Origin of the sequence: Shewanella sp. DAU305, from assembly GCF_026802235.1 — a bacterium.
Taxonomy (GTDB): Bacteria; Pseudomonadota; Gammaproteobacteria; order Enterobacterales; family Shewanellaceae; genus Shewanella; species Shewanella baltica.
This window is the reverse complement of the sequence record NZ_CP113808.1, coordinates 3,460,289-3,517,959: the sequence shown is the minus strand read 5'-3', so window position 1 is coordinate 3,517,959 and position 57,671 is coordinate 3,460,289. Positions and strand designations below refer to the sequence as shown.

54 protein-coding genes (2 of these 54 running past the window's edge) are annotated in these 57,671 nt (G+C 45.8%); 28 read left to right on the top strand and 26 right to left on the bottom strand.

What is annotated here, in order from left to right; translation table 11 throughout:
* Positions 1-1,883: the 3' portion of an SbcC/MukB-like Walker B domain-containing protein gene (locus OX890_RS14865; RefSeq protein ID WP_268649464.1), read on the top strand. It extends 1,174 nt beyond the left edge of the window; only the last 1,883 of its 3,057 coding nucleotides appear in the window; its start codon lies beyond the left edge, outside the window; it ends in the stop codon at positions 1,881-1,883.
* A 265-nt stretch (positions 1,884-2,148) separates the two neighbouring features.
* Positions 2,149-3,450: a peptidoglycan DD-metalloendopeptidase family protein gene (locus OX890_RS14860; RefSeq protein ID WP_268649463.1), complete on the top strand. Its 1,302-nt coding sequence runs from the start codon at positions 2,149-2,151 to the stop codon at positions 3,448-3,450.
* 372 nt (positions 3,451-3,822) lie between these two features.
* Here the strand turns inward: OX890_RS14860 and OX890_RS14855 are convergent, their stop codons facing one another.
* The 4 genes from OX890_RS14855 to OX890_RS14840 form a co-directional block, all read right to left on the bottom strand.
* Positions 3,823-4,278, bottom strand: coding sequence for a hypothetical protein (locus tag OX890_RS14855; protein WP_259505671.1), 456 nt, complete (start codon positions 4,276-4,278; stop codon positions 3,823-3,825).
* Positions 4,279-4,368: 90 nt separating this feature from the next.
* Positions 4,369-4,893: a M48 family metallopeptidase gene (locus OX890_RS14850; protein WP_268649462.1), complete on the bottom strand. Its 525-nt coding sequence runs from the start codon at positions 4,891-4,893 to the stop codon at positions 4,369-4,371.
* Between the two features lie 47 nt (positions 4,894-4,940).
* Positions 4,941-5,378, bottom strand: coding sequence for a DUF3010 family protein (locus OX890_RS14845; protein WP_006081174.1), 438 nt, complete (start codon positions 5,376-5,378; stop codon positions 4,941-4,943).
* 202 nt (positions 5,379-5,580) lie between these two features.
* Entirely contained in the window at positions 5,581-6,936 is a 1,356-nt protein-coding gene (locus OX890_RS14840) for a DEAD/DEAH box helicase (protein WP_006081175.1), read from the bottom strand.
* A 249-nt stretch (positions 6,937-7,185) separates the two neighbouring features.
* Between OX890_RS14840 and rssA the strand changes: the two genes are divergently transcribed.
* Positions 7,186-8,133: a patatin-like phospholipase RssA gene (gene rssA / locus OX890_RS14835; protein ID WP_107947074.1), complete on the top strand. Its 948-nt coding sequence runs from the start codon at positions 7,186-7,188 to the stop codon at positions 8,131-8,133.
* Positions 8,134-8,263: 130 nt separating this feature from the next.
* Here rssA and OX890_RS14830 read toward each other — a convergent pair whose 3' ends face one another.
* Positions 8,264-9,277 carry an NADP-dependent oxidoreductase gene (locus OX890_RS14830; RefSeq protein WP_268649461.1) on the bottom strand — a complete coding sequence of 338 codons (1,014 nt, stop codon included), beginning with the start codon at positions 9,275-9,277 and terminating at the stop codon, positions 8,264-8,266.
* 147 nt (positions 9,278-9,424) lie between these two features.
* On the opposite strand from OX890_RS14830, the gene OX890_RS14825 reads away from it, so the two are divergent.
* From OX890_RS14825 to OX890_RS14795, 7 genes are all read left to right on the top strand, one after another.
* A complete protein-coding gene (locus tag OX890_RS14825; RefSeq protein ID WP_107947076.1) occupies positions 9,425-9,943 on the top strand; it encodes a MarR family winged helix-turn-helix transcriptional regulator in 519 nt (172 codons plus the stop codon).
* 120 nt (positions 9,944-10,063) lie between these two features.
* Complete coding sequence (locus OX890_RS14820) at positions 10,064-10,753, top strand: hypothetical protein (RefSeq protein ID WP_107947077.1); 690 nt, start codon at positions 10,064-10,066, stop codon at positions 10,751-10,753.
* Positions 10,754-11,012: 259 nt separating this feature from the next.
* On the top strand, positions 11,013-13,130 hold the full coding sequence (nrdD, locus tag OX890_RS14815) for an anaerobic ribonucleoside-triphosphate reductase (protein WP_107947078.1): 2,118 nt from the start codon (positions 11,013-11,015) through the stop codon (positions 13,128-13,130).
* Between the two features lie 127 nt (positions 13,131-13,257).
* The gene (nrdG, locus tag OX890_RS14810) at positions 13,258-13,719 is read left to right on the top strand and encodes an anaerobic ribonucleoside-triphosphate reductase-activating protein (RefSeq protein ID WP_037391580.1); all 462 of its coding nucleotides are present in this window, start codon (positions 13,258-13,260) and stop codon (positions 13,717-13,719) included.
* A 114-nt stretch (positions 13,720-13,833) separates the two neighbouring features.
* Positions 13,834-14,190 carry a YibL family ribosome-associated protein gene (locus tag OX890_RS14805; RefSeq protein WP_006081182.1) on the top strand — a complete coding sequence of 119 codons (357 nt, stop codon included), beginning with the start codon at positions 13,834-13,836 and terminating at the stop codon, positions 14,188-14,190.
* Positions 14,191-14,463: 273 nt separating this feature from the next.
* On the top strand, positions 14,464-15,078 hold the full coding sequence (gene ribA, locus OX890_RS14800) for a GTP cyclohydrolase II (protein ID WP_006087423.1): 615 nt from the start codon (positions 14,464-14,466) through the stop codon (positions 15,076-15,078).
* A gap of 57 nt (positions 15,079-15,135) precedes the next feature.
* Positions 15,136-16,113 carry a hypothetical protein gene (locus OX890_RS14795; protein ID WP_268649460.1) on the top strand — a complete coding sequence of 326 codons (978 nt, stop codon included), beginning with the start codon at positions 15,136-15,138 and terminating at the stop codon, positions 16,111-16,113.
* A gap of 95 nt (positions 16,114-16,208) precedes the next feature.
* Here the strand turns inward: OX890_RS14795 and OX890_RS14790 are convergent, their stop codons facing one another.
* From OX890_RS14790 to OX890_RS14770, 5 genes are all read right to left on the bottom strand, one after another.
* Complete coding sequence (locus OX890_RS14790; protein WP_006087425.1) at positions 16,209-16,667, bottom strand: FlxA-like family protein; 459 nt, start codon at positions 16,665-16,667, stop codon at positions 16,209-16,211.
* 291 nt (positions 16,668-16,958) lie between these two features.
* Positions 16,959-17,342 (bottom strand): VF530 family DNA-binding protein, encoded by a 384-nt coding sequence (locus tag OX890_RS14785; protein ID WP_011846505.1) that lies wholly within the window; start codon positions 17,340-17,342, stop codon positions 16,959-16,961.
* Positions 17,343-17,520: 178 nt separating this feature from the next.
* Positions 17,521-18,984: a carbon starvation CstA family protein gene (locus tag OX890_RS14780; RefSeq protein WP_006087427.1), complete on the bottom strand. Its 1,464-nt coding sequence runs from the start codon at positions 18,982-18,984 to the stop codon at positions 17,521-17,523.
* Between the two features lie 197 nt (positions 18,985-19,181).
* Complete coding sequence (gene btsR / locus OX890_RS14775; RefSeq protein WP_006081188.1) at positions 19,182-19,892, bottom strand: two-component system response regulator BtsR; 711 nt, start codon at positions 19,890-19,892, stop codon at positions 19,182-19,184.
* The gene (locus OX890_RS14770; protein WP_006087428.1) at positions 19,889-21,586 is read right to left on the bottom strand and encodes a sensor histidine kinase; all 1,698 of its coding nucleotides are present in this window, start codon (positions 21,584-21,586) and stop codon (positions 19,889-19,891) included. Before OX890_RS14770 ends, btsR begins: the two co-directional genes overlap by 4 nt.
* 128 nt (positions 21,587-21,714) lie before the next feature.
* Here OX890_RS14770 and OX890_RS14765 point away from each other — a divergent pair, with 128 nt between their 5' ends.
* A complete protein-coding gene (locus tag OX890_RS14765) occupies positions 21,715-21,957 on the top strand; it encodes a YecH family metal-binding protein (RefSeq protein ID WP_006081190.1) in 243 nt (80 codons plus the stop codon).
* 281 nt (positions 21,958-22,238) lie between these two features.
* Here OX890_RS14765 and OX890_RS14760 read toward each other — a convergent pair whose 3' ends face one another.
* The 6 genes from OX890_RS14760 to OX890_RS14735 all read right to left on the bottom strand — a co-directional run bounded on the left by OX890_RS14760 (position 22,239) and on the right by OX890_RS14735 (position 26,345).
* Entirely contained in the window at positions 22,239-22,583 is a 345-nt protein-coding gene (locus OX890_RS14760; RefSeq protein ID WP_126492234.1) for a ribbon-helix-helix domain-containing protein, read from the bottom strand.
* The gene (locus tag OX890_RS14755) at positions 22,570-23,238 is read right to left on the bottom strand and encodes an AAA family ATPase (protein ID WP_006087431.1); all 669 of its coding nucleotides are present in this window, start codon (positions 23,236-23,238) and stop codon (positions 22,570-22,572) included. The genes OX890_RS14760 and OX890_RS14755 overlap by 14 nt, the downstream gene beginning before the upstream one ends.
* 76 nt (positions 23,239-23,314) lie before the next feature.
* The gene (locus OX890_RS14750; protein WP_126492232.1) at positions 23,315-23,617 is read right to left on the bottom strand and encodes a PilZ domain-containing protein; all 303 of its coding nucleotides are present in this window, start codon (positions 23,615-23,617) and stop codon (positions 23,315-23,317) included.
* A gap of 158 nt (positions 23,618-23,775) precedes the next feature.
* On the bottom strand, positions 23,776-24,180 hold the full coding sequence (locus tag OX890_RS14745) for a phosphate-starvation-inducible protein PsiE (RefSeq protein WP_006081194.1): 405 nt from the start codon (positions 24,178-24,180) through the stop codon (positions 23,776-23,778).
* Between the two features lie 138 nt (positions 24,181-24,318).
* On the bottom strand, positions 24,319-25,491 hold the full coding sequence (locus tag OX890_RS14740; protein ID WP_126492230.1) for an NnrS family protein: 1,173 nt from the start codon (positions 25,489-25,491) through the stop codon (positions 24,319-24,321).
* Between the two features lie 344 nt (positions 25,492-25,835).
* Entirely contained in the window at positions 25,836-26,345 is a 510-nt protein-coding gene (locus tag OX890_RS14735; RefSeq protein WP_006087434.1) for a DUF2062 domain-containing protein, read from the bottom strand.
* Between the two features lie 32 nt (positions 26,346-26,377).
* Here OX890_RS14735 and OX890_RS14730 point away from each other — a divergent pair, with 32 nt between their 5' ends.
* From OX890_RS14730 to OX890_RS14715, 4 genes are read left to right on the top strand one after another with little or no spacing between them, the layout of a single operon-like run.
* Complete coding sequence (locus OX890_RS14730) at positions 26,378-28,729, top strand: DNA internalization-related competence protein ComEC/Rec2 (RefSeq protein ID WP_126492229.1); 2,352 nt, start codon at positions 26,378-26,380, stop codon at positions 28,727-28,729.
* A gap of 32 nt (positions 28,730-28,761) precedes the next feature.
* Positions 28,762-30,570: a lipid A export permease/ATP-binding protein MsbA gene (gene msbA / locus OX890_RS14725; protein ID WP_006081198.1), complete on the top strand. Its 1,809-nt coding sequence runs from the start codon at positions 28,762-28,764 to the stop codon at positions 30,568-30,570.
* Positions 30,571-31,590 carry a tetraacyldisaccharide 4'-kinase gene (gene lpxK / locus OX890_RS14720; protein WP_268649459.1) on the top strand — a complete coding sequence of 340 codons (1,020 nt, stop codon included), beginning with the start codon at positions 30,571-30,573 and terminating at the stop codon, positions 31,588-31,590.
* Entirely contained in the window at positions 31,577-31,756 is a 180-nt protein-coding gene (locus tag OX890_RS14715) for a Trm112 family protein (protein WP_115334989.1), read from the top strand. The genes lpxK and OX890_RS14715 overlap by 14 nt, the downstream gene beginning before the upstream one ends.
* 179 nt (positions 31,757-31,935) lie before the next feature.
* Here OX890_RS14715 and OX890_RS14710 read toward each other — a convergent pair whose 3' ends face one another.
* A complete protein-coding gene (locus OX890_RS14710; protein ID WP_268649458.1) occupies positions 31,936-32,394 on the bottom strand; it encodes a hypothetical protein in 459 nt (152 codons plus the stop codon).
* Positions 32,395-32,526: 132 nt separating this feature from the next.
* Between OX890_RS14710 and OX890_RS14705 the strand changes: the two genes are divergently transcribed.
* Complete coding sequence (locus OX890_RS14705; protein ID WP_268650616.1) at positions 32,527-33,216, top strand: energy-coupling factor ABC transporter permease; 690 nt, start codon at positions 32,527-32,529, stop codon at positions 33,214-33,216.
* Between the two features lie 183 nt (positions 33,217-33,399).
* Here the strand turns inward: OX890_RS14705 and OX890_RS14700 are convergent, their stop codons facing one another.
* From OX890_RS14700 to OX890_RS14690, 3 genes are all read right to left on the bottom strand, one after another.
* Positions 33,400-33,756 carry a glutathione S-transferase N-terminal domain-containing protein gene (locus OX890_RS14700; protein WP_268649457.1) on the bottom strand — a complete coding sequence of 119 codons (357 nt, stop codon included), beginning with the start codon at positions 33,754-33,756 and terminating at the stop codon, positions 33,400-33,402.
* A 361-nt stretch (positions 33,757-34,117) separates the two neighbouring features.
* On the bottom strand, positions 34,118-37,588 hold the full coding sequence (locus tag OX890_RS14695) for a DUF748 domain-containing protein (protein WP_268649456.1): 3,471 nt from the start codon (positions 37,586-37,588) through the stop codon (positions 34,118-34,120).
* 250 nt (positions 37,589-37,838) lie between these two features.
* Entirely contained in the window at positions 37,839-38,219 is a 381-nt protein-coding gene (locus tag OX890_RS14690) for a VOC family protein (RefSeq protein WP_006087440.1), read from the bottom strand.
* A gap of 496 nt (positions 38,220-38,715) precedes the next feature.
* Here OX890_RS14690 and OX890_RS14685 point away from each other — a divergent pair, with 496 nt between their 5' ends.
* The 3 genes from OX890_RS14685 (at position 38,716) to OX890_RS14675 (ending at position 40,078) form a co-directional block, all read left to right on the top strand.
* Positions 38,716-39,420, top strand: a complete 705-nt coding sequence (locus OX890_RS14685) for a hypothetical protein (protein ID WP_037391578.1) — start codon at positions 38,716-38,718, stop codon at positions 39,418-39,420.
* Between the two features lie 102 nt (positions 39,421-39,522).
* On the top strand, positions 39,523-39,873 hold the full coding sequence (locus OX890_RS14680) for a VOC family protein (RefSeq protein ID WP_107404793.1): 351 nt from the start codon (positions 39,523-39,525) through the stop codon (positions 39,871-39,873).
* Positions 39,848-40,078: a DUF1289 domain-containing protein gene (locus OX890_RS14675; protein WP_011846519.1), complete on the top strand. Its 231-nt coding sequence runs from the start codon at positions 39,848-39,850 to the stop codon at positions 40,076-40,078. The genes OX890_RS14680 and OX890_RS14675 overlap by 26 nt, the downstream gene beginning before the upstream one ends.
* A gap of 280 nt (positions 40,079-40,358) precedes the next feature.
* Here OX890_RS14675 and cdd read toward each other — a convergent pair whose 3' ends face one another.
* Positions 40,359-41,249: a cytidine deaminase gene (cdd, locus tag OX890_RS14670; RefSeq protein WP_268649455.1), complete on the bottom strand. Its 891-nt coding sequence runs from the start codon at positions 41,247-41,249 to the stop codon at positions 40,359-40,361.
* A 210-nt stretch (positions 41,250-41,459) separates the two neighbouring features.
* Positions 41,460-42,872, bottom strand: a complete 1,413-nt coding sequence (gene sbcB / locus OX890_RS14665; RefSeq protein ID WP_268649454.1) for an exodeoxyribonuclease I — start codon at positions 42,870-42,872, stop codon at positions 41,460-41,462.
* Positions 42,873-43,049: 177 nt separating this feature from the next.
* Here sbcB and OX890_RS14660 point away from each other — a divergent pair, with 177 nt between their 5' ends.
* The 3 genes from OX890_RS14660 (at position 43,050) to OX890_RS14650 (ending at position 45,250) form a co-directional block, all read left to right on the top strand.
* On the top strand, positions 43,050-43,877 hold the full coding sequence (locus tag OX890_RS14660) for a hypothetical protein (protein WP_259581559.1): 828 nt from the start codon (positions 43,050-43,052) through the stop codon (positions 43,875-43,877).
* Positions 43,878-43,918: 41 nt separating this feature from the next.
* Positions 43,919-44,734, top strand: coding sequence for a 23S rRNA (guanine(745)-N(1))-methyltransferase (gene rlmA / locus OX890_RS14655; RefSeq protein WP_259581561.1), 816 nt, complete (start codon positions 43,919-43,921; stop codon positions 44,732-44,734).
* Between the two features lie 306 nt (positions 44,735-45,040).
* Entirely contained in the window at positions 45,041-45,250 is a 210-nt protein-coding gene (locus OX890_RS14650) for a cold-shock protein (protein WP_006081219.1), read from the top strand.
* 716 nt (positions 45,251-45,966) lie between these two features.
* Here OX890_RS14650 and OX890_RS14645 read toward each other — a convergent pair.
* From OX890_RS14645 to rne, 3 genes are all read right to left on the bottom strand, one after another.
* Complete coding sequence (locus OX890_RS14645) at positions 45,967-47,526, bottom strand: SulP family inorganic anion transporter (protein WP_268649453.1); 1,560 nt, start codon at positions 47,524-47,526, stop codon at positions 45,967-45,969.
* A 142-nt stretch (positions 47,527-47,668) separates the two neighbouring features.
* Positions 47,669-48,991 (bottom strand): IS4-like element ISSba6 family transposase, encoded by a 1,323-nt coding sequence (locus OX890_RS14640; RefSeq protein ID WP_268649452.1) that lies wholly within the window; start codon positions 48,989-48,991, stop codon positions 47,669-47,671.
* Between the two features lie 120 nt (positions 48,992-49,111).
* Positions 49,112-52,567 (bottom strand): ribonuclease E, encoded by a 3,456-nt coding sequence (rne, locus tag OX890_RS14635; protein ID WP_268649451.1) that lies wholly within the window; start codon positions 52,565-52,567, stop codon positions 49,112-49,114.
* 542 nt (positions 52,568-53,109) lie between these two features.
* Here rne and rluC point away from each other — a divergent pair.
* Both rluC and OX890_RS14625 read left to right on the top strand, forming a co-directional pair.
* The gene (rluC, locus tag OX890_RS14630; RefSeq protein ID WP_268649450.1) at positions 53,110-54,069 is read left to right on the top strand and encodes a 23S rRNA pseudouridine(955/2504/2580) synthase RluC; all 960 of its coding nucleotides are present in this window, start codon (positions 53,110-53,112) and stop codon (positions 54,067-54,069) included.
* Positions 54,070-54,091: 22 nt separating this feature from the next.
* On the top strand, positions 54,092-54,811 hold the full coding sequence (locus OX890_RS14625) for an HAD family hydrolase (protein WP_268649449.1): 720 nt from the start codon (positions 54,092-54,094) through the stop codon (positions 54,809-54,811).
* 195 nt (positions 54,812-55,006) lie between these two features.
* On the opposite strand, the gene OX890_RS14620 is transcribed toward OX890_RS14625, so the two are convergent.
* Positions 55,007-55,591, bottom strand: coding sequence for a Maf family protein (locus OX890_RS14620; RefSeq protein WP_268649448.1), 585 nt, complete (start codon positions 55,589-55,591; stop codon positions 55,007-55,009).
* Positions 55,592-55,853: 262 nt separating this feature from the next.
* Here OX890_RS14620 and yceD point away from each other — a divergent pair, with 262 nt between their 5' ends.
* The 4 genes in view from yceD to OX890_RS14600 are tightly spaced (at most 16 nt apart) and all read left to right on the top strand, a layout consistent with a single transcriptional unit that may run on beyond the window.
* Entirely contained in the window at positions 55,854-56,378 is a 525-nt protein-coding gene (gene yceD, locus OX890_RS14615) for a 23S rRNA accumulation protein YceD (protein WP_006087468.1), read from the top strand.
* Between the two features lie 16 nt (positions 56,379-56,394).
* Complete coding sequence (gene rpmF, locus OX890_RS14610; RefSeq protein ID WP_006081226.1) at positions 56,395-56,565, top strand: 50S ribosomal protein L32; 171 nt, start codon at positions 56,395-56,397, stop codon at positions 56,563-56,565.
* A gap of 15 nt (positions 56,566-56,580) precedes the next feature.
* Positions 56,581-57,609: a phosphate acyltransferase PlsX gene (gene plsX, locus OX890_RS14605; protein ID WP_006081227.1), complete on the top strand. Its 1,029-nt coding sequence runs from the start codon at positions 56,581-56,583 to the stop codon at positions 57,607-57,609.
* Positions 57,610-57,618: 9 nt separating this feature from the next.
* Positions 57,619-57,671, top strand: the 5' end (the start) of a protein-coding gene (locus tag OX890_RS14600; RefSeq protein ID WP_006081228.1) for a beta-ketoacyl-ACP synthase III. 907 nt of this gene lie beyond the right edge of the window; the window shows 53 of its 960 coding nt (coding positions 1-53); it begins with the start codon at positions 57,619-57,621; the stop codon falls past the right edge of the window.

The window sequence follows — 57,671 nt, the reverse complement described above, 5'->3', positions numbered from 1 at the left end:
TTAAAGCTAAAACACAACTTCAGATCAGTAAAAATGAGTTAACCGCAGTAACTCAAAAACGTCGTGAACTGGAATCGGCTTTGCCACAATTGCAGGCCAATAGCGACACTCGCCTCTCATTGCAACAGGCGCACCAGCAGCAACAGCAGTTATTGTCGACTTATCAGCAATGGCAACAAGTGGCGGCAAGGGTATCGTCGACAAAGGAAAAACTTGCCAATGCGAAAGCGCAAGGGCAACAACTCAATGCCGAGCATCAGCAAGCACAGGTTGCGCATAAAGCCCTATTATTGACTTGGCACCAAGGACAGGCAGCCATTTTAGCGCGGCAATTACAGCAAGATGAACCTTGCCCCGTCTGTGGCAGCCAAACCCATCCACAGCCAGCACAGAGCAAAGAGCCGCTCCCAAGTGATGAAGTGCTGCAATTGGCCCAAGACGCTGAAACGATGGCTCAAGATATCCTGAGCAAAGCCAGAGCGGAATATCGCGGATTACAGACACAGTTAGAAACCTTGCAGCAACAAGCGCAAGATCTCGCGGCCCAATTGGGCACAGCGGTTGATATTTCTCAAGATGAACATGCGCATACCTTGTCGCAATATGCTTTCTCACTCACGCAAGCTGAGCAAGCTCATCAAGATTTGCAGCAGTTACAGCAAGAAATTGTATTGTTGCACGCGCAGGAAACGCATCTGCAACAAAAGCTGGAGCAAGGACAAACACACGATAGTGCGCTGCAATCTAAAGTGGATTTATTGCAGGGGCAGTTGGCGCACATGCAGCAAAGCGTCCCACCTGCGCTTGCAACGCTTGAGGCATTAACCGCAGCAATCACGCAAAACCAGCAACAGATAAGCCAGATTAAACAGCAGATTGCTGACGTGAGGGCGCTTCAGCAACAAACAGGGCAAACCTTTGTTGCAGCTAAAGCTGCATTGAATGGTGCCGAAAATACCGCTGAGGCGGCATTAACTCAGCAAACGCGTGCCCAGCAGCAACTCAATCAGCAATTAGTCGCAGCGGGATTTACCGACCAACAGGCCTTATTTGCGGCCATGCTGGATGAAGATCAACTGGATGCATTAGCCAGCGAGATTGAGGCTTACCAGCAGCGCAGTGCTTTGACCAAGGCGCAGTGCGAGCAGTTAGCGCTGAAGCTCAAAGATAAAGTACCACCCGATAGCATTAAGCTCGCTGCCGAGCTTGAGTCGGCGCAGCAAGCATTACACGCAGCAGAGCAGGTATGGCAGCTGCTTCACACTCGCACAGTACTACTGACCCAAACTCAAACCCAGCTCAGTATTGCAGATACGAAAGCTAAGGCGTTAGACGATGAATATGCAGTTATCGGCACGCTTGCCGATGTGGCGAATGGGAAAACAGGCAATAAGATCAGTTTGCAGCGTTTTGTATTAAGCGTACTGCTCGACGATGTGTTACTCGAAGCGAGCCATAGGCTGCATCTGATGAGTAAGGGACGTTATCGCTTGCTGCGTAAGGAAGATAGAGCAAAGGGCAACAAGGCGTCTGGGCTCGAGTTAGAAGTGGAAGATGCCTACACCTCAAAAGTGCGCCCTGTGGCAACCTTAAGCGGCGGCGAAAGTTTTATGGCGGCCTTGTCCATGGCGTTAGGGCTATCCGATGTGGTGCAAGCTTATGCTGGGGGGATCAAACTCGACACCTTATTTATCGATGAAGGCTTTGGCAGTTTAGACCAAGATTCATTGGAATTGGCGATTCGAACCTTGATGGATCTGCAGTCTTCAGGCCGGATGATAGGGGTGATCTCGCACGTTTCTGAGATGAAAGAGCAGATAAATACTCGCATCGACATCAATAAAACCTCACATGGGAGCGAAATGACGATAGTTTTGCCTTAGTCGCTCGTTCTCTCAGAGTCCAATAAATAACCTGCTGTTTTGTATGTGTTATTTATTGTGACTCTTGCGTGTTTAACATTAGGATAATGTGCGCAAACTGAGTTGAAAATGCCAACTGGCGCATGTTTCTTGTTAATAGTCAGGTAAAAGTACGAAATAGCATTTGTCATAATGGGATTTTTGGGATAAGTTGGAAAAAATTCGGGCTTCCCTCATAGGGACTGGTTCAAAAATAAAACGCAAAGTTAACGAAAGGTGAAAAGCGTTGCAGACAGGCAAACCCAACTTTATCAACTTATCGCAAACCCGTTTGCAGAACTTATCATCGACCCAAAAAAACATTCTATTAATGGGTGGTTTGTTGATTGGCGCTGCTATGTTAATGCCGAATAATGGTCATGTTGTGCCAACTGCTCAGCGTATCCCTGTTGTCCTCGATATTGAAAGTATTCTCCCCCAAGTTTCTGAACCTGAAGTCCAAGATCAAGCAGCCCTTATTAATAACGCTCCACAGTTTGAGCGAATTATCGTTTCTGGTGATACCTTAAGTGGGTTATTTTCGAAAGCGGGTGTTGATCAGCAGACCATGTATAAGGTGTTAGAAGCTGATTTAAATATTTTGGCACTTGATACCTTATTGCCTGGTAACAGAATGCAATTTTGGCTCGATAACGAAGGCCAATTACAGAAATTAGAACTTTATTTTAACGCCGCTCGCCAAGTGGTGTTTACACGTTATGAAGACGGCAGTTTTAATGTTGAAGAAGTCAACGTTGAAGGCGTTTGGCAAAATCGTATTATATCTGGCGATATTAAAGGCTCATTCTACGTCTCTGCACAAAAAATGGGTTTAGCTGCGGCAGACATTCAGCGGATTGAAGATTTACTCAAAGAAAAATTGAATTTCGCCCGTGATTTACGCGTTGGCGATAAATTCTCTGTTTTGGTAAATGATCAATATGTTGAAGGTGAAGCAACGGGCAGTAGCCAAATTTTAGGCGTGAGTATTAAAACCGGTCGTTCTGAAATTAGTGCATTTCAATATACTGACGGCAGTTATTACGATGCCAAGGGCCAGAGTTTAGTACGTGCGTTCCAGCGTTATCCATTAGCTAAACAACCCCGCATGAGTTCCCGTTTTAATCCATATCGTAAGCATCCTATTACTGGCCGTATTTCACCCCATAACGGAACCGACTTTTCAGTGCCTATCGGGACTAAAGTGATTGCTCCTGGTGATGGTGTTGTTAGTTTAGTGACTGACCATCAGTTCGCTGGTAAGTATATTGTGATTGACCACGGTGGTAAGTATCGTACCCGATACCTGCATTTATCTAAGGCGCTTGTGCGTAAAGGTCAGCGAGTGACTCGAGGCCAAGTCATTGCTTTATCAGGTAATACTGGTCGCTCAACGGGTCCACACTTACATTATGAATTTCATATCAATGGTAAACCTGTTGACCCGTTGAAAGCGGATATTCCCATGTCTAGCAAATTAGCGAATCAAGACTTACGCACATTTACCAAAATGGTGAAGAGTCGTGAAGCTATGATGAACCTTGGCTAATAGAACTAAGTCTCGCCAAGTTTGAATAAACGATAGTACAGGATTTTCTAGAAGAGTTTATCAATGCCGATGAAATGCAAATTTCATCGGCATTTTTGTTTCCATCATTCTTCTTGTTGTAGATATTTTTCAGCTATCACAAGTATTCTTACAAGTTGTAAGGAAGCTTTAAATTTATTCGATCCGCAGTAATAGCGATTACACAGAAGGGGATAAATAGAGCGGATGTGGTGAGCTTCAGTTAGGGTGTTATAGCGAGTTATTCTTTTGACTGTTAAGAGACTCAATTTGGCAGCTGATGACCTTTAAAGTAACTAGCACTCTTTATTAGGGACTGAACAGAACTAAATACCTAGCGTTAAATAGCGTCTCTCAGCTTGCTTGGCGTCTTTGCATAACTTTCAATGCACACTTACACAGTTTACCTTTTAGAGCGGGGCAGCCACCGCAGGGAGACTTTTTAAAAGGACGTAATGCAAAGCTGTGTTCTGTGGGTAAAGGAGTGAGCCGAGTAATCATAGTTGATGAAAATGTTGCATCATTAGCGGCAATAAACTTAGCCTTTGCTAGTTTTAACTGTTTCTTGAGTGCGGATTTATTGCTATGGGCAAATTCTTGCTGTGAAATGTGCTTCGTGAGTAATTTGGTGAGGTGTTTGCGCTGAGCTTTTTTATTCGTCAAAGATTTATCAGTCAGGCTGTTCAGATTAGATAAGGATGGAATCGCTTTTCCTGAACTTGAAACAGATCTTGCCTGTATTTTGAGTAACTTTTTAGCTTGTTTTTTACACCACTTGCTCAAAAGTTTATCGATATTCTGTTTCGTCATTGTCGTTACTGAATTCTGCAGCGTGAGATACTTCAATATTCTAAATGAAAACTATTATCAGTCAAGTTGTGAGCGAAAAATATACTAAGGTCAGGTGTCGGCTTTATCTGCGGAATAAGGGGATATGTTGGCGTCGATACAGGTCAATAATAAGCGTAAATCAAATTCAAACTGGTGATAATCCGGCTCCATATGAGTACACAAATTATAGAAAGCCTTGTTGTGATCTTTTTCTTTTAAATGGGCTAATTCGTGTACAACGACCATACGCAATAAGGGTTCCGGTACACGCTTTAAACGTGAAGAGATGCGAATTTCGTTCTTAGCTTTGATTTTATTGCCTTGAACTCGCACGACATAGGAATGTAAGCCAAGTGCATGATGACTAATGTTAATTTTGTCATCAAAGATCACTTTCGAGAGCGGGGACGACTGGCGTAAAAATTGGTTTTTAATCGCTTGGGTGTAGTCGTACAGCGCTTTATCACTGCGAACGCTATGTATGACAGGATGACGTTTCAACAGTAGCTTGGGTAATGTGCCAGCATCAAGATGTTGCTGTACCTGCTGTTGGATATCTGGGCTGTAACCGCTTAAGTATTTTAATGGATTCATAGGGCATTTGGCTCCGAATGACTTCGGAGCCTGAGTCATCGCATTACTTAAACTTTGCCGAAAATACGGCGATTTTGCTGGGCGTAAGCGGCTTCGAAAGCTAACTGCTGCACTTTTTTAAGATCTAAACTATCGAAATCAACCTGCGGTGGATTGCGCTTGTTTTGCTCTTTGATAGTGACAGGAGACAGTAAGCTGACAGGTAATTCACCTAATTGAATCGCGGCTTCAAGTTTAAAACTTGTGGCTGAGCCCGCCAATTTACCTTTTTGTTCACGTTCAATGATGACAACTTCATCAACGCGATAATCTTGCATAAGCTTATGAAAAGCGAAGTGAAACTCACGAATAGCTTCTGTGGTAGCAGATTGGGAAACGGTGAAAGACACCTTACGGCATTCTGGCACATTGAAGGTTTCACCTTCATAGCTCAATAAACTGATAATGGCTTCGCCACCTTTTAATTCAACACCACAAACTCTCATGTTACACCTTCAAAATATCGATAATAGCGCTATTGTAGCTGGAAATGACGTGAGGATCAGTGTTTACCCTGCGCTTTTGATTCGCTTGGCGACAGACTGATGCGCTTAGTGCGTCAATTCCCAGTATTCGATCAGCCAATGTATTGTGTATCAGAGATAAAATCTGATGTTAAATCCACCGGCATGTATGCTTTAATTTGTTCTAAACTTCTTCTGTATCATTGTCTTGCAGTAATTTCGCCGCAGCAGGCTTTTTACGCATTGGTGCATCGCCAATGTCCACGCCCGTGATAAAACGCTTATCCCGTGAAGGCGCAGGTGTGGCTGCTTTAGTTCTTTTGCTCTTACCTTTAGCAAGCTCGGCTTTAGCAACACGTTTTGCTGGTGTCTGTTTGGCTTTGCTTTTTAGACCACTAAATTTAGCTTCTAGACCTGGAATCGTACTGATCTCAAAGGTCTTTCTAAGGAAGACTTGGACTTTCTTAAAGTTGTCCCAATCTTTAGGTCCGACGAGCGATATCGCATCACCTTTTGCCCCAGCACGGCCAGTACGGCCGATACGATGCACGTATTCTTCGGCAAATTTAGGCATGTCGAAGTTAACAACTAAGGACACATTGAGCAAATCAAGGCCACGAGAGGCGACATCGGTCGTCACTAGGACTTGTTGTTGGCCACGGGCAAATTGGTCCATGATTTGGTTGCGTGCGGCTTGCTTTAAATCACCGCTGAGTGCTGCGGTTGCAAAACCTTGCTCAATTAATTTAGCGGCTAAGCGTTCTGTATCTGGGCGTGTCGCGGTAAAGATGATCACTTGCTTATGGGTTTCATCTTTGAGCAAACGCGCTAATAACGCTTCTTTATGGTCTAAGTGGTCACATAAGAAGATGCGTTGGTGAATGTCGTTATGCTCAGAGTGAGCCGCGCCAATCGCTACGTGCGCTGGATTTTTTAACAGCGTTGCCGCGATATCATTGATTTCGTCATGATCTAATGTTGCAGAAAACATCAGCGTTTGACGACGTTTATGATCGGCAGCATCGTTGATGGCTTTTAACTGCGGGGCAAAGCCTAAATCTAACATGCGGTCGGCTTCATCGAGCACGAGTAATTCTAAGCCATTTAGGAATAGATGTTTTTGCTCTAAATGATCGGCGATACGACCTGGCGTCGCGACAATGAAATGCGGCTCTTTCGCTAGGGCTTTAGCTTGATCGTTAAAGTTTTCACCGCCCAGAACGCTGATGGCCTTGTATTGGGTGTTGGCGACCAGCAGGCGAAGCTGACTATACACTTGATGTGCTAGTTCGCGGGTCGGTAATAAAATCAATACTCTAGGATCGCGTTTTGACAGTGAGCGGGTAGAAATGACTCTTTGCAATGCGGGTAACAAAAACGCTAAGGTTTTACCTGAGCCCGTTTTTGATGACGCCATTAAATCTTTACCTGCCAATGCGATAGGCAGTGCTTGTTCCTGGATGGCGGTGGGTTCTGTGATCCCCATATGTTTTATGCTTTGAAGCAGACGCTGGTCCAGAGAAAAATCGGTAAATTGCAAAGGTATATCCCCTAAATCTTAGTAAGGGCAGATTATAGCCTTAATCGCCCTAACTCAGCTATCCACATCGATGATTATCTCTGCTTCACGCATGGATTTATCGCGAAAGTGTGTCATTTACACTTAGTTGCCGGCATTTGTTTACATCGATGTTACAAGTACTTAATTGCCTTAGCTTCACCAATTGACAGTGGATATGAAAGGATTTTACGTTATCGTGTAGTGGATTGAGTAACAGGAGAATGATTTATGGCTAACGGAACAACCCCTTCGGTTGGTATTGCCTTGGGCAGTGGCGCTGCGAAAGGTTGGGCGCACATTGGCGTGTTGAATGGTCTTGCCGCCATGGGGATCAAACCCGATAAAGTTGCGGGATGTTCGGTGGGCGCTTTAGTGGGCGCCGCGTACGCCCATGACCATTTACCTGAATTAGAAGAATGGGTGCGGAGTTTCTCTAGCTGGGACGTGCTTGGCTTGATGGACATTCGATGGCGTAAAGGCGGTCTTATCGGCGGTGATAAAGTATTTGATGTGCTGCAAGCTCGAATAGGGGATGTGAATATTGAGAACCTCAATCGTCCCTTTGCGGCGGTTGCGACCGACTTGTACTCCGGGCAGGAGATTTGGTTTACTGAAGGGGATTTACGTCAAGCGGTGCGGGCTTCTTGCTCTATGCCGGGGATTTTGGCGCCCGTGAGACAAGGTGACCGCTGGCTTGTCGATGGTGCTGTGGTGAATCCAGTGCCTGTTTCTGTTAGCCGTGCCATGGGCGTTGATGTGGTGATAGCCGTGGATTTATATGGTTATCATTCTGGTCGCATCCAAGTATTGCCGGTGAGCATGACGAGCCAAAAAAACGTTGAAGCTGAAATGGATATGCCTGCGCGACAAGAAACTGGATTTATGGATTTGTTTGCCCGTGGCCGAGATTATGTTAGCAATCTGACCGATAAGTTTTCACTTGGCACTAAATCAAATCCAGGCATGATCGCTGTAATGTCGCAATCTATGGGCATTTTAGAGCAAAGACATAAACGGGCGCGCTTGATGGGCGATCCGCCAGATATTTGTATTGTGCCTGAGGTCGGCAATATCGGCACTATGGAGTTTCACCGTGCCGATGAGGCGATTGCCGCTGGCGAGGCTGCCGTTGAAAAGGTGGCCCACTTGATTGAAGCTGCGATGTGGAAGGGCTAATCCGTTAAAAGATAAACAGTTGACTATCAAATAGAAACAGTCGGTACAACTCGCGTTATACCGACTTTTTGCTCTCTAAAACTGAGTCTTGCTATCTAAAACTGAGCATTTATGTCGCTTTGATGGCGAGTTACGCTAATTTCACCAACATTTTACCGCGATTCTTACCTTCAAACAGACCGATAAAGGCATCAGGTGCTTGTTCAAGCCCTTGATAAATGGTTTGTTCAGCTTTTACTTTACCTTCAGCTAACCATTGAGCCATTTTAGCGGCAAATTCAGGATAATGCGCCCAATGTTCGGATACGATAAAACCTTCTAACTTAAGTTTACGCATCACTATCAGAGCCAAGTTGTCGGGACCAGGTGTTGGCGCTGTGTCGTTGTATTGCGAAATCATACCGCAAACGGCGATACGACCGTGATCTTTCATATTGCTCAGCGCTGCGGCTAAATGCTCGCCACCGACGTTTTCAAAGTACACATCAATCCCTTCTGGCGCGGCCTTTGTGAGCGCTTGGGTGAGATTGCCACAGGTTTTGTAATTGATGATGGCATCAACACCATAGCTTTGCAGCAATGCCGCTTTTTCATCTGAACCCACAGAGGCGATTACGCGAGCCCCCATCAGTTTACCAATCTGGCAAGCAACACTGCCAACTGCGCCTGATGCGGCAGAAACAAACAGGGTTTCACCCGCTTTTAAATCTGCGATGCGAGTCAGTCCCGTCCACGCTGTCATGCCGGGCATACCCAGCACGCCGAGAAAATGTGAGCAGTCTAATTCGGTTTGCGGCAGAGCGGTCAGTCCAGCCGTGTCAGTGACAGCGTGCTCGCGCCAACCTAACATACTGCTGACTTTAGTGCCTACTGGGAAATCACTGTTTTTAGACGCGATAACTTCACCAATCGCGCCGCCTTCTAAGACTTGATTTAAGGCGAAGGGCGGAACATAACTCTTACGATCTACCATGCGGCCACGCATATAAGGGTCGACCGACATCCACAGGTTTTTAATCAACACTTGGCCATCGGCGAGCGGTGCTAAGGGTTCATTTACTAAAGTAAAGTTCTCTGCCGTAGGCATGCCTTCAGGGCGACTGGCTAAATGGATTTCACGGGTTTCGGTAATAGTGCTATTCATAAAAAATTAACCTTTTGTTTGTGCGCAAACTAACTGCGTCAACTGTACGTGGCTTCATGACACAATGCAAATACTTTGCGCGCAAACTAGATGCGATGGGGCGGATCGGATAAGATAGCGCTATGTTTGAATGACAGGCGCTTAAACGTGCAAAATTGTTTATCTCACCCAGAGCTCGGATCTACAGAGCAGAGTCAAAACCCAGAGCTACAAAACCCAGAGTCACAAAGCCTAGCGCCAAGTGATGCACTGTGTTTATCTGATAATGTGTGCTTCGCGTTATATTCTGCGAGCAATGCCTTAGTGCGCGCTTATCGGCCTTTACTCGAGGCATACGAGTTAACTTTTCCTCAATATCTGGTGATGCAAACCCTTTGGCGTCAAAATGGCTGTAGTCAAACCCAGCTATCGGCGGCGACTAAGCTCGATATGGGGACGCTAACGCCTATTGTTAAGCGGTTAGAGGTAAAAGGCTTGATCACGCGTTTGGCCTGCGTTGAAGATGAGCGGAAAAAATTGATCACTCTGACTGCTCAGGGAGAGGCGATTAAGCATGAAGCCCTAGCCTTAAAGCAAACCTTGCTAAATAAAGTGCAGATGGATGCCGAGGCACTCGATTTACTGAGGCGGCAATGTCTTGCCCTTATTGAAGATTTACAGTCCTAGAGATAAACCTACGGGTGCTGTTCGCTACCCGAGAATTCAGGCTCTGCATAGATTAATACTTGATTGGCTTAGTTTTTGCTTTAAAACCGTCATTGAGTCTTAGACGCCGAATTTTTGACGATGAATTCTATTTTAAATGCCTTCAATCTTAATCGCAGCAGTACCAGTATCGCCGATGCCTATGGTGCCAATAGCCAAAAGACGAGTACGGCTAAAACCGATGCGACCACTGAGACCAAGAAAACTCAGACGGATGCCGCTAAACCCGACGCGGGTAAAGCCGATGAGATAGCGCTGTCGCCACGGGCGCAACGTGCACAGAAAATTCAGTCGATGGCAAAGGATTTTTTTGCTGATGGCAAATTTGGTGTCGCCGATATTCCCGCATTAGTGTCACGTTTACAAAGAGACGGCATTTTATCGGACGTGCAACTCGACCGTTTATCAAAAAACGGTATTACAGTTCCGAGCACAACCACGCCGAGTAAGCAGTCGCTGCAAGATTTCTTAGATGATGAGCTCAAATCATTAGCCAAAAAATCACCGAATAACCCCCTGATTAATACTTTGGTCGATGCGAAAAACGTTTTGACCAATATGGATGATGCTCAGTCGCCAGTGCTCGCCCAAAAAGCCACCAAAGTCCTTGGCCAATTAACGGATTATTTAAATTCTGAGCCACCGCTAACGGATGCCCAAAAACAGCAATGGCAGGGGCTTAAATCTATGATGCAACTCGCTTCGTCTATGGGCTCGCATCAGTCGGCATCAGGCCAACTCAGTAGTTATCTTGCACTCGCGAAGCGTTAATCTTGAGTTATGGAGCCTGATCATCACTGATTTCAGGCATCAACTAGCTGGGTTTAATCAGCAGGTCAAGGCGCAATTTTCAGATAATTGGGCCTAGCTGCAGTTCTGGTTTGTTCTTTTATTTCATCCTAAAAACTATGATCTGGATCATGGACGCCTCACCGTCGTTGTAGCCTAATGCTCTACATATTGTGTTTTATGCTTTTAAAATCACTAGATGTAGTGTTAATTTTTAGGCGAGATGGAGAGGAACTGAACAATGCCAGTCGTAATTAAGCGTGATGGTTGCCGCACACCTTTTGATGAAACAAGGATACGGGATGCAGTGAATGCCGCTGCAAACTCAGTTGGAATAGAGGATGGCGACTATGCAGCGACAGTGGCAGCGTGTATCAGTCAAAGCGTCGCGACCTTAACCGAAGTCGATATCCATCATCTGCAGGATGCGGTTGAGAATTTACTGATGGAAGGGCCGTATAAGTCCTTGGCGCGGGTTTATATCGAATACCGTCACGACCGAGATGTGTGCCGTGAAGCGACCAGTAAACTAAACCTCGAAATCCGTGGTTTAGTCGAGCAAAGCAATGCGGCTTTACTCAATGAAAATGCCAATAAAGATTCGAAAGTTATCCCAACTCAGCGGGATTTGCTCGCAGGCATAGTCGCTAAACATTATGCCAAGAGTCATATCTTGCCAAAGGATGTGGTTGCTGCCCATGAAGCGGGGGAGATCCACTACCACGACTTAGATTACTCGCCATTTTTCCCGATGTTTAACTGCATGCTGATTGATTTGGCCGGCATGTTGACCCATGGCTTTAAAATGGGCAATGCTGAAATCGAAACTCCTAAGTCTATCTCAACGGCGACAGCCGTCACCGCACAGATCATTGCCCAAGTGGCGAGCCATATTTATGGCGGCACGACCATCAATCGCATCGACGAAGTGTTGGCGCCATTTGTCGCTAAGAGCTACGACAAGCACTACCAAATCGCCCTGAATTGGCAGATCACCGACGCCAAAGCCTTTGCCACGGCGCAAACTGAAAAAGAATGTCACGATGCATTTCAGTCTTTGGAATATGAGGTTAATACCTTGCATACCGCCAATGGCCAAACACCGTTCGTTACCTTTGGCTTTGGTTTAGGCACATCATGGGAATCCCGCTTAATTCAGCAATCTATGCTGAAAGTACGGATGGCGGGATTAGGTAAAAATCGCAAGACGGCAGTTTTCCCTAAGTTAGTGTTTGCGATTCGCGATGGCATTAATCACAAGACTGGCGATTGCAATTACGATGTCAAACAGATGGCACTCAAATGCGCAACTATGCGCATGTATCCCGACATTCTCAATTACGAGCAAGTCGAGAAAGTCACAGGTTCATTTAAAACTCCAATGGGTTGCCGCAGCTTTTTAGGCACCTACGAGGAAAATGGCGAGCTCGTGCATGAAGGGCGCAATAATCTCGGAGTAGTGAGCTTAAACTTGCCGCGGATTGCCTTGGAAGCGAAGGGCGATGAAGCTGAATTTTATCGTATTTTAGATGACAGATTAGTCTTAGCTCGTAAAGCGCTGGATACTCGTATCGAGCGACTCAATGGCGTCAAAGCCCGCGTGGCACCAATCCTGTATATGGAAGGGGCCTGTGGCGTGCGCTTGCGCGCCGATGATGATGTTTCTCAAATCTTTAAAAATGGTCGCGCGTCGATTTCACTCGGTTACATTGGCCTGCATGAAACCATGAATGCACTCTATGGCACCCAAACCCATGTATTTGACGATGCACAATTAAGGGACAAAGCCGTCGCTATTGTTGCCTATCTTAAAGCCGCCACGGATGCGTGGAAGGCTGAAACAGGTTATGGCTTTAGTCTGTATAGCACGCCAAGTGAGAGTCTCTGCAGCCGTTTTTGTAAACTGGATGCGAAGCAATTTGGCCTAGTCACAGGTGTGACGGACAAGGGCTATTACACGAATAGTTTCCACCTTGATGTGGAAAAAAGCGTAAATCCTTACGATAAAATCGATTTTGAACAGCCATATCCCGCTATCGCTAACGGTGGCTTTATTTGTTATGGCGAATATCCGAACATGCAGCATAACCTCGAAGCGCTGGAAAACGTGTGGGATTATAGTTATAGCCGCGTGCCTTACTATGGCACTAACACGCCAATTGATGAATGCTACGACTGTGGCTTTACTGGCGAATTTAGCTGTACCAGTAAAGGGTTCACTTGTCCTAAGTGCGGTAACCATGAGCCAAGTCGGGTGTCAGTGACGCGCCGAGTCTGCGGTTACTTAGGCAGCCCAGATGCGCGGCCCTTTAATTATGGTAAACAGGAAGAAGTAAAACGTAGGATCAAACACTTGTAACACTATTATTTTATTCTGCTTGTTAGACTTATTCCGTGGCATCAATGGTGCCATGGGATAAGTCCCAATGTTAAAAGATGAAATGCACTAAATGTTAAAAGATGAAATGCACTATGAAGTACTACCAATGAATTACCATCAATATTTCCCTATCGATGTGGTCAATGGCCCTGGTACGCGTGCGACCTTGTTTGTCTCTGGCTGCGAGCACCAGTGCCGTGGTTGTTACAATCAAAGTACTTGGGATCCCCGTTCTGGGCATGTGTTTGATAGGACGATGGAAGATAGGATGATTGCCGATCTCAATGATCAGCGAATTGTACGCCGTGGTTTGTCGCTCTCGGGGGGCGATCCTTTATTGCCCGTCAATCTCAGTGCCATTTTGGCGCTCGTCAAACGAGTCAAGGCAGAGTGTAAGGGGAAAGATATTTGGCTGTGGACGGGTTATGTGCTCGATGAGTTGAGTGATGAACAGCGCGCCGTGTTGGCCTATATTGATGTGCTGGTGGATGGGAAATTTGAACAAAGTCTTGCCGATCCAAGTCTCGTATTTCGCGGTAGCAGCAATCAGATCATTCGTTTGTTATAAAAGCGGTAACGAGGATCTGTAACTTGCTGCTATAATCTCAGGCCTTGACACAGACGCTAGCATAATCAGGCTAAGATTTTACTGTGGCTAACTTAGGTAATTTAAGGTAACAGAATGAATTTAAAGCAAGAACTGCAGCAGCTTAACGATAAATTAGATAAATTTCGTCGTAAACTTGCTGCGGCTGAACAAAGAGGCGATGACGTCATTATTGCCCAGTTCAAGCGCGAAATCGCTGCAGTCACTAAGCAAATTGGCAGTGTGAAAGGCCAACAAACCCGCTTATTGAATAAGCAAGGTTCAGATATCAAAGGTTTGTCTTTCCATCGCGCTTTGACTAAAGATGAACAAGCGGACATGGGCAAACTGAAAAAGTCTGTCAAAGGTCTTGTGGTGATCCACCCTATGACGGCTATCGGCCGTGAAATGGGGCTAAAGGAAGTCACTGGATACGCGCCCGCAAAATTTTAATGTGGGTTAGGCTGTCACTGACACGGGATCGAGTGTCGATCGCGTGTTTGTGCGCCTAGTACTTTAAGCACAGCTTCGTTTTAATCCATTCCTTCGTGCTGCCCATCGAAAATGACATTCATGTTTGGTTTAGTTGATTAAAACACTAAAGTATTTCTTGATTGTTCAAAAACACTTTAGAATAGTGCGCTTAGTTGGCTAAGTGCCTAATCCTCGTTTGTTTCTAGGGATCTTATTCGTCTCATGGAATGAGAGTTGTCGTTAAGGTTAAGTATGTCGATAAAATATGTCGCGACGTCAAAGTTACCCACTCCTTGGGGCGTGTTTGCCATGCATGGTTTTGAAGATACAGAATCAGGCAAAGAGCATGTTGCGCTCACATTCGGTACGCTCAGTGCGGATGAACCTGTGTTGGGTCGAATTCATTCCGAGTGTTTAACTGGCGATGCGTTATTTAGCTTGCGTTGTGACTGTGGTTTCCAGTTACAAGCGGCGATGCAAAATATTGCGGAAACGGGCAGTGGCTTTATCCTCTATTTGCGCCAAGAAGGCCGTGGCATTGGTTTGTTGAATAAAATCCGCGCCTACGAGCTGCAAGATAAAGGTGCCAACACAGTTGAAGCCAACGAGCAACTGGGCTTCGAAGCCGATATGCGTAAATACGACATGATCAAACCTATGCTGGAACAGATAGGCGTGAAGCATGTGCGTTTGATGACCAATAACCCTCGTAAAGTGAAAGCGATGAAGGAGTTTGGCATCGAAGTGGTTGAGCGCGTACCGCTGCAAGTTGGTAAGAATCGTTACAACGAAGCCTACTTAAAAACCAAATCCACTGAGCTTGGACACATGATGTCTGAATATCATTTTATGGATGAAAATAAGTAGCTTTGTATTTATGATGGGTCGACCGATTGAGTCAGAAATGAGTAAGGTTTAAGTCAATTGAGCCATTTTTTCAGTCGGTTGCCATTATGTTTGTCGTTAACTTGCTTAGTATTACTGAGCATGGTTCCTACCGTTTTCGCCAATAGTGTATCCCCCGCCAATACGTTTACACCTGCGACACTTACATCTGCATCTCAAGCAAATGATGCTGGCGTGTCTGTTGATCCTGTTTCTATCAGTCATCTGCCTAGCAGTAATGCCAATGGCAGCAATCCGATAGAGTCGAGCAGTAATCCCAATTCTGTTTATGCCTTTGGTAGTTATCTCGGCACAGGGGTTTACCGCGCCGCCAACCAAAATGCGACCGTGGTCAGTATTCCGTTAAGTTTTGATTTAAAGAAAGATAGCGGAAGCCAGACTTGGTTACGTTTACCTATCTCCTTTGGCTTTTTTGATTATTTAGCCAAAGATATCACCGAAGGCGAGTTACCGTCGTCGATAGGCACTATGACCATTACCCCAGGTTTTGAGCATCACTGGCAGGCGAGCGAAAACACTCGAATGGAAGGGTATTTAGATATCGGTTTTGGTACTAACTTCGATAAAAACGATAACGTTGCCATTATCGCCTCTGGGATCAGTAGCTTGTATGATTTTACCCTAGCTGGGCAAGATGCGGTGTGGGTGTCGAGATTACGTTTCGCTGGGTACAGTGAGCACTATGGCAAGTTTGCCGATCAATTTGCGGTGTTACAAACTGGCGTTGATTTAGGATTAGCGCCGCGGTGGCAATGGTGGGATCTGCAGGTGCAACCAAGGATCTTTGCTGTGGGTTATTGGTATTTCAATGAGCTCAGATTTATCAGCGAGATAGAGCAAGATACCATAGTTTCAGGCAGTTATGAGGCTGGTTTTTCCCTCGCGTTTTCTAAGCCCCTTGGGGGCGAATTGCTGGGTGTTGATCGTATTGGATTCAGCTATCGCCGTGGTGATGGATTGAACATTTGGCGTTTGATGTTCAGTTTTCCCATCTAAGTAGGGTCAACTAGACGGCTTGAATATGTAAACCGCTCGAACATGTCGATGTTGTGAACATGGGTTAGCTTAGCGCAGTATCATCACCGCTTAATTTAAGCCGATTCCTTTTTTTGGGCTTCGCGCATCTTCTTCTCAGTCAAGGTTGCTATCTGACTACTCAGCTGCATTATTTGTTCTTGGATCATCTTACGTTGCTGATCTGCGGTCTCTGAGTCATCATTTTCAAGCTTGGCCAACATTTCTTGGAGTGCCTTGATTTGCTCTTTTATTTTTTGGATCTGCTGATCAATTAACGTCATGGGTTCTTCTGATGAGGCATTGTCGACTTCATTCTTTTTGGCTGAGGCTTTGTCTCTTAAGGTTGCGCCCACATCTGCGGATAAAGCTGCGCGGCCCGCATTAGAAATGGAGACAGTGTCTTGGCTATCTTGTGAGTCAGCGGACTCACTATTCGCTGTTTGTGTTGCGGCTGGTGTCGCTGCGATATATGCGCTTGATATGGCGGTGAAAGCAGAGCCAGTTGCGCTACTGTTTATTCCATTAATGTTCATTTAACACTCCATTGATGCAAACTGCGTTGATACTCAAGTCACTATAACAGTCGGTATCGGCCATAGATTTGAAAACTGAAGTCAATTTTGGTTGCTCAGCTAAAAAGAGTACAAGCTATTGGTTCACAAACTATTTGTTAGCGCTATTAGCCGCCAATAGATTAGCACAAATAGATTAAGGCTGTAGGTGAGTACAAATAGATTAGTGAAAATTGATTCACAGCAGGTTAATCACGATAGTACAGCCCTTATGCTAGGGCTGTTTACGTTTTATGGCAGCAGAGGCGAGGATTAATTATTGCCCCAAATATGGCTATTTACTGTGCCATCTGAGCTGGGTTTATCGCTTTTAGCCGGCTTTTCGGGAGCGGTTTGAGTGGGCTTTTTAGTCGCGATTTTTGCCGCAGGCTTTTTAGCGGCTTGGCTCGCTTCGGCTTTAGGTGGCGGTAACGGTAATTTGTTGGCTCTTAAATAAAGATATTCGACTTTATCCCGCGCCCACTCTGTTTTTCTTAAAAAACGTAAACTGGATTTGATGCTGGGATCGTGAGTAAAACAGCGGATGTTAATCCGCTCACCTAATTCTTCCCAGCCGTATTTCTCGACTAAGTAAGTGATGATCGTTTCCAGTTTAATGCCGTGGAGCGGGTTATTCGATTGATTCATATTATGCATGTTGCAGTGTGCTATGGCGGGAGTATAGCAGTTTTGTATGCCTGATACAGTGTGTAATGGTATCGAGTCAAGCCTGAATACCTTGCTAGCGTAAACCTGCGACAGCTATTATTGATGGAGCGTATGATCAAAACAGGCGCAATAAAGCGCCTGTTTTAGCTTGGTCATTCGGACTGTTTTATGAGTCTTTGACTGTTTCTTTAAGCTCAGTTTCTACCGGTAAATCAATCTCACCTTTACCTTTGGTTTTAACAATCAACAGCGCTGTAATCACTAAGGTGGTGACGACGCCTGCTATGGTTGATACCGTCATCGGTAAGCCTGCACCTAAGGTTGACGAGTTCAGCAGGAAGGTGATGACCACTGTGGTCATAAACATCGCTGGAATAGTCGCAATCCAATGCAGTTTGTTATGGCGTAACAGGTAAGCCGAAGCCGTCCACAGCATTAATACCGCGGTGGTTTGGTTTGCCACACCGAAGTAGCGCCAAATGACACCAAAATCCACTTGAGTCAACATACCGCCGATAACAAACAGTGGGAGAGCTAACACTAAGCGTTTTGGCAGTGAGATTTGTGGCATGTTGAAAAATTCAGCCAGAATCAAACGCGCAGAGCGGAAAGCCGTATCACCTGAAGTAATCGGCAGGATAATTACACCTAGGATAGCCATAAAGCCACCGACAGCGCCTAACAGACCAGTAGAAGCTTCATAGACCACGTTGGCAGGGTTGCCTGACATACCCGCACTTAAGCCTTCCACACCGCCGAAGTATGACAATGCAATCGCACACCAAAGCAGTGCAATAATGCCTTCGCCAATCATGGCGCCAAAGAAGACGAAGCGACCATTGGTTTCGTTTTCAACGCAGCGTGCCATTAATGGTGATTGCGTTGCATGGAAACCTGATACCGCGCCACAGGCGATGGTGATGAATAGCGCAGGCCAAAGTGGCATGTCATTTGGATTTAAGTTTTGGAAGAAATCGCCCGCTTGTACGTTAGGCAGTAAGGTGTGCTCGCTTGATAGGATAATCGCGAAAGCCAGACCGAACGACATGAAGAACAGTAAAGCGCCAAAGAAGGGGTACAGACGACCGATAATTTTATCGACTGGCACCACAGTTGCGATCAGGTAGTAGACGAAGATAATGCCGACGAAGATACTGACGTCCCAACCGGTAAGCTTGCCCAGTAAACCTGCAGGCGCAGAGATAAAGACCACACCAACCAGCAATAACAGCACAATAGCAAACACGTTCATGAAGTGTTTGGCACTCTTTCCTAAATATTTACCCGCAAGGTTTGGCACAGATTGGCCACCGTTGCGTACTGACAACATGCCAGAGAAGTAGTCATGCACGGCACCCGCAAAGATACAGCCAACCACAATCCACAACATGGCCGCAGGACCATAGAGCGCACCTAAGATAGGACCAAAGATTGGGCCTACGCCTGCGATGTTCAATAATTGAATTAAATAGACTTTGCCTTTAGACATAGGCACAAAGTCGACGCCATCAGTTTGAGCGAAAGCGGGTGTTTGACGATTAGCGTTAATGCCGAAGACTTTCTCGACAAAGGCGCCATAGATAAAGTAGCCGCCGATCAGCAGACCGACACAGAGTAGGAACCACATCATTTTTGTTATCTCCCCATTTGAGTTCTGGCGAGTGTAAACAAGTTGTTGATATAAAACTTCGCAATCTCAATGAGTGGTCGAAAATGCAGGGTGAGCGGTAATAGGTGGGCTTGAGTGGTTGCAATCGTATGTTAACGACGGGTGTTGTTGGCCATCTTGTGACTAAAAATACCCGCTAAGATGGCTTTTTGCTTGAGTTATTGGAAGCCGAACAGCTGTTTAAGGCTCTTAAGATAACGCCGTGAGACGGGCACTTTATCCCCTGAGTGGGTGGTGACTTCGGCGCCCGTGTCTAACAGCTCAATTTCGGCAATCGCCTTAGGTGAAATCAAATACTGCCGATGGCAGCGCACCAGTGGGGTTTTTTCTTCAAACACTTTTAAGGTCAATTGGGTATGGACTTTGCCTTTCGTACTGGCCACATGGATGCCGCTCAAATCACTGAACACATATTCCACATCTTGGATTGCAATCACCTTGAGTTTATTGCCGCTGTAACAGGGAATATGTTCCAGACGCTTTGGGGTAATGGGATCCATAATTTGAGGCGTCAGATTTTTACGCACCCGAGTGAGGGTTTTACTGAGTCTCTCGGCATCTATCGGTTTAAGCAAATAATCGAAGGCATGGTTATCGAAGGCCTTGACGGCAAATTCGTCGTAAGCGGTAACAAACACAATTTTTGGCATGTTATCGGGGTCGAGCATAGCGATAAGTTCCATGCCCGAAATGCGCGGCATTTGGATATCGAGAAAAATTAACTGAGGTTTTTCTTTGGCTATGCTTTGCAACGCCTCGATGGCATTAGCGCATTGACCAACAATTTCAATGTCGTGTTCTTGCCCCAAAAGATCGGCTAATTCTTCACGAGCAAACAGTTCATCATCAACAATTAAACAAGTGATCACGTGCGGGTGTCCATATTGGATATCTCAGGGTTTTCTATAGGTAATCTTATGGTGACACGAGTCAATTCATCGGCTTCGCATTCCACAGTAACACCATATTGTTCGCCAAAAATATTTTGAATGCGTTTATGCACTAAGTTCATCCCTAGGCCTTCAGAGCCCTCAACGGGCTGATATAATCCGGCATTGTCTGTGACTTCTAATTCCAGCACATCATTTTCGAGCTTGCCCGTCACTTTGATCTGCCCTTGCTCTATCATGTGCGAAGTGCCGTGCTTTACGGCATTTTCAATAATCGGCTGCAGGGTAAAGGCCGGTACTTTACAGTGGTAAAGTGATTCTGGTATCGCGATACTGACTTGTAATTTATCAATAAATCGCGCTTTTTCAATGGTGAGATAGGACGCGATGTGATCTAGCTCATCCCCAAGTGTCACTAAGCCTGTCGTTCGCTTTAAATTGATCCGTAAAAATTGAGATAACTGCTGTAGCAACTGCTTAGACATATCGGGATCGCGCTTGATAATCGCGCTAATGGTATTGAGTGCATTGAACAGAAAGTGCGGATTAACCTGCGCTTGCAGTAATTTCAATTCGGCTTGAGTCAGCAGATTTTGTTGTTGCTCAAACCGGCCATAAAGAATTTGGTTTGATAACAGACGGGCAATACCTTCACCTAAGGTGCGGTTAATATTCAAAAAAAGCTTATTCTTCGGCTCATAGAGTTTGATGGTGCCAATGACTTCGGTATCACTGCGCAGTGGGATCACCAGACTCGACCCTAAGCGGCAGTTGCTTGAAATAGAACATGAATAGGGCATTTCAACGCCATCGGCGAACATGACTTTATTTTGATTGATCGCCTCTAAGGTAATCTTGGAAGAAATCGGCGTGCCAGGCAGATGATGATCGGCACCTATGCCAATAAAAGCCAACAGTTTTTCCCTGTCAGTGATGGCTACTGCGCCCACATTGGTTTCTTCTATGACGATTTTGGCGACACGGCTGCTGCTTTCTTCGTTAAATCCTTTTGATAGCAGTCCGACACTGCGTTCGGCTATCTTTAATGCTTTAGTTGAAAAACTGGAGGAGAGTTTATCGAACATGGTTTTTTGGTCGCGGATCATGCTCATAAAGAGTGCCGCTCCCACTGAATTGACTAACAACATGGGCGGCGCGATTTGACGCACTAACTCCCATGCATCATCGAAGGGGCGGGCGACCAGTAAGATGATGCTCATTTGCATCATTTCGGCATAAAAAGTCACTAGGCAAACGAGTAATGGATTGTAGATAAGCTCACTTTTACCCGCACGTCTTAAGTAGAAGCTTATCATCCCTGCGGATAAGCCTTCTAAGGTGGTGGAAATGGCGCAGGCTATTTCCGTAAAGCCGCCCATACTGTAGCGATGCAGTCCGCCAGTCAGTCCAACTAGAAAACCGGTAACGGGTCCGCCTAGTAATCCACCTAAGACAGCGCCCATAGCACGGGTGTTGGCAATCGCGCCTGATGTTTGCTCACCAAAATAGGTGGCCATGATGCAGAAACTTGAAAAAATCAGATACATAAAAATCTTATGTGGCAGACGCGGGGAGGTTTCGGCAAACAGTTTAAACAGCGGCGTTTTACTGACTAAGTAAACGATCACTAAGTACAGCGACATCTGTTGGGTCAATAATAGGATTAAAGACATAATGGCTCACATTATCGTCACAGATGTCAGCGCAGTGGTATCAATTAGAAAGTCTGTGCGCGAGATCAGGGTTCAAATTCTACCGTTAGGATATAAAGAACAATAATATTGCATCTTTAGGAGGACATATGTCCAATTCTGTTCACGGTCATGATGTTATGGCGCTGATGGTAGCGCAAGGAGCCGCTATTATAAAGCCTGAATTACTATCCCTGATGGGACAAAAGTTTGGCTTTGCGGCTCGATACCATACGTGTAGTGCCGCCGATCTTAGTGCTGAAGCATTGATTCAGTTACTCATAGGTAAAGGTAAGTTTCACGAAACGCCCCAAGGCATTGAACTGGCCGCTGGAAGAAAGTGTGAACACTAACCTATTGTGGCCATACATATTTTGGCGATGGCGTATACAGTCATACGAGAACGCAGTAGTAATACGAAATTGTAATCAGAGTGTGGCAATCGCTTGACCATAGAATGACACCTAGTGAGGCTGATTTTTCTGATTGGGTTCATCAGCTTAGTGGCTTAAGCGAGAAGTACCAGTATGAGATTTAAGCTTGGATTTCATTAGGTTCAGCTAGCTTGAGTTTGAGCTTAAGGCAGCTTGAAACTCAGATTTCTCGAAGTCCTGACTCCTTGAATCCCTGAAACTTAGGTTTCGTCGTGGCGTTTATTGGCAATTTTGTCCTGCTGCGCGGGTGTGAGTTGGCTAAACTCATCAATTAAAATACGCAGTAAGCGAGATTTTGCAATGCTGGTGGATTTCGATAGTGAATCGAGCTGAGCAATACTCTTCTCTGTCAGGGTAAAGGTCGCGTGGCGATAAATCTTAGTCGACTTTTTATCTAAGCCCTTAACTATCGCTTGAGTCTGAGCCGCGGCTAATAAACTCGCCTTACCTAAGGCGTAGTTATTGGCATCTTCAATGAAATCATCGACAGAAACCGGCTTGATGATTTGCTTCGGTTTCTTACGTTTAAGATCAGTTAAGCTCATAGCTATTTTCTGGTGGCATGGCGAATAACTCATCCGTTATGGCGCGGATCTCATCGGCTGCTTTTCCATCGGGTTCGATTTCGACCACAGAGGAACCTTTTTCTTCACTGTCATCATAAATGTTTCGACAAAAGGTGACAGAATTCAACACCCTTAATCCAAAGGACTGCACTACATCTTTGGCTTCTAAAATACGTTTAAATTGTGTGGGAAGCGCAGGGCATTGGGTTAGTACTATGGTGGCGATCATTTTAGGATTCACCATCTTACAAGTGCTGAGCATGTCTTCCATGTGGGGTAATGTTTTAAGATCGCGTCTTTTAGGTCTGAGAGGGATCACAACATAAGTTGCTACCGACATGGCTGCGCGCATGGCTAAGTTATCCTGACCACCACAGTCTACAATCACGTAATCAAAACGCTCATTGAGGCTGAGTAAGTCATTGCGAATTTTGCCATAAAGCTGAATGCAGTTAATGCTGGGCAGACTGGGATCATTATTTCTTGCTTGGATCCAATCTGAAGTGGTGCGCTGGGGATCACAATCGACCATGAGGACGTTTGCTTGAAATTTTTGCTTAATATAAACGGCAAGATTCTGAGCGAGACAACTTTTTCCGCTACCACCTTTTTCACCACCTACCAGCAAGATCATAGTGACGCCCCTTCATGAATCGTTCAATTCATTGAGTGTAGAACAGACCCATTAAACCTGCGAAATTTAAGTTAAATTAAAGCAGTTGCATGGCTATGTGGTAGCTTTGGTCATGGCATTTAGCGCAGCGGCAGACTTGTCCTTTGACGGTATTTTGTTGTGTGGTATCGGGATTAAAGGTCACTTCGATGAGTTCGCCCAGTGCAAAGGGACGTTTATAATCGAATAAAATACCGCGTCTTGCTAAGTCAATACATACGCCTTCATCGGATTGCTTTATGCCTTGCGCGTCGACCCAATGTAAGGCGACACGCTCCGCTTCCATGTCCACTCGCAGTGATGTGCGTTTTTCTTCAAAACTAGTAGTATGGTCACCCATAACTCAATTGCCCCGTAAATTATTGATCTGAGTAAAACTAGCATAATTGCTTTTTGGCAGAATACCAATGTGAAAGCTAGGTCTTTGATTATAGTTTTAAAACGAGGACAGCAGGTGCTATTGAATAAGCCTTCAATAGCACCAACTCAGGTGCTTGATTAATTGTCGTATTCTTGGTTTTTAGGATAGGGCATTTTTAACTGACCCCAACGAATGACGATCACAGTTGCCGCTAAAATTAACGTCGACAGTGATATCGCGGCAATACGCCAATCTTCCATACTCTTCATATCTAAAATGAGATACCGAGCTAAGGCCACAATCGCGATATAAAGCGGCATACGCACGGGTAACTTACCGGATTCGTAGTAGTTCGCCACCATGGCTAAGACTTCTAAGAAAATAAATAACAGGAGTAAATCGGCTAATGCGACCATACGGACAGAAACAATATGCACAATTTCTTGGCCTATTGCGACGATAGTGGCAATAGCAATAACAAACAGGACTAAGTGTTCTACGGCTTTAAGGCTCTTAGAACCATATTGGTGATAAAATGGCATGGGCATTCCCTACTTGATGTTTTTATAAATAGTAACAGTAAAAATCAGCTTATAGGGAAAAGCTAGCCGCCGCTGTGTGACTTAATTCACAGATATGTTTAATCCTAAATGCAGCGCAAAGCTCAGTGTCAGTATGTTCTAACCGGGGCGACCATCGATTCTGGCTTGGCACAACATAGGCCCATAGCTGAGACAGAAACAGCCAAAGGCGATGACCCAAGATGTAATGGCGGCGAGTAATAATGATGCTGACCATAGCGGGATAACTCCTGCTAATACTCGAAACACTGCCGCGAGCAGGATTAACCCAAAGGCATACTTCATTATGCTTGGCGGTTGCAGAGTGCGGCCTGTATGGCCTAATGAAACCCGCGCTATCATAGCTAAAATCATCCCAGCTAAACCGCCAACCGTTATCGCGTGCATGCCAACGGATAAGGGGAGTCCAAAGGCAATAAGCGCTAAACCGAGTGGGATACACACATAACTAAGATGCAGTGACCAGAGTAAAGGGATGCTCAAGCTGGCATGCCAACCCCAGCGATGCCAGCGCAGCAATAAAATCAGACTCGCAATCCCAGCCATGCAGCGGAGCAATATTTGCTCTTGCAGGATTAAGCTAATGACTAATCCAAAAAGGCTGATAAAGCTCAGCCATTCGAGCACTGGCAGCGCAGTTTTACGCTGCCATTGGGTTGTGCGCTCGGTGAAAAAAGGGATCACACGGCCGCCTAAAAGTGCGACTATGATGCTGATTAACACAACCGCGCCATATAAGCCTATGTTTATCCATTCAAATTGATTTGTTAAAATGCCGTAGTAACTCAGTGCATTCATTAGGGTGAGCAAGGTGAGAATGGGGATAAACACAAAGTTTCGCCATTGACGAACGCGGATCACTGCTTGGGCGAGTATTAACGCCGTTAGCGGCAAAAATAGTAAGTCGATAAACATGATAAGTGTAAAGGGAATCGCTAGCGGCATTAGCAATAACAGCCTTGGCAATAACCACACACTGAATAACCCCAACAACCCAACACCTTTAATCCCAGCTTGGCCCGTCCAGTTTTGCACCGCAGTTAATAAAAAGCCCGCGACGACGGCGCAGACAAATCCGAAAATCATTTCGTGACCGTGCCACCAAAGTGGATTAACGGATTGCGGCAACAGATTGATCCCTGAAAGGAATCCTCCCCAGATCCCTAATGCCAATACGCTGAATAAACTCGCAAACAGGAAAAAAGGCCGAAAGCCTAATCTGAATAAGGCGATTCGTGGTTGTAAATGTGCGGGCTCATCAATGTTCAACATAACTGGCTCTTGAGTATCTGACTAAATCTGTCAGATATTTTAAGCTGCAATTAAAATGAATGTATATATCTCGATATGAGTATTCCTCGTGCTGCATCTGTTTAAGACGCAAACTTAGTCTGCACAGATGGTGCAATTTTACATGAAAAGCGACAAACTCAAGCGTGAAAGGAGTGAGGTGGCGGACATTGAAACGACAGGATGTAAAGCAAGGGAAGCCAATAGATTGCAATGCACACTAGGCCATGAAGGATAAGCTAAGTCATTGATCCGCTTATGCTTTTACTTAGGTTAACTAGCCTTCGGCTAAAACTGCATCAGCATAAGCGGTGGGAAAGGCGAGCTTATTTATTCTTACGTTTTTGCCACTTAAACATAATGGAATATTTCCACAGATTGTTAATCAGCAAATAGCCCACTGCGGAAAAAATCACCCCAAGAACAAGGCATCCCAGTAAAAACGCCGGACCTATGGTGGCAAGGGAGGCTTCAATCCATTGCCAACTGGCTTCGAAGGCAAAATCTTGCGGCGCATGGCCGAGTATCTTAGCGCCGAGTAAATACGCGCCATAAAACATCACTGGCATAGTTAAGGGATTGGTTATCCAGACTAATGCGACAGAAACGGGAATATTAACGTTAAATAGAATGGCAAAAGCCGCAGCCACTACCATCTGAAATGGCATAGGGATCCAGGCGACAAATAATCCCACGGCGAATGCGCCAGGGGCGGATTTGCGATTTAGCGCCCACAAATTGGGATTATGTAATAAGCGTCCGAACATGCGTAAGTGTTTATGCTCACGCAAGGTTTCAGGCTTAGGCATAAATCTTTTGATTAATTTTTTTGGCATAGGCTGAAATTGCTGTCTTAACTTAATTCACTATGAATCGATTCATGTTTGGCTTTAGTGCCATCTTGTTATCAGCGATGTTGTGGCCTTCGCTGCCGCCAGTCAGTTATATACCCTACCTTGTTGTTGGGGCGTTAATTTTATACCGAAAAATCCCTGTCTGCGCAGGTGGACTCTTTGCAATGGCATGGCTAACTGGTTTTTGCTTAGGATTATCTAGGCAGGATCTTCCAGTGTTACAACAACCTATACAGGTTAGGGGCGAAATCATATCACTAGTTAGTCGAAACAGCGACTGGCTAAGTTTGGATATATCGGTCATTAAACCAAATTTAATCTTAGGGCCAAATGCAAAATTGCGACTCACGTGGAAAGATCCGCCAGAAGTCGATGTCGGTCAGGTTTGGCAGTTTACCTTGATGCCTAAGAGTATTGCTAGCGTGTTAAATCAAGGTGGTTACAACGAGCAGAAACAATTAATCAGCCAACATGTTGTCGGTAAAGGGCGAGTGATAGAGGCACATTTACTTGCGGTTTCACCTTCACTGCGTAACGAGCTGATAAGCGCATTGACGCCTGAATTAGCCTCTTTGCCGCAAGGTGATATTCTACTCGCCTTACTTTTGGGTGATAAGCAGTTGATCTCAAAAGTGCGTTGGCAAGCATTACGACAGACAGGTACGGGTCATTTAGTGGCGATATCCGGCTTGCATCTTTCGGTCATAGCAGCATGGATTTACACATGCCTTTTGTTTGGCTTAAGTCGCTTAGTGCCACATCAGAGTCGGCGTAATATCACCCTTGCCTTAGTCGCAGCGGGCATAGGCGCCGCATTTTATGCTTATCTTGCGGGCTTTGGCATTTCGACGCAGCGTGCATTAGTGATGATTCTGCTGTTAATGCTGTTGAGTTTATTAAAGCGCTTTTCTACGGCGTGGGAGCGCTTATTATTCGCCCTGTTCATTGTATTACTGCTTGATCCGCTCGCTTGTTTAAGTGCGGGATTTTGGCTGTCGTTTTGTGCCTTAGGCATCATCTTATACACCTTAGAAATCCAACCAAGGGCATTTACCCCTGCGTCGACTCGAAGGGCGCGTTTACGCACTGGGATGATGCAGTTTTGGGCTATCCAATGGCGCTTGAGTCTCGGGCTTGGATTACTGCAAGCGGCACTCTTTGGCGGCGTGAGCGTACACAGTCTGTGGATGAACATCTTGGCCGTGCCCTGGTTTAGCTTTGTAGTGATCCCCTTAGCCATGGCGGGATTTGTCTGCTGGTGGCTTGGGACGGCTTTGGGATTATCTCAGTTCGGACTCTCTTCACTTGGAGTACTGCGTCTCAGTGATTGGAGTTTATCGCCCTATGCGCAGTTGCTCGACATCAGTCAGCAATTACCCGCCCATTGGTTAGCACTCTCTGACAGCCTATTAGCCTTAGGATTCTGCGCACTTGTCGGTGGTGTGTTATGGCGCTATGTGCCTAAGCATAAACACTATATTGCTTGGTTAAGCCTATTGAGTTTGCTGTTTATGCCCGCATTACTTTTTTGTATGACGCTGTGGTCTCCCGTTCAAACCCATCGATGGACCATGCATTTACTCGATGTGGGCCAAGGTTTAGCCGTGGTGATTGAAAAGAATGGCAAGGGGTTTATCTATGACACGGGCGCCGCCTTTGGCGATGATTTCAGTTATGCGGAGCGGGTGATATTGCCCTTCCTAAAAGCCAAAGGCATCCAAGAGATTGATTATATTGTTATCAGCCATAGCGATAACGATCATGCTGGCGGTGCGCCTGTCTTGATTGAGGCTTATCCCAAGGCTTTGGTGATCACAGATGTGGCTGGCTTTAGCGGCCAAGATTGCCGTCCAAGGCAGATTCAATGGCAAGGATTGCGCCTTAACTTACTCTCGCCGCCTCAAGTGCTGGCGGGCAATAATGGCTCTTGTGTGGTGCGCATTGATGATGGCCTGCAAAGTCTGCTACTCACCGGGGATATTGAAAAACAAACCGAAGCGACACTATTACGTAGTGAGTTAAGTGTGAGCGGTGATCTAAGTGACCTAAACGAGTTACAAAGCGACGTCCTGGTAGCGCCGCACCATGGCAGTAAAACCTCGTCGACTGAGGACTTTATCGATGCCGTTGCCCCTAAGTTAGTGCTGTTTCCGGCGGGTTTTGCTAATCGCTATGGTTTTCCTAAATCCACAGTGGTTGAACGTTATCAGCGGCGAGAGATTAGGAGCCTGACCACAGGGTCAGAAGGGCAGATTAGTGTGATTTTTCAGCAGTCTGAGTTAGAGGTAAAGACCTATCGTGGTGATTTAGCGCCATTTTGGTACAACTCTCTGTTTAGATTTGGTGACTTGATTAATCCAGAGTAGAATGCCTACTTTGCCATAATTTAGTGTTATCAATGACAACATCTCCTAAAGACGAAATGTGGACAGTTTTCAAACGATTACTGGGCTATATAAAACAGATGAAAGGCATGTTTATGCTTTCAGTTGCGGGATTAATTATTTATGGTCTCGTCGATGCCGCCTTTATCGCTTTCATCGGCCCCTTTATTGATAAGGGTTTTTCCGGCGGCGCACCCGCTGCGGTCACCAACGGCATAGCATTGCCAACCAGTGAAGGTTTCCACGCGAACAACGACGTGCTAATGATGGCGCCGCTTGTGGTTATCGTCATGTTTTCCCTGCGCGGTTTTGCCAACTTTGTTTCGACCTACGGCATCTCATACATGAGTGCGCGTTTGATCATGGACATGCGTCAGCAAGTATTTGAGCATTATCTCAGTCTGCCTGTCAGTTACATGGACAAGGAAAATACCGGTAACTTGATTTCAAAAGTCACCTTCGATACTGAGCAAATCGCTCGAGCATCGGGTAGTGCTTTGATTTCTATCGTCCGCGACAGTGTGACTGTGTTTGGTATGCTGGCGCTGATGTTCTATAACTCTTGGAAGTTATCCCTGTGTATCTTAGTCATCGGGCCGATTATGGGCATGGTCATTGCTGTGGTCAGTCGTCGCTTCCGTAAGGTTTCTAAGCAAATTCAAACCGCCATGGGCGGCGTGAGTGCCACGACTGAGCAAATGATTAAGGGCCATAAAAACGTATTGGCCTTTGGTGGACAAGAAACCGAGGCCACCCGTTTTGCTAAAGTGAACGATCAAAACCGCCATCAAAATATGAAGTTAGCTGTGGCGCAAGCCATTAGCCAACCGTTGATCATGATTATCGGCTCATTCGCCTTAGCCTTTGTGCTTTATGCGGCAAGCTTAGACAGCATGAAAGCTGATCTCACCGCCGGTACCTTCGCGACAATTCTTGGCGCTATGATGGCCATGTTGCAACCCATTAAAAACTTAACCCGAGTGAACGCCGAATTCCAACGGGGTATTGCAGCTTGTACCACAGTGTTTGAATTACTGGATACGCTGCCAGAATCCGACACCGGCACTTATACCGTCGAGCGCGCTAAGGGTCATTTACGTTTCGATAAGGTCTGTTTTACCTATGACAGTCAAGACCGCCGAGCGCTGGAAGATGTTGATTTTGAAGTTAAACCAGGTCAAACCTTAGCGCTAGTAGGCCGTTCTGGTTCAGGCAAGTCGACTATCGCCAGTCTAGTGACCCGTTTTTATACGGGGCTCGAATCCGGCGATATTCTGCTTGATGATGTCAGCATTTACGATTACTCGCTAAAATCGCTGCGTAATCAAGTGGCTCTGGTATCGCAGCAGGTGACCTTATTCAACGATACGATTGCTAACAACATCGCCTACGCCTATCCGGGTGAAGCGACGCGTGAGCAGATTATTGAAGCGGCGACCTTAGCCTATGCGATGGAGTTTATTGACCAGTTGCCCCAAGGCCTTGATACCCAAGTGGGGGAAAATGGCGTGTTATTGTCCGGTGGCCAAAGACAGCGGATTGCGATTGCGCGCGCTATGTTGCGTGATGCGCCTGTATTGATCCTCGATGAAGCGACCTCTGCGCTGGATACTGAGTCAGAAAAAGCGATTCAGAAAGGCTTAGACAACCTCAGACAAAACCGTACCTCAGTAGTGATCGCCCACAGGTTGTCGACTATCGAGAGTGCCGATCAAATTTTAGTGGTGGATCAGGGACGTATCGTCGAGCGCGGGACGCACCAATCACTATTGGAATTAAATGGCATGTACGCCAAATTGTACCAAATGCAATTCGGTAGCTAGATGCAGGCCTTAGTGAATAAAATTTGGTATCAGGGTCATCCACTGCGATGGCTCTTGTTACCTTTATCTTGGCTATTCGCGGTTATCACTTATGTGCGCCGCGCCTTGTTTCGCCTCGGGATCAAATCACAAACGGCAATGCCTGTGCCTGTCATCGTTGTCGGTAATATTACCGTCGGCGGCAGCGGTAAGACGCCAACCGTGATTTATCTGATTGAATTATTGCGCCAGCATGGGTTTACACCCGGTGTGATCAGTCGAGGTTACGGCGTTGATATTCAAGGCGTTAAAACGGTTAACTTAGGTGCGAGTGCAGCAGAGGTGGGTGATGAACCGGCCATGATAGTGGCGCGTACTCAAGTGCCTATGGTAGTTGGCGCTAAACGCGTCGATGCGGCCAATGCGCTTATTGCTGAGTTTGGTGTGGATGTTATCATCTGCGACGATGGGCTGCAGCACTATGCGCTGGGACGGGATATTGAGCTGGTGGTGATTGATGGTCAACGCGGTTTAGGCAATGGCTTGCTGTTGCCGGCAGGTCCGCTACGTGAAGGCGCGTGGCGTCTCGATGCCGTGGATTTTATCGTCAGTAATGGCGGCCCCGCAGCAAAAGGGCAGTTCGAAATGCAACTGGCCCCTACGGAAGTGAAGTCCGTTAAATGCGATTCGACCTCCGGTGAGTACAGTTTCGATAAATCTCAGCCGCTGGTTGCGATGGCGGGTATTGGTAACCCTGCGCGTTTCTTTGAATCGCTGCGCGCCCAAGGTTATCAACTGGCGCTATGTCAGGGTTTTGATGACCATCAGCCCTACGATAAAACCCAATTACGTGATTTAGCCCAAGACTTGCCGCTGTTGATGACAGAAAAAGATGCGGTTAAATGTCGCGATTTTGCACAAGAGAACTGGTGGTATTTGGCGGTCAATGCCAAGCTATCCCCACAATTTGATGAGCAGCTGCTCGCACGTCTTCGCGAGGTGGCTGCAGCTAAACAAGGAAACTTCCATGGCATTCGATAAAAAATTGTTAGATATAGTGGCTTGCCCTGTGTGTAAGGGAAAACTTGAGTACGATAAAACGACGCAGCAGTTGATTTGTAAGGCAGATAAGCTGGCCTATCCGATCACTGAAGGTATCCCTGTGTTATTAGAAAATCGTGCTGTGCCACTGACTGAATTAGTCTAGTGTGATGTGAATGCGCGTATTGCCTAATACGCGCATACTTACCTTTTTGAGCTTCTCTTATTATTGTTTTCGCTATTTTTAGCCGATTAACAGTGCTTCTCCAATCTTGCGTCTTTTCGATGCTCAGAGCTTAGCCATGCAAATTTGAGTTACTCAAACCTTCACTAATAGTTCACAAATTAGTTCACAAATTTCTGTTTATCGGCATTGGTCGCGCCTTCTTGGCATTCACCACGAATTTCGCCTCGCCCGGGTTCGATAATCCGACTCAATTCGATATAACCTTCGCGGCAATAACCTGTCATTTCAAGGGTTTTCGTTAAACCTAATTCGACTTGTCGTCCCCAAACTTCTAATGAGTCCTGTAGATCTTGCATCGCGCGACGTTGTTCTCGGGGATCTTGCATGCTACGCACGCGGGCATCGTGCGGGAAAGGGCGGTCTGCATCACCCATATTAGATTTATCATCGACCAGCCGCGCTGTGTAGCTGAAGAGTTTAAGGCCATCGGCTTTAATGTCTGTGGTTAACTTATCCCGTAATTTTCCGGCAAGTTCACTAGGATCGATGGGGGCACTGCTACAGGCGATGAGCGAGAAACAACTTAAGATGGCAAGGCTGAGGTATCGAAGCGGCATAATCAAATTTAACTCTTAGGTTATTAACTGACAGCAGAATACCTTAATATGACCCTAAAGTTCATGGATTTATGGCATCTTGATGGACTGAGTGTGACTCTATTGGCGCAATGGATTAAGGATGGGCGATTAATGTTGGCGTTTTGGTCGAATAAATGGGCGCAAATCGAGTGGGATATGAGCCTAACTCAAGGCATATGCCTTATGCTCTTGGCGTTATGGATATATGCGATATGGCCAAAAGAAGAGTTAGCGCAGATCCGGCGGGATAAAAATCTGCAGTTACGCTTGTTACTGACGCTGGTGGGCGTTAATGCGCTGTGGTCGTTAAATGCCAGTATTCAAACTGGGTTGCATCTGCATTTTCTGGGAATAGTGACCTGTATGCTGATGTTCGGTTGGCGTCTTGCGACCGTGGCATTACTGTTGCCAAGCGCTTTTTTTAGTCTTTTTGTACTAAAACAGCCCGCTGATTTTGGGGCTTTTAGTCTATTCGCCATGGCTGTGCCGCTGTTCCTGTGTTTTATTTTATACAGTCGCAGTTACCATTTATTTCCTAAACACATTTTTGTGTTTATCTTCGTCGGCGGTTTTATAAATGCGGGCCTTTCAACTGTGTTTCATCAATTGAGTTGGGCGATGTGGTTGTGGTCTGCAGCGGATTACGATTGGAATGTGTTAGTGGATGACTACTTGATGCTAATCCCTTTGCTGGCGTTCCCCGAGGCATTGCTTAATGGTATGGCGGTAACGCTATTGGTGGTATATCAACCCCAGTGGTTATTTGATTATTCTGACCGTGAATATTTGTGGCGTAAGTAGATGTGATAAAAGAATGCGATAAAACAACGCAATAAAAGAACTGCGCCCGAAACCTTGGTATTTCAACGGAAAACCCATTGTAAAGTTCATTGGGAAGTCCATTGAAAAGTCGATTAAACAGTTCATTGGAAAGGTTACTGGGCGCACTTATTTGGATATTTACACAGACAGTTGCACCGCGATTTAGGCGAAGCGTTGGTTTAAGTAGTTAATGATTTCTTTAGATTCATACAACCACTGTACTTGGCCGTTTTCTTCAATACGCAGACAAGGCACTTGCTGTTTGCCACCTTGGGCGACGAGCTCATCTTTGTGTGGCGCTTTTTTAGCGTCGTGGGTCACTATGTTGAGTCCCTGACGGCGCATTGCACGGCGGACTTTTACGCAAAATGGGCAAGCTGGATACTGATACAGGGCCAATGCTTGAGTTTGAGTATCAATCTGTTGTTGCTCTGCCAGTGGACGTTGGCGCTTTTTAGGGCTAAATACGAAGTTTAAAAACAGAATGATCCTGCCTAAAATCCAGCGAATGATAAACATGTCAGTGACCTCAATGATAATGTGTGTTGAAAAGTGATTCGTGTGTCAATGGCGCCGTCGCAAATGTGCGACGAAACTGGGATTTAGCGATTCGTGCGTGCGATCCCAGTTGCATAAAGGCCGCAGAGTGTAACCTATGGCACAAAGCGCGGCCAACATTTTAGTGTGGATTAACAGGTAGAAGATTCTTTGGCGACAAGGACAGCGTTTTCGCTTAGCGGTAACAATTAGATATGCGCTTAGCTATACATTTAGGCATGCTCTTCACCATAAGAAAGAAGCCCGTTAAAGCTGAGCTTTAGCGGGCTTCTTTTATCGCAAAGATAGCAGCTGCTTGTGTTATTGCGGGGCTATTGCGCCTCTATTGCACATCTATGGTGAGGCTCACTTGGGCCACATTCTGGGTTAAACTCACTCGGCTTTCGAGCAAGAAGATCCGCTCTGGGGCAATCTCTTTCACGTCTACAAGGTAAGCTTTAACGGCTTTGGCTCTTTCTTGGGCCAAATTACCCAACATGCCATCGTTAACATTCTGCGCTTTTACCGACAGATTATATAAAGCGATATGCCAGCGGGTGGTGATTTCGTCATCGGAAAGCTGCGCGTCTTTGGCCTCTGCGATAACTGTGTCTTTTATTAGTGTCGGATCGGCTTTAACTTCCTGCTCATAGAGCTTCACTAGCACATCGGCTAGCGGCCCTTGGGTCGGGAATTGGCTTGGACTTAAATCATCAGGTAACGCACTGAACTCGATATTGGCTAACTTAGCCAATTTACGCTTCATGATACGCTCAGCAATGGCTTGGCTGTCATTGATGGCATCGACTTCCCCTTCAACGCTGAGCTTAAGCATAGGTCTGTCGAGTAAGGCGCTGGCGAGTTTGTCTAAACTTTTCTGCTCATCTTCACTTAGGCTGAATTGACCAGCGGCAAAGCTGATTTTGTCTAAGCTTTCGTCTGAACCTATCAGCCCCGCTAGGAAAGTGAAGGGCGCAGTGACGGCTTTAGTGATCACATTGGTAATCGCCGTCATTATGATGCTGCCGACACTAAAGCTGGGTGAGTCTAAATCGCCTGAGACCTCCATACCTAAATCAATCACGCCGTTACGGTCCTGTAGCAGCGCAATGGCGAGCGTGATAGGTAAGCTAGTGGCAAGGTCACTGTTACTGGGTTTACCGAGTTTCAGTTGATCTATGACTAGATGGTTATTGCCCTTGAGCTTGTTCTGATCGAGTTTGTAGTTCAGCGACAGTGATAACTGTCCCTTATCTATGTAGTAACCCGCATAGGTGCCTGAGTAAGGATTGACTGAGGTGAGCTCAACACTCTTGAAGACTAAATCGAGATCTAAATATGGCATGTCTAACAAAGGGTTAATATCGCCTTTTAGGGTTACAGGCGCGTACTTGTCTATCTTACCTTTGATATCGACCGAGGCTTTAGTGCCTGGCGTTGACGACAGGTGAGTGATATTGCCTTCAAGCAGCTCAATTCCCGAAGCAAAATTCGGAGTAAGTGAGTTATCGGCAAAGTAAGCCGAGCCTTGGCTAAAGCTAATTTTTTGAATATCGAGGCTCAGCTCTGGTGTTGCTGACTTGCTCGCCATTTGCGGCTCGGTTGCGGTTTGCTTAGCAGGGGGCGCGCTGTTCGTTGTCGCACTATTCGTTACTGAAGCTGCAATAGGCGCTTCGACGATAAGGTCGCTGATATTAGTGCTTCTATCTTTAGCTATCACCACTTTGGCGTAGGGTTGATTAAAGGCTAAGTGATCGATTTTGATTTGATTTTTTTGTTGGTCAAAATCCAGCTGATTGATATTCATCTTTTGCCATTTGACCAGCGGGGCATTACGCAATTTGTCATGAATGGCTAAATCATCGAGCTCAACACTGCCGCCGTAAATGGCTTTGCCCTTGGCATCAGCCGTGAGCTTACCTGCAGAGCTTAATAAACCACTCTTGAGCTGGATATTCACGTAGGGCGCAAGATACGGTTGGAACTGGATTAATGCGAGCTTATCGAGTTGAATATCGGCATCTATCGCTTCGCCTGTCACATCGATCTGGCCTTGAGAGCTTAAAGTACCTTTGTCATTAATGCTGAGTTGCAGCGCATAATCAATCGGCTCGGCCAAGGTGCTGGTGATAGTTTTTGTTGAAAAGTTAAGTGGATACACACGCCATTGCTGCGGTGTTGCCGTTAATTTTTGCTCCGATAGATTAAGATCGTAGTTTTCAATATTGAGCGCATCGAGTTGCACGAACCAAGTGTCAGTTGACGTCGTTACTGGTGTTTGCTTGATTGGCTGTTGAGGATCTGCCTCAGAAGCGACTTCTGCAGTGGCTTCATGAGTGGCATCAGCTGTGATGTTTGCGGCGGCCTCAGTATTTTGCTCCGTTTTATTGTTCTCGCTGGCCGTGACTAATTCGCTTTCTGTTGGTTTGTCTGTGGTCTCGCTTGCATCAGTTGCCATCTCAGCTATTTGAGGCTTTTCTTCCACTTGCGTGACTTGTACGCTCTCAACATTTTTGGCCTCTAGTGGCTTAGCATCTGCCGGCTTAGTTTCTATCGACTTAGCATCTATCGGCTTAGCATCGATGGAATTAGCAACTGGCGGCGCTGCACTTGTAGACGCACTGGCGGATTTAGGCATGAACAAGCTGGCGAGATCGAGTCCATCTTGATTCCAAATGGCGTTTACAGTGAGGCCATCACTGTGAAGCTTATTGATGTGCACTTGCTGCAGCTTTAGATCCATCGAAATACCGTCGAGGGCAAAGATTGGCAGCTTGACCACTGAGCGCTCTTGGTCGTTAAAGTTCAGTTTTTCAACAATAAACTGGCCATTGTTGCTGGTGACTTGTAACTCGCCATTCTCGGCAAGATCCACTTGATACTGAGTCTTGGCAGTGATTTGGCCATCGGTAAGTGCTGGCTTAAATTGATCGTCGATAAACCGCCACAGGGGTGTCAGTTTCAGTTTGGCGATGTGGACGTCACCTGCGATTTTTAATGGGAACAGTTGGAATTGCCCCTGCGAACTGATTTCACCAGCATGATCATCACTGAGTTGTATCACATAGTGATTGTGCTGAATTGGCATAACTTGGGAGCCAGAGCCAGTGTCAGAGGCTGATTGGGCGTTTGGTGTCGGGTTGGCTTCAGTCTTATTTGCTTTTGTGGCTGGTGCTACTGAGGCCGACAATGCCGACATCAAATATTCAGTATCGAGCTGACTGAGTTTTAAATTGATATTGGGATAATTAACTTGAGCATGGGTAATTTTGTCATCGAAGTTAAATTGCCCTGCATCTAATACAAATTGGCTGAGCAGGACACGAACGGGGGCGCTGGCTTCTGCGGGTGTTGTTTCTGTGCTCGCGGATGAATGCTCGTTCAAGGTCTGCAGAATATCGTCGAAGTTGAATCCAGCTTTGCCTTTTTTCTCCACGCGGATGATGTGTGCGTAGGGCGCTTGTATGTGTATGTTTTCGATAACGGCGGCGCGATTAAAAACAGATTGCCAAAAGTTCACTTCGAATTGGACTTGCGCTAAGCCTGCAAACGTTTTTTCGTCTTTTTCTTTAATGGCCAGTTGGTCGATTTCGACTTTGAAATTAAAGGGATTGATGCGGATATCCCCGAGGGTGACGGGACGGCCGAGTAAAGCAGAGAGTTTTTCGGGTGCCAGCGTGGTTATTGCATAGGGCAGGATTAAACCTAATGTGCAGACATAGCTAAGGTAGACGGCGGTGAGGTAAACAAGCACACGCAGGTACCTTGGGAGAGCAAAAAAAGTGTGTTTGAATTGCGATAGCTGGGTCAGCATTAATATCAAGGCTCCAATGCATAAGACAGGGAAAAACTGCCATAAGTGCGAACATTCTAGCGATTAACGCTAATGTTTCCAGAGATTATTTATATTTTATCAATGAAATCTTGGCATTACCCGACGACAACTTATTCCGAACCCCGTCTTTGCTGAGTGACAACCTATCTTCTACATTGATAGCTACATCTGTATCAACCTGCGGCGTATCCTTGAGTCGAAACTCATCATGTTCAGGTCAGTTTTTACATCAGCGTTTTAAATAGCTAATGGCCGCAATAATGGCGCCCTGTGGGTCTTTTATCCAACAAAAACGGCCCACTTCGGGAATATCTTCAGGGCCAAACAGAATATCGCCGCCGAGTTTTTTGGCACTGATAGCCACTTGATCCACATCGTTAACCGTAATATAGCCAGTCCAATGTGAGGGAAGGGTGGGGATTAAACTGTCGGTAATTCCGCCAATGCTGATCCCCTCGTTTTCAATAATGTGATAGTGACCGTGGGGCATTTTGACGGTTTTAAAGTGCCAGCCAAAAATCTCAGCATAGAAGCGCATGGCCTCTTCGGTATTATTGGTTGTGAGTTCATGCCAACTTAACGCCCCTGCAGTATTAAAAGCCGATTCCATAAGCGCATCCCTAATTTATTGTGGTTAACTTTTGTATTTGAGCCGATGTTCAGTGGCTGTGTTTAAGGCCCGTATTTAAGGCTTGTATTGAAGGCCTTTATTCAAGACTTGTGTTTAAGCCCTGAATTCTGAGTTTGTATGTTAGAAACCCTATTTCGGGTTTCTAACCCAAATTGAGTGTAGTTGAGGCCAGTTGATAATTCACAGGCAGTAAATTAAAATTTCTGCATTTTTGAGCTTGGTGAGCATTAAATTAACTTAATGTTCTACAAGGGGATTCACTTATTTTGCATAGGACTATCGGCCGTTAGCGGCTCTGTGACGTTGCGGCTTTAGCTATGAGCTGGATGCAGCTTGTCGCGCCAAGACTTAGCACTGAAAACAGATTTGGAAATGGGTTCGTTTACTGTGGTTTGAGTGTTAGACCTGACTCCCGTTAACTTGTTAATATAGGCCAGTTTTGCATCTTATCGATGCCACCTTAGGGGATACGAGATTGAATAAGAGTTTAGTAACAAATTTATTGGCGGCTGCTTTGGTGGTTGTGGGTTACCTGATGCATTCGGCAATTGTCCTGAATGTCGGATTGTTTGCCTTATCGGGTGCGATTACCAACTGGGTTGCGGTTTATATGTTGTTTGAGAAAGTCCCCGGACTCTATGGCTCGGGAGTCGTGCCTTCTCGTTTCGAAGAGTTTAAGGCGGGCATTGCTCATCTGATGATGAAGCAGTTTTTTACCACAGAAAATATCGACCGATTCCTATCTGAAAAAGAAGGGCTGAGTAAAATAGACTTGGCCCCCGTGATTGAGAAGGTCGATTTAGCGCCTTCTTTCGATGCCTTAATTAGCACAGTCGCGCAATCTTCCTTTGGCGGCATGTTGTCTATGTTCGGCGGTACGGATGCGTTATTACCGCTAAAAGAGCCGTTTATTGTGAAGATGAAAGCTTCTTTAGTTGAAATGGCGCAAAGTGATGCATTCCACGAGCTGTTGAAACAAGAAATCGAACAGCCAAATGTGATGGCCGATCTGCAAACTAAAATTGCCAACATAGTGGAACAAAGGTTAAACGAGCTGACACCGCAAATGGTGAAACAAATCGTTCAGGACATGATCCAAACGCATTTAGGTTGGTTAGTGATCTGGGGCGGGGTGTTTGGTGGTCTGATTGGACTTGTCGCAGCCTTAATCCAAGGTTAACCTGAGTTAAAGCCGCGAATAGAATGGGAGCTTTGGCTCCCATTTTTTATTCATGCATTTTGTGCCCATCATTTTGTCCCTCATTAAATAGCAAGGAAGTCTATGAACCTTCAACACAGCATCAATTATTTGGAAATCCCGAGCCGCGATATTGCGAGTTCTAAGGCCTTTTTTAGCCAGGTATTTGGCTGGACCTATGTCGATTACGGTCCTGAATACAGCTGCTTTATGGATGTCGGGATCACAGGTGGCTTCTATCAAGCCGAGGTGGATTTTACCCTCGCAAAAGGCTGCCCGCTGATTGTGATCTACAGCCAGAACTTAGAATTGACTCTGACGGCTGTCGTGGCCGCTGGCGGCGCTATTACGGCAGATATATTTAGTTTCCCCGGTGGTCGCCGATTCCACTTCACTGAACCCTGTGGCAATGAATATGCCGTCTGGTCAGAATGATCCTAATGCCAATCCTTGTATCCGCAATTGTTGTTTAGACCAGCAAGATATTTGCTTAGGTTGCTTTAGGCATCTTGATGAGATTTTAGCCTGGCGCGCTATGTCAGATGTGGAGCGGCAAGCTTGTTTTGCCAGAATGGCGCAGCGTAAAGCTGAGTCTCAGGCCAAAAGAAGCGGCGTAAATAGAACTCTGGATAGTGAGTAGCCTTGCATAATTGTGCTGAGGTTAACCATTTATGCCGAGTTAGCTTTCACATTTGAATACTCAGAGTTACGTTTAAGTACTAGCGTTTGCGTTTGAGCACTAGGCGTAACGTTTGAGGATTGGGTGTTAGGCATTAAAGTTCAATACAGCTACTTTGGCGTCAGCATTAGCGGGTGATCACTTGATGTTGAAGTATTAATCGAATAATCCAACGGCGAAATACGCATTAACGTATTTCGCCGTTAGCATTTTGAAGCACTCTTGGCATTTGAAGCAGAAGTTACACGGGATCGATGACTATGTGCTCAAGTTCGATGGCGGCAACGGTATGGAGTGCATCCATAGTCGCGCCGACCAAACTGATTTTTCCTTGAGATGATTCAATCAACACCGCACGGCTGATATCGCTAAATTCGCGATTATGGCGAACGAGATTTGACAAGGCCATCTGCATCGGCAGCATAGAAGGATTGAATGCCGCGTTCTCTGCATAGCGACCACAATAGGTTGCGCCATCGCGTGTTTCTAAAACCACGGCAGCAAAACTCTGTGTGTAAGGCGCGTAGCTTAAACCGGCATGATCTAAACCTTCGATGATCATAGGATCGGCACTATCTAAAGCAAATTCAGTTTGTTGCTTCGCCATTAAAGGCGAAGTGACATTTAAGTCTTTTGGGCCAAAGGCATAGGGTAAATAATAAGCCAGTGGATGGCTTTCCTGTGCGGGTAGATGAATGCTGATCTTACTTCCTTCAACCAGCTCATTCATAAATTGACGGCAATGGCCGCAAGGGCTGGCATTGACTATGATATCAACAATTTGGCTTTCACCGCTGAGCCATGCATGGCTGATAGCGCTTTGTTCTGCATGGACAGAATGAAACAGCGCTTCACCGGGTAATTCTAAGTTGGCACCCATGTAGATATCGCCACTTTTTCCTTTGGCAATCGCACCGACATAAAACTCACTGATAGGCGGTTTCGCCAGTGCAGCGGCTATCGGCAGCAGTGCCAGTAACACTTCTGCTTCGGTCATCTTGCTTGCACTTGTTAGTGTGGCAAGTTGCTGCGCATCTAAGTGTCCAGCAAAATTCTGGTGCAACATCGGAATGAGAGTATCGGCTAACGGCGTTGGCAGTTGGGTTATGCTACGAATGAATCTATCTTGCATTTCCCGATTCCTTATTTGTTAAGTTCATGGAAGAACATTCTAGTAATTTTGTTACAGCATAAATGCGAGTTAGCTCGCGTTTATACGCTGCAAATGTGTGTGTTCGATAGTAAACAATTTAAGTTATGCGCCTAATAGAGTGAGTCTATTCACGAATATAAACAAGCTTAAGACTATTAAATAAAAGACTTAAGCTTGAATTGATTAAACTTAAAGTTCACGCAAATAATGACAAAGGGCAGCCAGTAACTTCTGCTTAGTCTCATCCGCTTGCGTATCTTGCAGCAGATTTTCTAATTTAAGTACGTAGTCTTGATCGGCTAAGCGACTTTGACAGAATTCACGCCAGCGCTGTGACTCTTCGTAATCGAGTAGTTCAGGATAATTACGGGCGCGGTAACGAAACAGCATTTCAGGGATACGTGGATCATCAAACTGCAAGTCTAGCGCCGCTAAATTTTGCGGTAGGGTATGACGGATGATTTCCATTTTCGCTTTATCAGTTTGGCTAAAGAAACCACCTGAATACAGCATCAAATCGGGATCTGTGGTCGCTCTGCTGTCATCGTGCTCAAATAAGAGCGCCAGTTTTTCACGTAGTTCTGGGTGAAGTTTAAGGCGTTTATATTGCTCTCTGGCAAATTCTTTATCTATGCCTAAACGAGCGGCATGTTCATCGCTGAGGATTTTAGCCGAAGTGATAAAAGGGCACTTATTTAAATGAATTTGTTTTACCGCGATCGGTAATTCGTCTTCGGCAAGATCGGCTCTTGGCGTATACATACGCGTTTTAATTTGCTCGATATCTAGCTCAAAGAGTGGCGTTAAATCCATGGCTAAATTAACGCAAATAACTGCATTTTTATTGGTTGGATGGTGCGCCACGGGGGAAATCAACGTCGTACAACCATTGCGCGCACTGATCTTAGAGCTCACGTGTACTAACGGCTGCATATTGAGCACATCGATTTGATCGCTCACCGCTTGCTTACGGCGCAGGTCAAAATAGTACTGATATAACTTAGGTTGTTTCTCGCGAATGAGTTTTGCCATAGCGATGGTTGCATACACATCAGACATGGCATCATGGGCTTTCTCATGGCTTAAACCATTCGCTTGGGTCAAATGTTCTAGCTTAAAACTAGGAGATCCATCTTCCTTGGTTGGCCAATTGATCCCTTCGGGTCTAAATGCGTAACACGCGCGCACTAAATCGATGATATCCCAACGAGAGTTGCCATTTTGCCATTCACGGGCATAGGGATCGATAAAATTTCTATAAAAGCCGTAACGGGTCACTTCATCATCAAAACGCAGTGAGTTGTAGCCCGCGACACAGGTGTTTGGCTGGCTAAACAGTGCTTGAATACGCCCCATAAACTCAGTTTCAGGGATGCCTTTTAAATTGGCTAACTGCGGCGTGATTCCTGTGATCAATATCGCTTCTGGTGACGGCAAATAATCAGGGGCTTGCTTGCAATAAAATATCTCAGGCTCGCCGATAATATTGAGCTCTAAATCCGTGCGAATACCGGCAAATTGCGAGGGTCTGTCTTTCGCCGGGTTAGCCCCAAAGGTTTCGTAGTCGTGCCAAAATATGCTTGGCTGAGAATGATTAGACATAAATTAAATTCAAATGACAGTTTGTCGAATAATAACATCTTAACACCGAAATTCCCCGAATGAACATTTACACCACTAAGATGATTAAGCCATTATCTTGAAAATATAACGGCTTAATAGGTGATCTTCATTAAGATTCGACGGTACAATCGCGGCTGAACAGGGGAATAATGTCTTATGTATCATCAATTTCTAAATGAGCCTATGGTGCTTGATGCTGAAAAGGCGTCGATACTCACGTTGCGGTTACCCGACGATATCAGTGATTTTATTGTGTTACAGGCGATCAGTGCGCCTTTGCTAGAGGTCGTCGTTATTGCTGAAGCCGGAACCCCGCAAAATATTGCTATCCGCTTTCAACCGTTTATGGGTCTTAAGGTTGAATCATTACCGCAAAGTGCACAGGCCTTTAATACACCGATTACTCGGAGCCTTGGGCAAGGTTTTCGGCTTTATACGCGTATGGGCACTGCTGCAAAATTTTGCGCAGCAGAATTGCGACGGGGCGTATCTTTTACTTTAGATATGGCTAATCGTTTAGGCGCAGAGAATTGCTTAACCTTTGCCTTACAAGCTGATTCAAAGTTTGAGTTAGTGCCTTTAGAAGCCGATTTACGTGTCTTACATGAGCCTAAAGCGTTGATGGTCGCCAAAGCGCTGTTAGCAAGACAATACGACTATGCCGCATCGTCAGAATCCCTTGCTATTTACATGACCGAAATCGAGCAAGTTAGGTTAGAATTACAAGCATTTTTACGCGGGGAGCTTGGCCAATGTCACGCTAGCCTTGCCGACGAGGTATTAAGGCTCGATCCCTTGTTACTTCAGAAACAACAGTGGTTATTTAGAACCTATACCCATATGTTTGAGCGTCCCAATTACAACCGCGCCGCTAATGATGTTGATAACACAGATAAGTTATTAAGAAAATTAGAGTGTTATGAGTTGCTTGCCCCACCTGAACTGATCCAGATGGTTGATCGATTGATGGAAGACGAAACGTAAACCTTTCTTGCCAAAATTTAGTTAAACGATAAGAGTCCACTATGCATTATTTATGTCCCCTGTGTTCCGCGCCGCTGACGTTAACGGATCGAACTTGGGGTTGTCCACAGCAACATAAGTTTGATATGGCCAAAGAGGGCTATGTCAACTTATTGCCCGTACAGAAGAAAAACTCAAAAGATCCTGGCGATAACAAGCAGATGATGTTTGCTCGGCGTGAATTTCTAAACGAAGGCTACTATCAAGATTTGAGTGATAGAGTGAATGCACTCGCGCTCGAATTTGGTGCTGAAGCAAAGCAGATCCTCGATATAGGCTGTGGGGAAGGGTACTACAGCCAGCGTTTATTCAATGTGTTGAGCCAGCACCATGATTGTGATTTACAAGGCATAGATATTTCTAAGTCAGCAATTAAATATGCGGCTAAACGCTACACCAATTTAGCATTTTGTGTGGCAAGTGCCTATGAGATGCCCATCGCCTCTCAAAGTGTCGATCTTGCCATTCGCATTTATGCACCTTCCAAAGTTGAAGAGTTACAACGCATTATGGCCGATTGTGGTATCTTGATCACAGTCTCTCCCGGACCTTCACATCACTTCGCCTTGAAGCAACAGATTTATGCTGAGCCTAGATTACATCCCGTATCAGCAGCGCATATTCCCGGATTTGAGTGCCTGCATCAGGAACGCTTAATTTCTCAACTTGAACTGACAAAAAGTGAACATATTGCTCATTTTTTAGAAATGACGCCTTACGCTTGGAAGTTTACCGATGAGCAAAAGCAAGCATTTGCTCTGCAAGGACTGAGTTGTGAATTGGATTTCCAAATTGAAGTGCATCGCATTTCAAGATAAGCGATAAGATTAAGCTATTGAAATAAATTATTTAAAATGTTTAACTATACTTGCTAAGCAGCATGAACTGAGTGTTCAGCTAGCCGGTTGCAAAACCGCAAAGTAGATTTAGGCAAAATAAATAATCCAAAGTGTCGCAGCGTGTTGACTTATCTTTAGAATGGTTTATAGTCTTATCAGCTTGAAGGTTGGGCTTATATTTATGTGTTCAATACGACCAGTTCGTCCTGTAAACATAAGTAATACCGGCATTTTCCAGCTCCACCGCCGTTAAGGCTTTAATTTTTTATTTACAGGATTTATATTATGTCTCAAGTTACTGGTGTTGTTAAGTGGTTCAACTCTGACAAAGGTTTCGGATTCATTGAGCAAGAATCTGGTCCAGACGTATTCGTACATTTCCGTGCGATCAACTCTGACGGTTTCAAAACTCTTGATGAAGGCCAAAAAGTGTCTTTCACTGTGACTCAAGGTCAAAAAGGTCCACAAGCTGAAAACGTAACTATCGTTGGTTAATTTTCGGTGCTGTTAGCCTAGAGCTGATAGCAATGGATTAAAGGGCTATGGTTTATTCCATGGCTCTTTTTATTTGTGTGAAATTTAAAATATCCTTTTAGGTTAGATGCTCTTCTAGAGTGGGTAGTCTTCTAAGAAAGTAAGAAAGTAAGAAAGTAAAATATATAGTCGCTAGATGCATGAGCTTAAGTTGCTCAACCGTTTTCTTAGCCTACCGTATTAATTTAACTGCTAGTTCCCGCTTCCAGATTTCCTCTTCATCTCCAAAACACCTCATTTTCGAGAGTTAATCTTCAATAAAGCTTCCTCGATTCATCCACCATGTTTTTGCTTCAGTGATATTAAAGGTTTTTACCTCTCAACACAGTATTTAGCCATAGCGTAACTTAACTCTCTAGGCCGACAGCGTGTGCATCCCATCACTTTTTTGTTGTATGAATCTGGAGGATCAGAAGCAGCAGGGCACTATTAACGCTTTGAAGTCTGCTTATGCAGCACTGTGTTCATTGGTAACATGCCTAACTACAACTCTCGCCATGGCTAAACCAGAATTCAGATAATTACTGCTAAAATCGTGTGGGATGGATTATAGATTGATATGACTCAGCTTTTTGCCATTCATTGATTGGCGTTGAGTCGATAAAAAAGCCTGAATATTGCTATTCAGGCTTTTTGTATTTCTTATGGAAGCTCACACATTGCTAATGAAACATTGCTTACGAATCCAGCTTATCATCGGCCACTTTATAGTGAGGATCATCGAGTTGATTCACTTCGACAAGATTTCCCGCTTTATGCAGCAGTGCTTTACAGTCAGCGCTTAAGTGGATCAAGTGCAACTTCTTACCCGCATTAACATAACGTTCAGCGAGCGTGTCTATTGCTTCCAATGCGGAATGATCGGCAACCCGAGAGTTCTTAAAGTCGATAACCACATCTTGTGGATCTTTTGATGGGTCAAATAGCTCGAGGAAGTTCGCAATTGAGCCAAAAAACAATGGGCCATTGAGTTTATAGACTTTCCAGCCTTGCTCATTCTGCTCTTCCGTCACATTAATATGCTTGGCATGTTCCCAGGCAAAGACTAAGGCTGAAACGATTACGCCGACAAATACCGCAAATGCCAGATCGGTAAATATGGTTACCGTCGTCACTAGCACGATAACGAAAGCATCATGTTTCGGGACTTTACCCATAAACTTAAAGCTTGCCCATTCAAAGGTGCCGAGCACAACGATAAACATCACCCCAACTAGCGCCGCAAGTGGGATTATCTCAATAAATGAAGCGCCAAATAAGATAAAGGTAAGCAGCGCGATTGCGGCTGTAATTCCTGATAATCGGCCGCGTCCACCCGAGTTAATGTTAATCATCGATTGACCTATCATGGCACAACCACCCATAGCACCGAAGAAGCCGCTGGTGATGTTTCCAAGACCTTGGCCGACGCATTCTTTGTTGCTGCGACCACGGGTATTGGTCATCTCATCTATCACAGTTAATGTCAGCAGTGATTCGATAAGACCAACAGCCGCTAAGATGCAGGAGTAGGGCAGGATGATATATAAGGTTTCAAGATTAAAAGGCACAGAGGGAATAGCAAAGCTAGGTAATGAACCCGCTATCGTCGCATTATCGTTACCACTCATGGTTTTTAGGAAGTCGAGGACATTACGAGTATCAAGATCGAGTCCGACGACAATTGCCGTCACAGTGAGGATTGCGACTAGTGATGAAGGCACTGCTGTGGTGATCTTAGGCAAAAAATAAATTATCGCCATCGTCAGTGCCACTAAGCCTAACATCAGCATTAATGGTTCTTGTGGCAACCAGACTAAGTTTCCGCTGGCATCCTTGACCTTAAACTGACCTAGCTGGGCGAGGAAAATCACAATCGCCAGACCATTCACAAAGCCAATCATGACGGGATAGGGCACAATCCGAATAAATTTACCGAGTTTACATACCCCGGCTGAGATCTGGATGAGTCCCGCTAAGACTACGGCAGCAAATAAATATTGGACACCGTGCTCAACGACCAAAGACACCATGACGACGGCCATAGCGCCTGTCGCGCCTGAAATCATGCCTGGGCGGCCACCAATCAGTGCCGTGATAAGTCCCATGATAAAGGCGGCATAAAGTCCAACCATAGGCTCTACATGGGCGACAAAGGCAAATGCGACCGCTTCTGGGATAAGCGCAAGTGCAACTGTTAGCCCTGAAAGCACATCGGCTTTATGGCTAGACGTTTTGTGGCGAATGAGATCAAACATTGAACCTCTGTTATTAAGTTGTTGTGTGGATAAAAATAAGGCGCGAATACTAACAAAAAAATGGATTGAGCTAAACCTTAAATATAGTGTGAGTTTTACGATAGAAATAAAAAAGCCATGCAATTGCATTAATGCCGTTCACTTAAGAGTGAACGGCATTTTTCTTTGGTCTAACCGGAAACTTGTTTTTGCTCATTTTAAGGACTCGTGGATAAGCCCTTTCCCGTTTACCATCCAACTTAAATTGCCGTGCATTGCGTTCTATATCCAATACGTCTCTCGGGACATTCCCCGGTGTTTGTGATGGCAGTTGCGTCAACTTGAAGATGATATAACTCGCCGCATCCCTAAAACTCAGTTGATTAGGATGGACCGATGGCAAGCTTTTAGCCATCAGCAACATCTTATATCTAATGAGATTGTAGGCCAGTAGCACGCCCCACAACTCTTGAATCACCAGCTCCGGTAGTTGACTGCGTAGCGTAAAACGACTCTCCAACAGATGTTGTTTCATCTCTCTGTAGCCCAGTTCGATTTCCCATCGATGGGCATATAAGTCGACGATGTCTTCGCTGGGGTAACGCATCGGATCAGTCAACGAGGTCAAAATGGCGACTGACTTACCTTTCACTGTCTTAGTGAGTAAACGCGCTTCAAGGGTATCAGGGAGCTGCGGCCATTTCTTTCTGGCTTGAGGCGTGGTGGTGAGTTTCACCCACTGGTCATGTTTTCCCAATGTTCGAACCACCTCATATTGAGTGCCTTTCTTCAATGGCAACAGCCAGTGGCTATCAGGTTGCGCTTGCTTCCAAGCGTGCAGAAGGCCGAGCGAGTAAAATCCTCGGTCAAATAGGGTTAGGCTGTGATTGGGAATGCTAGGAATGAGCTGAGATGCTAAGTTCATTTCATTTTCGGCAACCGAATCAAAGGCGCTGTTGACCAACAAATGGCTGCTTAACTCCATCAAGCAAACCATGCGAATTTGCGGATAAGCCGCTTCGCCGGAAGCGTTTGCGATGCGCGCAAAGGCGGCTTGATTTTGGACACTATCGAGTGTCCGCCACACTACACCGTCAACACCATACAAGTTAAGACCGCACCAATGAGGATGTTCAGCTCTCGCGTGCCAGGTATTAGCGCTGCGACTAAACACTTCTCGAATAACCTCACTGCCCAATCGTTTTCGAGCCTGAGTCACGGCGCTGCGTGCAACATAATCAATCTCTTGCGGCAAAACAATGTCGAGTTTGTTGATGAGTGACCGAACAGACTCTCCTCGAAACAAAGCCATTCCGATAACGGCCCAAATCATCGCATCCATCGGCAATTTACGCCGTCTTAACGTCGCAACGCCCTGAGAGTCCAAACAAGATTGAATTAACTCAGGTTCTAACACATCAGCTAAGCAGGTAAATTCAGTTAGGCGGGTAATATGAGTGCGAGCGAGTGCTTCTGAGAGTTGCATAAAAAAATCCGATGACATGAGGTCATCGGATTTTGATCTTTTCAGCGAGATCGTCAAGCGATCTGTCTTAACTGATCGGCATTATGCAATTGCATGGCTTTTTCTGACTAACCTAAGTGGTTATGGACGAGCCATATCCGACTCTGCACCGTTAGCGAGTTTGATTTTGGCGGTCGGCTCTTCGGTCGCAGTATTTTCATACTCGCGTCCTTTAGGCACAGCCACTTGCTCTCTCACTTCAACAACTGGTTTGGTCATATCCGAAGACACCATAGAGCCAAAACGGCTGGCAGCTTTCGGCTTGTTGACAACAACCGCATCAACCGAATCGGTGATTTGCGAATTAACTGTCGTTGGGGCCGCTTGCACTGTTGTTTGAGGTTTAGCGATAGCAGCAGGTTTTGCCATTGGGGCAGAGGCTGTTGCTTTAACCGCTTCTTTAACTTCAACACTCGGTGCAACGCTTGGCTCTTCAGCAGTTTCAGTCTTAGGCGCTTCAACTTTAGCCGCTTCAACTTTTGGCGCAGCTGGTGTAACCGCTGGGCTTTCAACTACAGGAGCTTTAACCGCTTCGACTTCAGCTGCAACGTTAGCGACGGGAGCCCCAACGACTGGCGCAACGTCAACTTTCACTTCAACCGCTTTTGGCGCTTTCGCTTCAGTAGCTTTAGTCTCAACTGGCTTAGCTTCAACTGGCTGAGTTTCGACAGCTGTAACGTCATTTGCTAGCGTTTCAACTTTCGCTTCAGCTTTAACGACAGCAGGAGCTTCAACAACAGGTGCTTCGCTTGCTTGTGCCGTTTCTACTTCAACGGATTTAGCCGTTGCTTGAGTTTCAGCCACTGCATCTGTTTTAGTTGCGACGACTGGCGCTTCTACACGCACACTGGCGACTTCGCTTGGATACTCTTGGTCAGCACCTAATTCGTCATTTGGAACGAATTGCGCTGGCGTTGATGTACCTTGGTCATCTTCATCACGACGACGACGTTGACCCGCTGCACGAAGGTGACGTGGGCTACGACGGCTACGACGTTGACCATCTCTTTGCTCGCGTTTTGCTTGATCGTCAGCAGTTTCGCTTTCAGCATCGACCGGTTCGTTATCTTGCGATACCGCATCCGCTGGTGCTGCAAATTCAGCTGTAACAACTTCAGCCTGTTCTTCAGTCTTAACTGCATCAACCGCTGGGGTTTCAGCTGCCGCAGAACTCACCGCTTTCTCTTCTATTGCAACATTTTCAGCCGCTTCTTGAGCAGGTGCCGCTTCTTTACGAGGCTGACGACGTGTTCTTGGTGCTTTAGTTTCTGCAGGTGCTTGGGCTACTTCAGCTTTAGTGTCAACACTGATAGTGCTCGCAGCTGCGGCGTTAATGGCTGCAATTTCAGCTAATACTTCAGCAGCATCTTCTGGTGCAATTGGGATCGCATTATCTGGCGTGTTGTGGCCATTATCGATACGCACCTTACGGCGCATGTTACGACGTTGACGGCGTTCACGGGCGACTTCTTGCTTAGGTGCATCGGCTTCAACGTCGGCAACCACGTCTTTTAGCGCTTGCACACGTGGCTTAGGTTCCGCTTTCGCTGGACGCTTAGCTTCTTCCTTCTCGCGAACTGGGCGCTCTTGAGTGCTTGTGTTTACCGCGGCATCAGCTGGTTTTTTCGGATTACGGCTGCGTGGCTCACGAGTGCCTTCTTTTGCTTTGTCAGCATCTTGGGCATTACGTGGGCGGCGAGTATCGTTGCGACGGTTACGGCGGTTGGCGTTAGCAGCACTGGTGTCGGCTGTTTTAGTTTCAACAACTTTTACGGGTTCTGCTTTTTCGCTTGGCGCAAACATAGCGCTGACTGCACTCACTAGCTTGCTGAAGAAGCCAGGTTGTGGCGCTTCAACTTTCACCGTTGGTGATGGCGCTTGTTCCACTTTCTGTGGTGCGGCAAAACCTTTTAATGCAGGAATAGGCGCTGCGGTACGTTCCAGTTTACGTGGCTCATACAATTTGGCATCAGGCTGCTCGATACGCTTATAGCTAGACTCGCTGATTTCATCATCACTACGGTGACGGATCACGCGGTAATCTGGCGTCATCATGTGCGCATCAGGTATCACATACACTTCGACATCGTGACGTTGTTCTGTAATGCGAATGGCTTTGCGTTTCTCGTTCAACAAGAAAGCCGCCACATCCACAGGCACAATCGCTTCGATTTGTGAGGTGTTCTCTTTGATGGCTTCTTCTTCCATCAAACGTAAAATCGACAGTGCTAAAGATTCAGTACTGCGAATCGTGCCTTGGCCATGACAACGAGGGCAGATGTGCGCAGCAGATTCTTCTAAAGAAGGACGCAGACGCTGACGCGACATTTCCATCAAACCAAAACGCGAGATGCGACCTAACTGCACGCGAGCGCGGTCATGGTGCACAGCATCACGTAAGCGGTTTTCAACTTCACGCTGATGGCGCACAGGCGTCATATCGATAAAGTCGATAACCACTAAGCCACCTAAGTCACGTAGACGTAATTGACGGGCAATTTCATCGGCGGCTTCTAGGTTAGTGTTCAGTGCTGTCTCTTCAATATCGCCGCCTTTAGTGGCACGGGCAGAGTTGATATCGATTGAGGTTAAAGCTTCAGTTGGGTCGATAACAATCGAACCGCCAGATGGCAGACGCACTTCACGTTGGAAGGCTGATTCGATTTGTGATTCGATTTGGAAGTGAGTGAATAACGGCACTTCAGCTTCGTAAAGTTTTACGCGCTCAACGAAATCTGGGCGAACTAAGGCGATATGTTGCTTAGCTTCTTCGAAAATACGTGGATGGTCGATGAGGATCTCGCCCACATCACGACGTAAGTAGTCACGAATAGCGCGCACGATCACGTTGCTTTCTTGGTGAATTAAGAAAGGAGCGCCTTTAACCTGTGAAGCTTCGGTGATTGCTGCCCAGTGGTGCTGCAGAACTTTTAAGTCCCACTTTAACTCGGCAGACTCTTTGCCAACACCGGCAGTACGTACGATAAGACCCATGCCCGCTGGCACTTCCAAATCGGCCATCGCTTCTTTTAGCTCAGTGCGCTCATCACCTTCGATACGACGAGAAATTCCGCCTGCACGTGGGTTGTTTGGCATTAATACTAAGTAAGAGCCTGCTAGGCTGATGAAGGTCGTTAAGGCTGCGCCTTTATTGCCGCGTTCTTCTTTATCAATCTGGACAATAACTTCTTGTCCTTCACTGACAACTTCTTTGATATTTGGGCGACCTTGGAACGAATATCCTTTCGGGAAATATTCTCTGGCGATTTCTTTCAGTGGCAAAAAGCCGTGACGATCAGCACCGTAGTCGACGAAAGCGGCTTCTAAAGACGGTTCTACGCGGGTAATTTTACCTTTGTAAATGTTTGATTTTTTTTGCTCATGACCTGGACTTTCAATATCTAGATCATACAGTTGTTGCCCATCAACAAGGGCAACACGCAACTCTTCTGATTGAGTTGCATTGATTAACATACGTTTCATGATGACGTCATTCTTCTTTAAATAGAGGTCATCAAACATCGCGCTTCGCTGCATTACGGGCCTAGCAGTAGGTCAACTGAGCCTCACGGCTGGTGGCTAGGCAAGAGGTGCGCATTGCTGTTAGACGCAGTCGCTGCGTGTCGCATCCTATTTATGGCTTATTTTTTAATGATTACAAAAACAAGGAATTCGTTGTAAAACATCAACCAACCCCATAAATTCTTTAGTTTCTTTCCGGTAATGCCCAAGTCGAATCGGTTTGTCTGACGACAAGTTAAAATATCCTTCGAAATCGGGGAGGAAAATCTAGGGTAAACCTTATTAAAGTAAGGCGACTTTCTCGATTTAATCGTAAAAAACGCATTTATGGTATTTTTACTTATTATACGATTCGCAAATCAATGACTTGCTATCAAGAAAATGTTTTTTTATCCGTTAAATTTTCCGCTTGGGATCGGGGCGTTGTGAACACTTTATTCACGGCTTATCCCTAATCGCTGGTGAAATATAGCAATAATCAAAAAATTCAGCAATGGAAAGGCACAATTCTTCTCAGTTGTTGTACAATGGCGGCCGTTATAATTAGATGGCGCATCATGAATATAGAATCCACCCCACAACAGGTTCAGTTGATCACGATTGATGAAGATCACTTCGAACAGCGTATCGATAACTACTTAATGACCAAGCTGAAGGGCGTGCCGAAAAGCATGATCTATCGCATTGTCCGCAAGGGCGAGGTTCGAGTGAATAAGAAACGCATTAAACCCGAGTACAAGTTGCAGATTGGCGACATAGTGCGTATTCCGCCTGTCCGAGTGGCAGAGCCAGATAATCGTACCGCACCATCGCCTAACTTAAGCAAAGTCTCGCAACTCGAAGACCGTATTTTGCACGAAGACAATCATTTGATCGTGCTGAATAAACCTGCTGGTATTGCTGTGCATGGTGGTAGTGGAGTCGATTATGGGGTGATTGAGGCATTGCGTTCACTGCGTCCTCAACAAAAGTTTTTAGAGCTAGTACATCGTCTCGATAAAGATACTTCGGGTGTGTTGTTGGTGGCGAAAAAGCGTAGCGCGCTTAAACATCTGCATGATCAGCTCAGATATAAAAAGATGCAGAAAGACTATTTGGCTTTAGTGAAAGGTGAATGGTCTGCTCAAGATAAAGCCGTTAAACAGCCTTTATTAAAAATCACCCTTAAATCCGGTGAGCGCATAGTGCGTGTTAATGAGGAAGGTAAGCCTTCTGAAACGCGCTTTAAAATTATGCAGCGTTACCAAGGTTGTACTCTCGTGAAGGCAAGCCCTGTCACTGGACGTACTCACCAAATTCGGGTGCATTGCCAATTTGCGGGTCATCCTATCGCCTGTGATGATAAATATAGCGAGCAAGGGTTTGACGACAGCATGCGGTCATTAGGCTTAACTCGACTCTTTTTACATGCGGCTGAGTTGATGTTCATTCATCCTGAAAATGATGAAGTGATGCGGGTCTCTGCGCCCTTAGATGAAAACTTGTCGCAATTATTAGATAAGTTAAAGCGTGTGTAATCGACGGGGATAGGTTTCAAGGATGAAGATAAAGCAATACGATTTAGTGATTTTCGATTGGGATGGCACCCTGATGGACTCCATCGGTAAAATTATCACCTGTATTGAAAATATGGCTAAGGCATTGCAGTTACCTATCCCAACCGAAAGCGATATTCGCGATATCATCGGTCTTTCTATGACTGAAGCGCTGCGAGTCCTGTTTCCTCATGGGCTCAATCTCAGCGCTTCTTCTGCCAATTCTCAGCATCAGCAGCATCCTAAAAATTCATTTAGCCAAGGCGAAGATGATCCATATCAGCAGATGCGCGTTGAGTTTAAAGCACAATATTTGCATTTAGACACCACGCCAACGCCACTCTTTGCACAAGCACCTATTTTAATCGATGAGTTACATACTCAAGGTTATCAATTAGCTGTTGCAACCGGTAAGGCCCGTGCAGGGCTTGACCGCGTTTTTGCGCAAACGGGCTTAGGTCGATACTTTGTTGCATCACGCTGCGCCGATGAAGTGCACAGCAAACCCCATCCTGAAATGATCTCAAGTTTGCTGAAAGAATTGAATATTGCTCCGAACCGAGCCTTGATGGTGGGTGATTCTCTGCTGGATTTGACCATGGCGGCCAATGCCGGGATTGATAGTATTGGCGTGACCTATGGCGCCCACAGTGCCGAAAAGTTACTGCAAGCAGGACCTATCGCTTTGATTGACTCTCCTGCGCAATTGCTGCAATACCTCTAGCACTGCTATTTAATGCTGAAGCGGCAATACATGCCGCTACGCATGAGTACTTCTTTGTTACCTTTATTTACGTCCCATCTTCCCGTCAATGAAACGAATCTGCTGCTCGGCATTTTTGGGTGTGCTTAATCGATTTAATAAACAGAGCACGCTGAGCAAAACCTTAGTAAACGAAAAAGCTAACGTGTAAGCCGGTTAAGCGAGAACGTCTACACCTTGGGCCGACAGCATTTCTGTCAGTAATATCAGTGGTAAGCCAACTAAGGTATTCGGATCGCGACCTTCAAGCTCGGTAAATAACGCTATGCCTAAGCCTTCACTCTTAAAACTGCCCGCGCAGTAGTAGGGCTCTTCTTTTTCTATGTAGGCGACAATCTGCGCATGGCTAAGATGCCTGAAATGAACAGTAAAGGGTTCAACCTCGGCGGCCATGGCGCCCGTTTCGGCATTATAGAGTGCAAGACCAGTATAAAAGGTGATGGCCTTGCCAGAGGCTTGGGTGAGCTGCGCGACGGCATTATCAAAATGATGGGGCTTACCGATAATCTTGCCATCAATGACGGCAACTTGATCGGAGCCAATAATCAGCCCATCGGGGAATTGTTCTGCACCTGCGACGGCTTTTGCTTTGGCTAATCGCAGCACTAAGGCATGGGCCGATTCATCGATATGCGCCGTTTCGTCAATATCAGGATTGCAGCATTCGAAGGGAAGACCGAGTTTTTGCAGTAAAGACTGTCGGTATACAGAGGTCGAAGCTAAGATTAATGGGGTTGGCATAATAGGATATCCGCAAAAGAGTGACTCATATTGTGACCAATCTGCGCTAGAGAGTGCAAGAGTTTCGTCTTTTACGGTTTCTTTTCCGTGAATGCGACTATTTTAGTCGGCTTATGCTTGTATGCGACCTCGTGCTTGGGTACTATTTCGCTTCCGTCAATTTCAATGTTGGGGCTGGAGAAAGGCTTAAGTCGCAAACTGGGACTTAAGTTAGAATTTTTTCTTTGACTCTAGCGTTTTCAAACTATAATATGCGCGCCTTATGCAAACAGTAAAGATACCGGTTTCAATTGATCCATTTCGCGCCGCCTCGAGTCGCCTAGTTTATCAGGGCGTTGTTCCTGGTGTGCAATTGAAAAGATTAAATGAGTTATGTGCCGGCGACTGTTCCGATGTGGCAGTGTCGCTTGAATGTGGCGTAGATTTACAGGGGATAGTCTACCTGAAAGGGAAGGCTGTGACGGAGCTCACTCTGATATGTCAACGTTGCATGACGCTATTTACCACTGAGGTTACGGTCGAGTTTTGCTTCGGTCCATGCCGGACTAAGGCAGAAATCGATGAGCTCCCGGATGCGTATGACCCAATTGAGTGCAATGAAATTGGCGAAGTGCGTCTACATCAATTGATCGAAGATGAATTGATAGTCGCTATGCCGATAATCCCAATGCATCAAGAAATTGATTGCAGTGCTGGATCTAAAGACATGGTTGTAGGCGAGATCGAACCCGCTCATGAGGAGCGTCCAAATCCGTTTGCAGTGTTAGAAAAACTGAAGAGCAAGTAATCTAGGAGACAGGCCAATGGCTGTACAACAGAACAAAAAATCACGTTCAAAGCGCGGAATGCGCCGTTCACATGACGCACTGAGCACTGCTCAGCTGTCTGTAGACGCTACCAGCGGTGAAATCCATATGCGTCACAATGTGACTGCAGATGGCTTCTATCGCGGTAAAAAGGTAATCAACAAGTAATTTGTTGGTTTCCTAATGACGAATCTGACGCTTGCGTTAGATGCAATGGGTGGTGATCATGGCCCCCACGTCACAGTGCCTGCAGCCTTGCGGGCACTACAATTACATTCTTTTCTTAAAATCATTTTAGTCGGTGACAAGACTGAAATTGATGTCTATCTACGTCAAGCGGAAGCAAATTTACTTTCACGCATAGAAATCATTCATACCGATGAAGTCGTTAGTATGTCCGATCGACCAGTGCATGCTTTGCGTACACGTAAAAACAGTTCCATGCGATTGGCGATTGAGTTAGTGCGTGACGACCGCGCGCAAGCTTGTGTGAGTGCCGGTAACACGGGTGCGCTGATGGCAATGGCGAAAGTGTTGCTGAAGACCTTACCTGGCGTTGACCGTCCTGCGTTAGTGAGTTGTTTACCTGCGGTGACCCAAAAACCGGTTTATTTATTGGATTTGGGCGCGAATATTTCCTGTGACTCGGAAACCTTATTTCAATTTGCCGTGATGGGCTCTGTCCTGTGCGAAGCGGTAGATAAGAAATCTCGGCCAAAAGTCGCCTTGCTCAATGTGGGCATTGAAGAAATTAAAGGTAACGATCAAGTTCAGCAAGCGGCGCAGTTGCTGCAACACACAGATCAAATCAATTACACAGGTTTTATCGAAGGCGATGAAATCTACTCCGGTAATGTGGATGTGATTGTTTGTGATGGGTTTGTGGGTAACATCACGCTCAAGACCTCAGAAGGTATTGCCAAGTTATTGGTACATCAGTTAAAACGGGGACTAACCCAAGGTTTATTCGTTCGTTTTCTGGCTAAACTTATCGCCCCACGTATTCAGGCGGTCCTTAGTCAGATGAACCCCGACCACTATAACGGTGCAAGTCTGATAGGATTGCGCGGAATAGTTGTAAAAAGCCATGGAAACGCGGATGAAACTGCCTATTTACAAGCAATTAGTTTGGCAGTAACGGAAGCTCAACGTCGACTCCCTGAAATGATAAAAGATCGTTTGGAGTCGATTCTTTTAGATATAAATAACTGATCCCTCCTTATGCATACAAAAATTCTCGGAACTGGTAGTTATCTGCCAGTGCAGGTGCGTAG

Coding starts and splice junctions, on each gene's coding strand:
- OX890_RS14855 (WP_259505671.1), bottom strand. CDS start 4,278: ATGACGAAACAGAATATCGATAAACTTTTGAGCAAGTGGTGTAAAAAA.
- OX890_RS14850 (WP_268649462.1), bottom strand. CDS start 4,893: ATGAATCCATTAAAATACTTAAGCGGTTACAGCCCAGATATCCAACAG.
- OX890_RS14845 (WP_006081174.1), bottom strand. CDS start 5,378: ATGAGAGTTTGTGGTGTTGAATTAAAAGGTGGCGAAGCCATTATCAGT.
- rssA (WP_107947074.1), top strand. CDS start 7,186: ATGGCTAACGGAACAACCCCTTCGGTTGGTATTGCCTTGGGCAGTGGC.
- OX890_RS14830 (WP_268649461.1), bottom strand. CDS start 9,277: ATGAATAGCACTATTACCGAAACCCGTGAAATCCATTTAGCCAGTCGC.
- OX890_RS14820 (WP_107947077.1), top strand. CDS start 10,064: ATGAATTCTATTTTAAATGCCTTCAATCTTAATCGCAGCAGTACCAGT.
- nrdD (WP_107947078.1), top strand. CDS start 11,013: ATGCCAGTCGTAATTAAGCGTGATGGTTGCCGCACACCTTTTGATGAA.
- nrdG (WP_037391580.1), top strand. CDS start 13,258: ATGAATTACCATCAATATTTCCCTATCGATGTGGTCAATGGCCCTGGT.
- OX890_RS14805 (WP_006081182.1), top strand. CDS start 13,834: ATGAATTTAAAGCAAGAACTGCAGCAGCTTAACGATAAATTAGATAAA.
- ribA (WP_006087423.1), top strand. CDS start 14,464: ATGTCGATAAAATATGTCGCGACGTCAAAGTTACCCACTCCTTGGGGC.
- OX890_RS14790 (WP_006087425.1), bottom strand. CDS start 16,667: ATGAACATTAATGGAATAAACAGTAGCGCAACTGGCTCTGCTTTCACC.
- OX890_RS14785 (WP_011846505.1), bottom strand. CDS start 17,342: ATGCATAATATGAATCAATCGAATAACCCGCTCCACGGCATTAAACTG.
- OX890_RS14780 (WP_006087427.1), bottom strand. CDS start 18,984: ATGATGTGGTTCCTACTCTGTGTCGGTCTGCTGATCGGCGGCTACTTT.
- OX890_RS14770 (WP_006087428.1), bottom strand. CDS start 21,586: ATGTCTTTAATCCTATTATTGACCCAACAGATGTCGCTGTACTTAGTG.
- OX890_RS14765 (WP_006081190.1), top strand. CDS start 21,715: ATGTCCAATTCTGTTCACGGTCATGATGTTATGGCGCTGATGGTAGCG.
- OX890_RS14760 (WP_126492234.1), bottom strand. CDS start 22,583: ATGAGCTTAACTGATCTTAAACGTAAGAAACCGAAGCAAATCATCAAG.
- OX890_RS14755 (WP_006087431.1), bottom strand. CDS start 23,238: ATGATCTTGCTGGTAGGTGGTGAAAAAGGTGGTAGCGGAAAAAGTTGT.
- OX890_RS14750 (WP_126492232.1), bottom strand. CDS start 23,617: ATGGGTGACCATACTACTAGTTTTGAAGAAAAACGCACATCACTGCGA.
- OX890_RS14745 (WP_006081194.1), bottom strand. CDS start 24,180: ATGCCATTTTATCACCAATATGGTTCTAAGAGCCTTAAAGCCGTAGAA.
- OX890_RS14740 (WP_126492230.1), bottom strand. CDS start 25,491: ATGTTGAACATTGATGAGCCCGCACATTTACAACCACGAATCGCCTTA.
- OX890_RS14735 (WP_006087434.1), bottom strand. CDS start 26,345: ATGCCAAAAAAATTAATCAAAAGATTTATGCCTAAGCCTGAAACCTTG.
- OX890_RS14730 (WP_126492229.1), top strand. CDS start 26,378: ATGAATCGATTCATGTTTGGCTTTAGTGCCATCTTGTTATCAGCGATG.
- msbA (WP_006081198.1), top strand. CDS start 28,762: ATGACAACATCTCCTAAAGACGAAATGTGGACAGTTTTCAAACGATTA.
- lpxK (WP_268649459.1), top strand. CDS start 30,571: ATGCAGGCCTTAGTGAATAAAATTTGGTATCAGGGTCATCCACTGCGA.
- OX890_RS14715 (WP_115334989.1), top strand. CDS start 31,577: ATGGCATTCGATAAAAAATTGTTAGATATAGTGGCTTGCCCTGTGTGT.
- OX890_RS14710 (WP_268649458.1), bottom strand. CDS start 32,394: ATGCCGCTTCGATACCTCAGCCTTGCCATCTTAAGTTGTTTCTCGCTC.
- OX890_RS14705 (WP_268650616.1), top strand. CDS start 32,527: ATGTTGGCGTTTTGGTCGAATAAATGGGCGCAAATCGAGTGGGATATG.
- OX890_RS14700 (WP_268649457.1), bottom strand. CDS start 33,756: ATGTTTATCATTCGCTGGATTTTAGGCAGGATCATTCTGTTTTTAAAC.
- OX890_RS14695 (WP_268649456.1), bottom strand. CDS start 37,588: ATGCTGACCCAGCTATCGCAATTCAAACACACTTTTTTTGCTCTCCCA.
- OX890_RS14690 (WP_006087440.1), bottom strand. CDS start 38,219: ATGGAATCGGCTTTTAATACTGCAGGGGCGTTAAGTTGGCATGAACTC.
- OX890_RS14680 (WP_107404793.1), top strand. CDS start 39,523: ATGAACCTTCAACACAGCATCAATTATTTGGAAATCCCGAGCCGCGAT.
- OX890_RS14675 (WP_011846519.1), top strand. CDS start 39,848: ATGAATATGCCGTCTGGTCAGAATGATCCTAATGCCAATCCTTGTATC.
- cdd (WP_268649455.1), bottom strand. CDS start 41,249: ATGCAAGATAGATTCATTCGTAGCATAACCCAACTGCCAACGCCGTTA.
- sbcB (WP_268649454.1), bottom strand. CDS start 42,872: ATGTCTAATCATTCTCAGCCAAGCATATTTTGGCACGACTACGAAACC.
- OX890_RS14660 (WP_259581559.1), top strand. CDS start 43,050: ATGTATCATCAATTTCTAAATGAGCCTATGGTGCTTGATGCTGAAAAG.
- rlmA (WP_259581561.1), top strand. CDS start 43,919: ATGCATTATTTATGTCCCCTGTGTTCCGCGCCGCTGACGTTAACGGAT.
- OX890_RS14650 (WP_006081219.1), top strand. CDS start 45,041: ATGTCTCAAGTTACTGGTGTTGTTAAGTGGTTCAACTCTGACAAAGGT.
- OX890_RS14645 (WP_268649453.1), bottom strand. CDS start 47,526: ATGTTTGATCTCATTCGCCACAAAACGTCTAGCCATAAAGCCGATGTG.
- OX890_RS14640 (WP_268649452.1), bottom strand. CDS start 48,991: ATGCAACTCTCAGAAGCACTCGCTCGCACTCATATTACCCGCCTAACT.
- rne (WP_268649451.1), bottom strand. CDS start 52,567: ATGCAGCGAAGCGCGATGTTTGATGACCTCTATTTAAAGAAGAATGAC.
- rluC (WP_268649450.1), top strand. CDS start 53,110: ATGAATATAGAATCCACCCCACAACAGGTTCAGTTGATCACGATTGAT.
- OX890_RS14625 (WP_268649449.1), top strand. CDS start 54,092: ATGAAGATAAAGCAATACGATTTAGTGATTTTCGATTGGGATGGCACC.
- OX890_RS14620 (WP_268649448.1), bottom strand. CDS start 55,591: ATGCCAACCCCATTAATCTTAGCTTCGACCTCTGTATACCGACAGTCT.
- yceD (WP_006087468.1), top strand. CDS start 55,854: ATGCAAACAGTAAAGATACCGGTTTCAATTGATCCATTTCGCGCCGCC.
- rpmF (WP_006081226.1), top strand. CDS start 56,395: ATGGCTGTACAACAGAACAAAAAATCACGTTCAAAGCGCGGAATGCGC.
- plsX (WP_006081227.1), top strand. CDS start 56,581: ATGACGAATCTGACGCTTGCGTTAGATGCAATGGGTGGTGATCATGGC.